Here is a 57267-nt window from a genome sequence, read left to right as displayed (position 1 = left end):
TGGCTCCCACGCTGTCCCAGAGCTCGTACGCCGCGATCCGGGAGCGGTAGCGCGTGGCGACCTTCTCGACGAAGTGCTCCCAGTCGGCGAGATCGTCGGGGGGCGCGGCGCGCGAGTCCTCCGGGTACGCCGACTTCGGCCCTTCGGGAGCCGCCCAGCCCGGAGTGCCGCCGAACACGAACAGGACGGGCAGGTGCTTGCGTTCGGCGCCCCGCACCGTGCGCTCCAGGATCTTCCAGTCGAACTTCCCGCGCTCCGGCTCGACCTGGGCCCAGCGGGTCTCGCTCTCCCACAACCGGACCCCGCTGACGGCGAAGTCCGGCATGAGGCCGGTGTCGGTGTTCATCGTGACGCCGAAGAACTCGGGGTCGATCGGCTTGGGCGCAAGGGCCCAGTAGGGGCCGTCGATCCGCTGGCCGGAGGAGCGGTCGACCGTGCCGCCGCTGTTCCCTGGGCCGCCGCTCGCCGTGGCGCCCCCGCCTTCGCCGCCCGGGTCCGGCCGTCCGTCGAAGGTCACGACGCTCACCACGGCGACGGCCACGACCATGGCGAGCAGGAGGGTGCGTAAGCGCCGCGGAGGGAGGGGGATCGGCCGCCGGGTGGCCCGTGCGGCGGGCTCCGCTGCGGCCGACGCGGCGGGCGGTTCGGCGGGCGAGCCGGCCTCCCCCGACGGGACCTCCCCCGACGCTGCCTCCGCCGACGCGGACGCCGACGCCGCCTCCGCCCGCGCCCACGCCCCGTACAGCCGGTCCAGCTCCTCCTGCCCCGCCCCGCACACCCGCGCGATCCGCTCGACCGTGCCGAAGCTCGCGGGCACCGTCAGGCCCTGGCAGTAGCGGTGCACCGAGGAGCGGCTCAGGCCCGTACGGCTCGCGAGAGCCGTGTAACTACGACCGCTGCGCTCCTTCAACCCCTGCAGAAGATCGGCCAGTTCGTGAGTCTCACTCATGGGCTTGCCCCTGTGTCCGTCCCACAGCGGCAGAACATAGCAGGCAGGGGGGTTTCGGGCGTCCCATCGTCCCAGCGGGACGCGTCCTGCTTGCCGACGGCGCGTCTCATCGAGATCGTCGTCCCTGTCGCCGTTCGGGGGAGCGGCGACCGCTCAACACCATCGGGGGAACCACCGTGCTGCGTGTCCACTTCACCGCGACCGATCTCGTCCGCACCCGGGTCTCCGACGGAGCCGATCCGCTCTGGGAGACCGTCCTCAGCCTCCACCGCCTCCAGGACCAGCGTCCCGATCCGGCCCTCGCCGTCTGTCGCCGTTCAGGGCACGGCGACAGACAGGGGCCGCTCGGGATGCTCCTGCCGCTCGTACCGCGACGCGGGTACTTCCCGGACTTCCTCACGCCACCCGCCGCGGCGGCCGGGATGGAGCCCGGCCTCGACGCGCTGATGTCCACACCGCGCACCCGGCTGCGCGCCGAGCTGACCGTCCTCGCCGACCGCAATCCGCTGCCGTCCTGGACCCGCTCCCTGGCCGACGGCGAACCCGCCGCCCTGCGCCGACTCGCCCGCGCCCTGCGCACGTACCACCAGGGGACGCTCGGCCCCCGCTGGCCCCGCATCACCCGGCGCGCGAACACCGACCGCGCCCTCAGGCTGCACGCGCTCTGGCACGGCGGCGCGGAGGCGATGCTCCGGACGTACGGCCCGTCGATGCGCTGGCGGTCACCGGTGCTCGAAGTCGCCTACCCGGTGGACCGCGACCTGCGGCTCGACGGACGCGGGCTGCTCCTGGTGCCGTCCTGCTTCGCCCGCAGCCCGGTCGCCCTCGCGGACACCGCGCTGCCGCCGACGCTCGTCTACCCGGCCCGGCCGCGCACGGCCGACGACGTCCGCCCCGCGTACGAGGGCCTGGCGCCCCTGCTCGGCCACACCCGGGCCGCCGTGCTCCAGGCACTCGGCGGCGATCCCACCACCACGGAACTCGCCCGCCGAGCCGGCGTCTCCCTCTCCTCGGCGAGCGAACACGCCGCCGTCCTGCGCGAGGCGGGCCTGGTCTCCAGCGTCCGCCAGAGCAACGCGGTACGCCACGCGCTGACGCCGTTGGGCTCGGCGCTGCTCAGGGGGGTCGCCTGACGTGCGGCGATGCGGCGGGAGACGCTGTGCCGGTGCGGCGATGATTTGAGCCTGTCCGGCGATTGAGGACGAGGCCGAAGGCCGATCGGCCCCGGCCTCGTCCAAGGGTCACGCAAAGGTCAGACCTTGACGGCGGCCGCCTCGTCCACAGGCTGCCCCGACGCAGCCTCATCGTCGGCCCCGGAGCCGGGCGCGGGCTTCTTCTCCAGGGAAGGCCCCACGTCCCCGTGGTCGTCGTCGAGAAGCGTCCGCTCGTCGAAGGGAATCTTGCCGTCCAGGACGGCAGCCACCCGCTCCCGGTCGACCTCCTTCGTCCACGTACCGATCAACAACGTGGCCACCGCGTTACCGGCGAAGTTCGTCAGCGCACGGGCCTCGCTCATGAAGCGGTCGACGCCGATGATGAGGCCGACGCCGTCGACGAGGGCGGGCTTGTGGGACTGGAGGCCGGAGGCCAGGACCGCGATGCCCGAGCCGGAGACGCCCGCCGCGCCCTTGGAGGCGATCATCATGAACAGCAGCAGCGAGATCTGCTCACCGATGCCCAGCGGCTGGTCCATCGCGTCGGCGATGAACAGCGAGGCCATCGTCAGATAGATCATCGTGCCGTCGAGGTTGAAGGAGTACCCGGTGGGGACGGTGATGCCGACGACCGGGCGGCTCACGCCCAGGTGCTCCATCTTCGCGATGAGCCGCGGCAGCGCGGACTCCGACGAGGACGTGGACAGGATGAGCAGGAACTCCCGGCCCAGGTAGCGGAGCAGCTTGAACAGGTTCACGCCGGTCGCCAGGCGCAGCAGCGTGCCGAGCACCACGAGGATGAACAGCGCACAGGTGATGTAGAAGCCGATCATGATGGTGGCGAGCGCCTTGAGGGCGTCCGTACCGGTCTCGCCGATCACGGCGGCCATCGCGCCGAACGCGCCGATCGGCGCCATCCACATGATCATGCCGAGGATGCGGAAGACCAGCTTCTGGATGTGCTGCACCCCGCGCAGGACCGGCTCGCCCGTCTTGCCCATGGCCTGCAGGGCGAATCCGACGAGGAGGGCGACGAGGAGGGTCTGGAGGACCTCGCCCTCGGTGAAGGCGGAGACCATCGTCTTGGGGATGATGCCGAGCGCGAAGTCGACCAGGCCCTTGTCCGCCTCGTCGGCGGCGGTGTGGCCCGCCTTCTTGTCCGACGAGGTCAGGTCCATGCCGTCGCCGGGGTGCAGGATGTTGCCGACGATCAGGCCGATGGCCAGCGCGACCACGGACATCGCGACGAAGTAGGCGAGCGCGAGCCCGCCGACCTTGCCGACCTTCGCCGCCTGCCGGACCGAGCCCACGCCGAGGACGATCGTGCAGAAGATGATCGGCGAGATCATCATCTTGATCAGGTTCACGAAGCCCGTGCCGATCGGCTTGAGCTCCTTGGCGAAGTCCGGCGCGATGAAGCCGACGGCGATACCGATCAGTACGGCGACGATGACGGCGATGTACAGATAGTGGGTCCGGTCCCGTTTCGCGGGCGGTGCGCCCGCGTCGGCGGTGTCGGCCGCCGTCTGTCCCTGTGCCACGGGGTGCCTCCTTGGGCTACGTACGACTGGCGTCTGCGTCCTCGCTAGTCGTGCGGCTCACGTCCTGGCGATTCCGGGTGACTATCTCCCGGCCTGTGACGGCGGTCACGGTTACGTTCATTTAGTTCGCACATACACGTCACGGCAGACTGGCAACATGCCCCAGGTCCCCCGACCACCCCGCTCGCCCCGCCGACCCCGCGGCCCCCGCAGCCTCGCCGGTCAGCTCTTCGCGATGCAGGTGGTCCTGGTGGCGGTCGTGGTCGCGGGCTGTGCCCTGTTCACGTACCTGAGCGACCGGCACCAGGCCGAGGAGGCCGCGCTCCGCCAGGCCACGGCCGCGGCGCGCGCGGTGGCGGACTCGCCGTCGGTGCGCGAGGCGATCCGCGGCGAGGACCCGTCCCGCAGGCTCCAGCCGTACGCCACCGACGTGCAGCTGCACACCGGCGTCGACTTCGTGACGATCATGGACCGGCGGGGCATCCGCTGGACCCACCCCGACCCCGACCGCATCGGCGAGCGCTTCCTCGGCCACACCGCGGAGGCCCTGCGCGGCCAGACCTTCACCGAGATCTACACCGGCACCCTCGGCGCGTCCGCGCGCGTCGTCACGCCCGTCTTCGACGGCGGTGACGACCGGCGCGGCGAGCACGGCCGCATCGTCGGCCTGGTCAGCGCGGGCATCACCATCGACGCGATCAGCGAGAAGGCCCGCGGCCAGCTCGTGGCGCTGCTCGGCGTCGCGGTGGCCGCGCTCGCCCTCGGCGCCGTCGGCACGTACGTGATCAACGCCCGGCTCCGCCGCAGCACCCACGGCATGAACGCCGCCGAGCTGAGCCGCATGCACGACTACCACGAGGCCGCGCTGCACGCCGTCCGCGAGGGACTGCTCATGCTCGACGGGCGGCGCCGCGTCGCCCTCATCAACGACGGCGCCCGCGAGCTGCTCGGCGCGCCCGAGGGCGTCGTCGGCCGGTACGTCACCGACCTCGGCCTGCCCGCGCCTCTCACCGGCGCGCTGCTCGACGCCCGGCCGCGGGTGGACGAGGTGCATCTGACGGCCGACCGGGTGCTGGTCGTCAACACCTCACCCGTCTCCGGCGGCGACCGCAAGGGCACCGTGGTGACGCTCCGCGACCACACCGAACTCCAGGCGCTCGCGGGCGAGTTGAGCTCCGAACGCGGCTTCACCCGGGCGCTGCGCTCACAGGCCCACGAGGCCGCGAACCGGCTGCACACCGTGGTGTCCCTGATCGAGCTCGGCCGCGCCGACGAGGCCGTGGAGTTCGCCACCGCCGAGCTGGAGCTGGCCCAGGCCCTCACCGACCAGGTCGTCGCCGCCGTCAACGAACCCGTCCTCGCCGCCCTCCTCCTCGGCAAGGCCGCGCAGGCCAACGAGCACGGCGTGGAGCTGGTCGTCTCCGCCGACACCAGCGTCGACGACGGCATGCTCCCCGCGAGCCTGCCGCCCCGCGACCTCGTCACCGTCCTCGGCAACCTCATCGACAACGCCGTCGACGCCGCCCAGGGCTCCCCCTCGGCCCGCGTCACCGTGACCGTCCGCGCCGAGTCCGGCGGCCTCATCCTCCGCGTCACGGACACCGGCCCGGGCGTCGACCCCGCCCAACGCGAGTCGGTCTTCCAGCACGGCTGGAGCACCAAGGCCCCCTCGGGCCGCGGCCTCGGCCTGTCCTTGGTGCACCAGACCGTGACGCGTCACGGGGGGACGCTGACCTTGACGGAACCGGAGGGGGGCGGTGCAGAGTTCACGGCGAACCTGCCCCTGACGGCGGCGTCCATCGGCGCCCGCCCCGGCCCACGTACAGACGGAAAGGCCGACAGATGACCGACCCCACCCCGATCCGGGTCCTGGTCGTCGAGGACGACCCCGTCGCGGCCGACGCCCACGTCCTCTACGTGAACCGAGTGCCAGGCTTCGAGGTCACCGCCACAGCCCACACGGCCGCCGAGGCCCGCCGCGCCCTCGACAAGACCCCCGTCGACCTGATCCTCCTCGACCTGAACCTCCCCGACGGCCACGGCCTGGCCCTCGCCCGCACCCTCCGCGCGGCGGGCCACCGCGCGGACGTCATCGCGGTGACGTCGGCCCGCGACCTCGCGGTGGTCCGCGAGGGCGTCTCCCTCGGCGTGGTCCAGTACGTACTGAAACCCTTCACCTTCGCGACGCTCCGCGACCGCCTCACCCGCTACGCGGAATTCCGCACCGCCGCGGGCGAGGCGACGGGCCAGGACGAGGTGGACCGCGCCCTCGCGACCCTCCGCGCCCCCGCCCCCGCGGCCCTGCCGAAGGGCCTCAGCGGCCCCACCCTGGAGAAGGTGACCCGCACGCTCCAGGACGCCGCCCCCGACGGCCTCACCGCCGCGGCCACCGCGGACACCACGGGCCTCTCCCGCATCACGGCCCGCCGCTACCTGGAGCACCTGGTGACGACGGGGCGGGCCGCCCGCAGCCCCCAGTACGGCCACGTGGGCCGCCCGGAACTGATCTACCGCTGGCTCCCGCCGTCCTGATCAACACCCGAGGGACCCCCAAACCCCCACCCCATAACAACGTTGTCACGTTAGCGACAAGCGTCAACGCACAGCCTCCGCAACCCCGTTGCAAGGGCATTGACCTTGCTCCGAGCCCGCGCTTACGTTCACCGGCAGCAGCCCCGCGCGGCAGCACCCCCGCGCCGCGGCGCGGCCGCGTCGGACCGTAGGAGGTCGTGCCCGTGCGCCCCACCGCCCCCGCCCCTCTGCTCCTGGCAGCCGTGCTCGCCGCCTCCACCCTGACCGCGTGCGGCGGCGGCTCCGGCGACGACCCGGACACCGTGAAGGTCTCGTACAAGCAGTCCATGGACAACAAGATCCGGGTGATGGACGACTACCTGGAGTCGATGAAGAAGCAGTTCGAGAACGCGAACCCCGGCAAGAAGGTGAAGCTGGTGCCGATCAAGGCGCCGGACGCCGAGTACTACACGAAGGTGCAGCAGATGCTGCGCTCGCCGAAGACCGCCCCCGACCTGGTCTACGAGGACACCTTCCTCATCAACTCCGACATCACCAGCGGGTACTTGAAGCCGCTCGACCCCTATCTGGAGAAGTGGAAGGAGTGGCCGAAGTTCATCCGCACGGCCAAGGCGGCGGCGAAGGCGGAGGACGGCAAGACGTACGGCGTGCCGGACGGCACGGACACGCGCGGCCTCTGGTTCGACAAGGACATCTTCGAGAAGGCGGGCCTGCCCGCGAACTGGCAGCCGAAGAACTGGGACGAGATCCTGGACGCGGCCCGCACCATCAAGGAGAAGGTCCCGGACGTCGTCCCGCTGAACGTCTACACCGGCAAACCCGGCGGTGAGACCTCGTCGATGCAGGGCATGGAGATGCTGCTCTACGGCACGGGCGAGAACCCGCTGTACGACCCGAAGGCGAAGAAGTGGGTGGTCGGCGGCCAGGGCTTCAAGGACTCCCTGAAGTTCGTGGAGACCGTCTACAAGGAGAAGCTCGGCCCGGACGTCGAGGACGCCCTCGACCCGAACATGGCGACGCGGGTGCGCGGCGAGTTCCTGCCCAAGGGCAAACTCGGCATCAACCTCGACGGCTCCTGGCTGCCGCAGGACTGGCTGCCGGGCTCCGGGCACGAATGGCCCGAGTGGTCCAAGGAGCTGGGGCTCGCGGCGATGCCCACGCAGCACGGCCAGGCCCCCGGCAAGGTGAGCATGTCCGGCGGCTGGACCTGGGCGATCCCGTCGAAGGCGGACAACGCCGACCTGGCGTTCAAGTTCATCGAGACGATGCAGACCAAGGAGAACGCGAAGAAGTGGTACATCGCGAACTCCGGCATCTCGGTGCGCGAGGACGTCGCGAGGGATCCCGCGTACATGAAGGCGCAGCCCGGCATCAAGTTCTTCACCGACCTGGTCGCCTCGACGCACTACCGGCCCGCCTTCCCCGCGTATCCGAAGGTGTCCACGGCGATGCAGGAGGCCATGGAGCAGGTCACGACGGGGGACGGCTCGGTGGACAAGGCGGCGAGCGGCTATGACGACGAGGTCAAGTCGGCGACCGACGGCAAGGTGATCGAGAAGTGACGGCTCCCCCGGGCCACCGGCGGCTCGCCCGCTCGCTGGCCCGGGCCCTGCCGGTGTCGCCCGCGGTCGTCCTGCTGCTGCTCTTCCTCGCGGGCCCGATCGGCTACTGCGCGTACATCGCCTTCACCGACCTCCAGCTCACCGGCCAGGCCCAGGAGTCCTTCGTCGGCTTCGAGAACTTCCGGACGGCGTTCGACGACGAGGACTTCGTCAACGCGGTCTGGCTGACGCTGGTCTTCACGTTCCTGTCGTCGATCGTCGGCCAGAACACCCTGGGCCTGGCCCTCGCCGCCCTGATGCAGCGGGCGTCCAAGCCGGTCCGCACCCTCACCGGGGCCGTGGTCGTCACGGCCTGGGTGCTCCCCGAGGTCGTGGCGGGCTTCCTGCTCTACGCCTTCTTCCGCCGCGACGGCACCCTCAACGCCGTCCTGGACTTCCTCCATCTGCCGTCCCAGAACTGGCTGTTCACGCTGCCTATCCTCGCGGTGTCGTTCGCCAACGTCTGGCGCGGCACGGCCTTCTCGATGCTCGTGTACTCCGCCGCCCTCAACGAGATCCCCAAGGAGATCACCGAGGCCGCGGAGGTCGACGGCGCGAGCGGCTGGCGCCGCATGTGGCACATCACGCTCCCCATGATCCGCCGCTCCATCGGCACCACCCTGATGCTCAACACCCTGCAGACCCTGTCGGTCTTCGGTCTGATCTGGGTGATGACGCGCGGCGGTCCGGGCAACCGCAGCCAGACCCTCCCGCTGTTCATGTACGAGCAGGCCTTCCAGAAGAGCATGATCGGCTACGGCACCGCGGTGGCCCTGCTCCTGCTCCTGGTCGGATCCCTGTTCTCGCTCCTCTACATGCGCCTGCTCCGCACGGAGGTCTGAGTGTCGCGACGCCGCACGAGAAGCCGCCGACTGGCAGCGGACATCGGCCTGTTGGCCGTCGCCGCGGCCTTCGCGGTCCCGCTCGCCTGGGTGATCCTCTCCGCCCTGGACCCCAAGGCCGACGTGGGTGTGAAGGCCCCCGACGGCATCACCTTCGACAACTTCGACGCGGTCCTCACCGACGAGATCACGTACACGCCGATGCTCAACAGCCTGCTGCTGTGCGGCGGCGGCACCCTGCTCACCGTGGTCTGCGCGGCCCTCGCGGCGTACCCGCTGTCCCGCTACACGTCCCGCCTGAACCGCCCGTTCATGCTCAGCATCCTGTTCGCGACGAGCCTCCCCATCACCGCGATCATGGTTCCGGTGTACGCGCTGTTCGTCCGCGTCGACCTCATCGACACCATGCAGGGCACGATCTTCTTCTTCGCCGCGTCCCAACTCCCTTTCGCCATCTGGCTGATGAAGAACTTCATGGACGGCGTCCCGAAGGAGCTGGAGGAGGCCGCCTGGACGGACGGCGCCTCGCCCTTCCAGTCCCTGCTGCGCATCGTCCTGCCCCTGATGGGCCCGGGCGTGGCCGTAGTGACGGTCTTCTCCTTCGTCATGATGTGGGGCAACTTCTTCGTCCCCTTCATGCTGCTCCTGTCCCCCGACCAGATGCCGGCGGCGGTCAGCATCAACGACTTCTTCGGCTCCAAGGGCGCCATCGTCTACGGCCAGCTGGCGGCGTTCTCCCTCATCTACTCCACGCCGGTGATCCTGCTGTACGTCCTGGTGGCGCGGCGGTTGGGCGGGGGGTTCGCCTTGGGAGGGGCGGTCAAGGGGTGATTTCCGGACAAAGAGGGGCGCGTGGAGCACGTGGAGGGCGCTCGCCCGCCGTACTTTCGTACGAGCCGCAGCCCTGTGTGAACAGACCGTAGTCGCCGCCCCCGTACGGCCATACCGTGTGCCCGTGCAACCGAGCCAGCCCACGCCGCCCTTCAACTTCCCCGCCGCGCGCCGCCTCCGGGAGGCGCTGGGCATGGCGCCTGGTCACGTCGCGTACGGCATGCGGGCGAGCTACGGCCTCGCTCATGTCACGCCGGACACTGTTATGTCCTGGGAGCGCGGCCTCTCCTCGCCGACGTCCGCCGAGCTGGCCGCGCTCGCCGCGACGCTGTGGTGCTCGCCGGGCGAGCTGATGGGCGCGGCCACGACGCTGCGGGAGCACCGCCTCGCCCGCGGCCTCGCCCCGGAGGACGTGGCGCGCGGGGCGGGCGTGGAGATCCAGGCGTATCTGCGCATGGAGGAGACCAACCAGTGGCGCGGCACGGACCGCCAGTCCGCGGCCCTGAGCCGCACGCTGCGCCTGCCGCTGCCCGACTTCGTCACGGTGACGGGCCGCGCCGACGATCTCGCGGAGCTGTTGCGCAGCGCGGTCACGACCCGCTGGCAGGGCTACGCACGCCCGGTCAGCAAGCTGCTCGCCCTGGAGAAGCGGGACCTGGAGGGCCCGCTGCGCCGACTCCACGAGGACTACCAGTCCCGGATGGTGCGCACGCTCAGCTGGGGCGGCGGGGCGGGCGCGGACGCGTCGGGGCACGCGGGCCGCGACTTCCTGGACCGGATCCTGGACCACTTCTGGCCGTTGATGCCGGAGAATTGAGCCCGTCCGGCGATTGAGGACGAGCCCGAAGGGCGACAACCACCCACGACCTGCACGGTCGCACGCACAGGCGCCCTAGAAAACCGACTCCGCCTCGTCCATGCGGTCCTTCGGGACCGTCTTCAGCTCGGTGACCGCCTCGGCGAGCGGCGCCATCACGATGTCCGTGCCGCGCAGCGCCGTCATGTGCCCGAAGTCCCCGCGGTGCACGGCCTCCACGGCATGCCAGCCGAACCGAGTGGCGAGCACCCGGTCATACGCCGTCGGCGTGCCCCCGCGCTGGACGTGGCCGAGGATGACCGGCTTGGCCTCCTTGCCGAGGCGGCTCTCCAGCTCGAAGGCGAGGGCGGTGCCGATGCCCTGGAAGCGCTCGTGGCCGAACTGGTCGATGGCGCCCTTGCCGTAGTTCATCGTGCCGTCGGCGGGGTGCGCGCCCTCGGCGACGCAGATCACGGCGAACTTCTTGCCGCGCGCGAACCGCTCCTCGACCATCTTGACCAGGTCGGCCGGGTCGAAGGGCCGCTCGGGCAGGCAGATGCCGTGGGCGCCGCCGGCCATGCCGGACTCCAGGGCGATCCATCCCGCGTGCCGGCCCATGACCTCGACGACCATGACGCGCTGGTGGGACTCGGCGGTGGTCTTCAGGCGGTCCATCGCCTCGGTGGCGACGCCGACGGCGGTGTCGAAGCCGAAGGTGCGGTCCGTGGAGGAGATGTCGTTGTCGATGGTCTTGGGCACGCCGACCACCGGCACTCCGGCGTCCGACAGCATCTTCGCGGCCGTCAGGGTGCCCTCGCCGCCGATCGGGATGAGCGCGTCGAAGCCGCTCTTCTCGATGAGTTCCTTGGCGTTGTCGCAGGCGGCGCGGAAGCGGGCGCGCTCCAGGCGGGAGGAGCCGAGGATGGTTCCGCCGCGGGAGAGGATGCCGCTGACCGCGTTCAGGTCGAGGGTGCGGTAGCGGCCGTCCAGCAGGCCCGCGTATCCGTCCTCGAAGCCGATGACCTCGTCGCCGTAGTTCGTGACCGCTCGGTGCACGACCGACCGGATCACTGCGTTGAGGCCCGGGCAGTCGCCGCCCGCGGTGAGAATTCCGATACGCATCGCGCTGTGTCTCCTGCTCGCTGTTGATACTTGTGAGCCGATCCGATTGTTCCACGGCCCCAGCGGGGCCGCCGCCCGTCGCCGCTCTGCGACTTAGCCAGCCGCAGAGGTATTGTCAAGAGGGCACAGCCAACAATATCGGGTGTATTTCGGCGCTGCCGGAGCTGCCCTTCCCCCGCCTCACCAGGCAAGACAGCCAAGCCGGCCGGCCGGCGACGACAGCGACGAAACGGAGAGCACGCGTGACGCGCAGCGTGTACGTGACCGGGATCGACCGGGGCGACGGCCGCCAGGTCGTCGAGCTGGGAGTCATGGAGCTCCTGACCCGTCAGGTCGACCGCGTGGGCGTCTTCCGCCCGCTCGTCCACGACGGACCCGACCGCCTCTTCGAGCTGCTCCGCGCCCGCTACCGGCTCGCGCAGGACCCCGCGTCCGTGTACGGCATGGACTACCACGAGGCGTCCGCGCTGCAGGCCGAGAAGGGCACCGACGAGCTGGTCTCCCAGCTCGTCGACCGCTTTCACGCCGTCGCCCGCGCGTACGACGTGGTCCTGGTCCTCGGCACCGACTTCGCCGCCACCCAGCTCCCCGACGAGCTGGCGCTGAACGCCCGGCTCGCGAACGAGTTCGGCGCCTCGGTCCTGCCCGTGGTCGGCGGCAAGGACCAGACCGCCGAGTCGGTGCGCGCCGAGACCCACAACGCCTACCGCGCCTACGACAGCCTCGGCTGCGACGTCCTCGCGATGGTCACCAACCGGGTCGCCCCGGCCGACCGCGCCGAGATACACGAGCGCCTGGCCGCCCGCCTCCCGGTGCCCTGCTACGTCCTGCCGGACGAGCCCGCGCTCGCCGCGCCGACCGTCGCGCAGATCACCCACGCCCTCGGCGGCAAGGTGCTCCTCGGCGACGACTCGGGCCTGGCCCGCGACGCCCTCGACTTCGTCTTCGGCGGCGCCATGCTGCCGAACTTCCTGAACGCCCTGACCCCGGGCTGTCTGGTCGTGACCCCCGGCGACCGCGCCGACCTGGTCGTCGGCGCCCTCGCCGCGCACAGCGCCGGGACGCCGCCCATCGCGGGCGTCCTGCTGACCCTGAACGAGCAGCCGGGCCCGGAGATCCTGCGCCTGGCCGACCGGCTCGCGCCGGGCACGCCCGTGGTCGCCGTGACCGGAGGGTCCTTCCCGACGGCGCAGGAGCTGTTCGCCCTGGAGGGCAAGCTCAACGCGGCGACGCCGCGCAAGGCGGAGACCGCGCTCGGCCTCTTCGAGCGGTACACCGACACCGCGGACCTCCTGAAGCGCCTGTCCGTGTTCGGCAGCGACCGGCTCACGCCGATGATGTTCGAGCACAAGCTCCTGGAGCGGGCCCGCGCCGACCGCCGCCGCGTCGTCCTCCCCGAGGGCACCGAGGAGCGCGTGCTGCGCGCCGCCGACGTGCTCCTTCGCCGCGGCGTCTGCGACCTGACCCTGCTCGGCCCGGTGGAGACGATCCGCAAGAAGGCCGCGGACCTCGGCGTCGACCTCGCCGACTCGCAGCTCATCGACCCCCAGGCCTCGGAGCTGCGGCAGGGCTTCGCCGAGGAGTACGCGCGCCTTCGCGCCCACAAGGGCGTGACGGTCGAGCTGGCGTACGACGTGGTGGCGGACGTGAACTACTTCGGCACGCTGATGGTGCAGGGCGGTCTGGCCGACGGCATGGTGTCGGGCTCCGTGCACTCGACGGCGGCGACGATCCGGCCTGCCTTCGAGATCATCAAGACGAAGCCGGACGCGTCCATCGTCTCGTCGGTCTTCTTCATGTGCCTGGCCGACAAGGTCCTCGTGTACGGCGACTGCGCGGTCAACCCGGACCCGAACGCCGTCCAGCTCGCGGACATCGCCGTGCAGTCGGCCGCGACCGCCGACCAGTTCGGCGTCGAGCCGCGCATCGCGATGCTGTCGTACTCCACCGGCACCTCCGGCTCTGGCGCCGACGTCGACAAGGTCCGCGAGGCCACCGAGCTGGTGCGCGAGCAGCGCCCGGACCTGAAGATCGAGGGCCCGATCCAGTACGACGCGGCCGTCGAGCCGTCGGTCGCGGCCACCAAGCTGCCGGGCTCCGACGTCGCGGGCCAGGCCAGCGTGCTGATCTTCCCCGACCTGAACACCGGCAACAACACCTACAAGGCCGTGCAGCGCTCGGCCGGCGCGATCGCCGTCGGCCCGGTCCTGCAGGGCCTGCGCAAGCCCGTGAACGACCTGTCCCGCGGCGCGCTCGTCCAGGACATCGTCAACACGGTCGCCATCACGGCCATCCAGTCCCAGTCCCCGGGTCAGGCCAAGCCCCAGTCCCCCACCGAGAAGGCAATCCCCCAGTGAGCTCGTCCCGTGTCCTCGTCCTCAACTCCGGCTCGTCGTCGGTGAAGTACCAGCTGCTCGACATGGCGGACAGCAGCCGTCTGGCCGTGGGCCTCGTCGAGCGCATCGGCGAGGAGACCTCCCGGCTGAAGCACACCCCGCTGACGGGTGACGGCGCCGAGCGCGAGCGCACCGGGCCGATCGCCGACCACGAGGCCGCCCTGAAAGCCGTCGCCGCGGAGCTGGCCGCGGACGGGCTCGGCCTGGACTCGCCGGAGCTGGCCGCGATCGGCCACCGCGTCGTGCACGGCGGCAAGCACTTCACCGAGCCGACGGTCGTGGACGACGCCGTGCTCGCCGAGATCGAGCGCCTGATCCCGGTGGCCCCGCTGCACAACCCGGCCAACCTCACCGGCATCCGCACGGCCCGGGCGCTGCGCCCCGACCTGCCCCAGGTCGCCGTCTTCGACACCGCCTTCCACACGACGATGCCGGAGGCCGCGGCCCGCTACGCCATCGACGTGGAGACCGCCGACCAGCACCGCGTGCGCCGGTACGGCTTCCACGGCACCTCGCACGCGTATGTGTCGCGGACGACCGCGGAGCTGCTCGGCAAGGCCCCCGAGGACGTGAACGTCATCGTGCTGCACCTCGGCAACGGCGCGTCCGCGTCCGCCGTGCGCGGCGGCCGGTGCGTGGACACCTCCATGGGCCTGACGCCTCTTGAGGGTCTGGTGATGGGCACCCGGTCGGGAGATCTGGACCCGGCCGTCATCTTCCATTTGGCGCGTGTCGGCGGACTGTCCATCGACGAGATCGACACTCTTCTCAACAAGAAGAGCGGCCTTATCGGACTGTGCGGCGACAACGACATGCGGGAGATCCGCCGCCGCATCGACGAGGGCGACGAACAGGCACGTCTCGCCTTCGACATCTACATTCACCGGCTGAAGAAGTACATCGGCGCCTATTACGCGGTTCTCGGCCGGGTGGACGCGATCGCGTTCACGGCGGGTGTCGGGGAGAACGCGGCGCCGGTGCGCGCGGCCGCCGTCGCGGGCCTGGAGGAGCTCGGCCTCGCGGTGGACGGCGAGCTGAACTCCGTACGGAGTGACGAGCCGCGGCTGATCTCGCCCGAGTACGCCCGGGGGAAGGTCGCCGTCGTACCGACCGACGAGGAACTGGAAATCGCCGCACAGACTTATGCACTGGTCGGGCGGCATTGACAGCGCTCCGCGGCGTGGGCAACTGAGCACCGACCCGCCCATTTGTATCTTCCGCCAGATGGAATATTCCGAAGCGAAACAAACCGATAGGATCGCCCCCATGCGCCGTTCCAAAATCGTTTGCACGCTGGGCCCCGCCGTCGACTCCGAAGATCAGCTCGTTTCGCTGATCGAAGCCGGAATGAACGTGGCCCGCTTCAACTTCAGCCACGGCACGCACGCCGAGCACCAGGGCCGGTACGACCGCGTCCGGGCCGCGGCGGAGCGCACGGGCCGCGCGATCGGCGTCCTCGCCGACCTGCAGGGCCCGAAGATCCGTCTGGAGACCTTCGCCGAGGGCCCCGTCGAGCTGGTGCGCGGTGACGAGTTCACCATCACCACCGAGGACGTGCCCGGCGACAAGTCGATCTGCGGCACGACCTACAAGGGCCTGCCCGGCGACGTCTCCAAGGGCGACCAGGTCCTCATCAACGACGGCAACGTCGAGCTGCGCGTCGTCGAGGTCGCCGGGCCGCAGGTGAAGACGATCGTGGTCGAGGGCGGCGTCATCTCCGACCACAAGGGCATCAACCTGCCCGGCGCGGCCGTGAACGTCCCCGCCCTGTCCGAGAAGGACATCGAGGACCTGCGGTTCGCGCTGAAGATGGGCTGCGACATGGTCGCGCTGTCCTTCGTCCGCGACGCCGACGACGTCAAGGACGTCCACAAGGTGATGGACGAGGAGGGCCGCCGGGTCCCCGTCATCGCCAAGGTGGAGAAGCCGCAGGCGGTGGCGAACATGGAGGGCGTCGTCGCGGCCTTCGATGCCGTCATGGTGGCGCGCGGCGACCTGGCCGTGGAGTATCCGCTGGAGAAGGTCCCGATGGTGCAGAAGCGCCTCGTGGAGATGTGCCGCCGCAACGCCAAGCCGGTGATCGTCGCGACCCAGATGATGGAGTCGATGATCACCAACTCCCGCCCCACGCGCGCCGAGGCGTCCGACGTCGCCAACGCGATCCTGGACGGCGCGGACGCGGTGATGCTGTCGGCCGAGTCCAGCGTGGGCGCGTACCCGATCGAGACCGTCAAGACGATGTCGAAGATCGTCAAGGCGGCCGAGGAGGAGCTGCTCGCCAAGGGCCTGCAGCCGCTGGTCCCGGGCAAGAAGCCGCGCACGCAGGGCGGTTCGGTGGCCCGCGCCGCCTGCGAGATCGCCGACTTCCTCGACGGCAAGGCCCTGGTCGCCTTCACCAAGTCCGGTGACACCGCCCGCCGTCTGTCCCGCTACCGCGCGGCCCAGCCGATCCTCGCCTTCACCACCGACACCAGCACCCGCAACCAGCTCGCCCTGAGCTGGGGCGTCGAGGCGCACGTCGTGCCGCACGTGGACAACACGGACGCGATGGTCGAGCTGGTCGACGCCGAGGTGCTCAAGCTCCAGCGCTACAACGACGGCGACACCATGGTCATCACGGCCGGTTCGCCCCCCGGCATCCCCGGCACCACCAACATGGTCCGCGTCCACCACCTGGGTGGCGGCGACCGCGACTGAGCCACGGGTCCGCGGTCCGGCTCCCCGACCAGATCCGGACCGGGACCCGTTTTCTTCCGTACGGCACCGAGGGCGCCCCCTGCGACAGGGGGCGCCCTCCGGTGTTCGACGTGCCGCGGCTCCCGGAACGGGTCCCGGGCTCAGTCGGTGATCGACTGGTGCAGGCCGGGGATGGTGAGTTCACCGCCGAACTGGCCCGCCTGCTGGACCTTCACGTTGGTGAAGTAGATCAGCGGCAGATTGAGCGGCGGCGGATGCTCCGGGTCGAACGTGATCGGGATCAGACCGAAGAGGTTGCCCGAGATCCGCTCCGTGTACATCGTCGTGTCGCCGTTGCGGATCGTGGACGTGGAGCCCTTGGCGGCCTGGACGTGGTACTTCTTGCCGTTCGGGCTCTCGACGATCTGGTGCAGGTCGCCGATGTCCGTGCCGCCGCTGATGATGTACTTCAGCGCCTGCTTGGTCCGGCCGTCGGGCATCTTCAGGTTCACGACGCCCTTGTAGTCCGCGCCCTTCAGGAGCAGCGAGCTGGCCTCAAGGTGCCACGGCTGGTTCGGGATCGGCGCGGGCGACTGCTCGTCGTCACCGTCGACCTTCTTCTCCACCACGCACGGGAACGGCTTCTTGCCGTCCTCGTCCGGCGCCATCGGGTCCTTGGACTCCTCCGGGTCGGCCTCGTCGTCCTTGCCCTCGGCCTTGTCCTTGGCCTTCTCCGCCGCCTTCTCGGCCTTCTCCGCGACCTCGTCGGCCTTCTCGGCGGCGTCCTTCAGCCGGTCCTCGGCCTTGTCCGCGGTGTCCTTGAGGCCGTCCTTCGCCTTGCCGAGGGTGTCGTCGACGGGCTTGGTGGCCCTGTCGCCGTCGTCGGAGTCCTTGGCGTCGTCGTCCGAGGAGCCCGAGGACTTCTCGTCGCCCGACTCCTCCTTCGCCGCCCTCTCCTCCTGGGCCTTCTCCTCCTGCGCCTTCTTCTCCTCCGGCGTCAGGATGTCCTTGATGGCGTCGCCGAGGCCCAGCGGGTCCAGCGGGTTCCTGGGCTTGTCGGGGGCGGGCTCGTCGGCCGCGTCCTCGTCGCCCTTGTCGCTGCCCCCGGAACCCTTGCCGGAGTCGGCGTCACCGGACGAGCCGGACCCGGAGGCGTCCTCGTCCGCGTCGCCGCCGCCCGAGGGCTTCGACGTACCGGACCCGTCCGAGGACTTGTCGCCGGACTTGTCGCCGTCCTCGCCGTCGGCCTTCTCCTTGGCCTCGTCGGCCTTCTTGCGCGCGGCCTCGGCCTTCGCCTCGGCCTCCTTCGCGGCCTTCTCCTTGGCGTCCTGCTCGTCCTTGGCGTCCTTCTCGGCGTCCTTGGACTGCTCGTCCGGCGCCGTGACGCAAGGGCCGTCCCGGAAGGGGTTCTTGGGCACGCCCGGCTTCGCCTGCGCGAGCTGCGGGGTCAGGCCCATGCCCATCAGTACGGCGGTGGGCATGGCCGCGAGGGCTATCGCCTTCCCCGCGGGGACGTGCAGCCGGGTCAGCAGTGGCTTCTTCGGGGCCGCGTGCCGCGGCCCCGTTCTCACCCGGGACGTGTCCGCATCAGTCCCGCGGCGCGCCTCGTCAGCCGGCACGGTTCCTCCCGTTCGTCCCGTTCATCGGGCTCGTTCCTGAGAAGTCGTCGGTCGCACCGCCCGCCTCCGGTACGGGTCCGTTCGCGGCCCCCGCGGCCGCGGGCTCCGGAGCCCCGTCGTCGGATCCCCCGGCGTCCGGCGTCCTCGCGCCTCGCCTGGAGCGCTTCTCGGGCTTGAACGGCATCCAGGAGACACCGAGCGCACCACCGATGAGGGCGAGCAGGAAGCCCATGACGAAGCCGCCGAAGTTGGACACCACCAGGGAGACCAGGGCGAGCAGAATCGCCGCGACGCCCGCGAACACGCGGGACATCGGCTGGAACCACATGGTCAGGCCGAGCACGACCAACAGCACGCCGATGATCAGCGATCCGGCACCGGCGGTGGTCGCCATCCGGATGGTCATCGTGCCCAGGGTGAGGTTCGCATAGGGGAAGTACATGATCGGGATGCCGCCGAGCAGTGTCAGCAGTCCACCCCAGAACGGGCGCTGACCGCGCCACCCTCGGAACGATTGGCGCATCCGGCCAAGCCTGTTGCCAAGGCCCACTTGCGCTTCGGCGCTCATGTCGTACAGCTCCTCGGGTATGGCGTTTTGTTCTGTGTGTGCGGATTCGGGCACGGGGACGGCTGGTTGAAGTGAGTCACGGCGCCCCCGCGCCCGGCCGTTTCAGCGCGACAAGTGCCTCAGTAGCACTCGTGCTTGCCCTTCTTGACCGACATGCCGAGGCCAGAGAGCTTGAAGGTGCCCGCCGTGGTCGCCCACGCGCGCTGCTTCACATCCGTGAAGCGGACCTTGTCGGCCTGCTGCGCGAACGAGTCCGGGACGTACTTGTCGCCCTTGGCCGGACCCGGTCCCTTCGTCGTGCGGTCGATCGAGACACCGATGTCGACGTTGGTGAAGGTCGCGTTGGCCCTCAGGTCGTCGGCGTCGATGTACAGCTTCTTCGCCTCGACCCTCGGGCTGCCCTTGCCACCGGCCTTGAGGACCATCGACACATCGCCGAAGACCGGAACCGGGACGACCACGGACTGGCAGAGGTTGGTGATCTTCGCCGATTCCATGCCGACGACGGCGACCGGGTGGTTACCCGACTTGCCGCTGTCCATCCCGCCGTACTGGACGAATCCCGTACCGTCGAGCTGATCCGCGGTCACCTTGAACTGCTGACCGGACACACTGAACGATGCCGCGAGCGCACCCTGCGAGAGGGCCACGCCTATCGCGGCCGTCGCCGCGACGCTCGGCACCATGACCACGGCGAACCGCTTCCATCTGGTTCCGCCACGAGCCACGGACTCCATGACTTTCCTCCTTCTCGGACGTACATCTCCGGCCCTGACTGCTCCCGTTCGGGCGGCTCAGCCGGGCAGGGATGGGAGAAGTGCTACGTCCTCGGTAGGGAGAGCGCCCGCGTAGAGGGGCGCGCAGCGCGCCTCGATCACCGGCGATCACCCCCGAGCGACAACCACTGGTCGCGCCTGACGCATCACGCACAACCTTGCCGGACAGGCCCTGCCGGAACCGGCAGAGACCCCCCTGTCCCAGACCGGCGACGGCGTCGCCGGCCTGCCCGGTGGGGACCCAGAATTCCCGTCTCCCGATTGGCTGTCGGGCTGCGGGCAATGGACCGAGCGTGGCCGATCGTGGTGCATTCTCGTCGTCCGCACAAGGGGGTTCGTTACTCGCTGGTAACGGCCGGATAACCGACCCGGCACCGCCCGGCATCGGTCAACGACAGACGGTGGCCCCAACAGGCCGCCAACATCGGGAGATTGACACGCATAGACGGACAGATCACCGCCGCGCTCTTACTCCAAGTAACAGTGGCCGCGTTTGCCAAGATTCGGCAAAACGCGGCCACTGTGACGCTGCCTCGACAGACTTTTCACTTGCGCACCACGGCCCGTTGCGCATTACCACTGGTCAGCGAACGGGGCGGGGCAAATCCGACAGATTGCCGGGGTGTTGCCAGGGGGTGGGACCCAAGGGCCCCCGCCCACCGGCCAGTCGGTCGATCAGCCGGTCGATCGGTCAGTCGGCGATCAGGGCGATCAGAAGAGCACCCGGGCGAGCGCCGTACGCGCCGCCGTCACGCGGGGGTCGTCGGCGCCGACGACCTCGAAGAGTTCGAGCAGCCGCAGCCGCGCGGCCTCCCGGTCCTCACCCGCGGTGCGCCGGACCGTTTCGACCAGGCGCCCGAAGGCATCCTCGACATGGCCGCCGACCAGGTCCAGGTCGGCCGCGGCGATCTGCGCCGCCGCGTCACCGGGCTTCTCCGCGGCGTCCTTGCGGACCACGGCGGGGTCCAAGTCCTGCACCCGGCGCAGCAGTTCCGCCTGGGCGAGGCCGAGCTTGGCCTCGGTGTTGCCGGGGTCGTCGCTGAGCACGTTCTTGTACGCCTGGACGGCGCCGCCGAGGTCGCCCGCGTCCAGGGCCTGGACGGCCGCTTCGAGCAGGGCGTCGTAGGGGCCCGCCGGGGCCTCGGGGGCGGCCTGCGGCTCGTCGCCGGAGGCGTTCGGGTCGACGACCAGGCCGGTCAGGCCGAAGCGCTCCTCGCCGACCTGGATCAGCTGGTCCAGGGTCTGGCGGATCTGCGCCTCGGGGGCCGCGCCCTGGAAGAGCGGCAGGGCCTGGCCCGCCACCACCGCGAAGACCGCCGGGATGCCCTGCACCCCGAACTGCTGCATCAGCATCTGGTTCGCGTCGACGTCGATCTTCGCGAGGACGAACCGGCCGTTGTACTCCTGCGTCAGGCGCTCGAGGAGCGGGCTGAGCTGCTTGCACGGCTCGCACCACTCGGCCCAGAAGTCGATGACGACCGGCACTTCGGTGGAGCGCTGCAGGACGTCCCGCTCGAAACCCGCCTCGTCGACGTCGATGACGAGACTCGCGGGAGAGACACCGGCGCCCGCGCCGGGGCCGCCCTGCCGGGCCGCTTCGGCGCGCGCCTGCTCCGCCTTCGCCTTGGCCTCCTGGGCCGCCTTCACCGCGGCGAGGTCGACGACTCCGCTCATGGACATGTTCCGTGGCTGCATGAGTACATCCTCCCCCAAGCCGCGCGGGAACCGTGCCGGTCCGCGGCTCCCCGCCGGATTGCGGTGCCTTGGGCCGAACCGATTCGCCTGTTCCTCCGGGTCCCGAGGAGGACCGTGGGTCTCGCGGGGTCCCCACCCCGCGCTGTGGTTGCCGCCCGATGGGCGGTGAGGCTCGCTCGCAGCGGTCTGCCGCCGTACGCGGCTTTCGCTACGGCTCGTAGCGTAACTGGAGGACCCGGGGCGCGGCAGCGGACGTAACGTGATCTGCCTCACTCGACGCTGGCCACACTGGTCATACTGGCCGGTATGGTCGCGGGCATGCAGAGCCGCAACACACCGCCGACGCGCGCCGGGGGCCGACCCCGCAGCACCGAGGCGGACACCGCCATCCTCGAGGCGACCCGGCAGGCCCTGGTCGACCTCGGCTGGACCAAGCTGACCCTGGGTGACGTGGCCACCCGGGCGGGGGTCGCCAAGACCACGCTCTACCGGCGCTGGGCCGGCAAGAGCGAGCTGGTCGTGGACGCGGTGGCCGAGCTCTTCGACGAGCTGGAGCTGCCCGACAGCGGCAGCCTGGCCACGGACATCGAGGGAGTGGTGCTGCAGTTCGCCGCGTTGCTCGGGCGCCCCGAGACGAAGACCGCGCTGATGGCCGTCGTCGCCGAGTCCACCACGGACGAGCCCCTGCGCGAACGCATCCGCGCGTCCATCGTCGACCGCCAGAAGCGCCTCGTCCTCGCGGGCCGCGCCCGCGCCCAGGACCGCGGCGAACTCCCCGTGGAACCGGACCCCACCACCGCGGCCCGCACCGCCGACCTCATCTTCGACGTGATCGCCGGCGCGGTCGTCCACCGGGCCCTGGTCAGCGCCGAACCGGTCGACGCGGAGTGGGCCCGCCGCTTCACGTGGCTGGTCCTGGGCGGCCTCTCGGCGGTTTCTGGCCGGGGGCCCGAACCGGGAACTCCGGTGCCCGCCCACGACGGGGCTCCGTAGGACGGGGGTTCTCTCCCACCCGCCGGCCCGGCACCCTCAGCCCCGCCGGGGGCACCCCCGATCGGCGCTCCGCGCCTCGTCCTCAAACGCCGGACGGGCTGAAATACAGCCGGGGCGGGCCGGAAAGGTGCCGAGGCGGTTCGGGGAGGCTCTGCGGCGTGAGCCGTTTCGGGGCTGAAGGTGCCGGGCTGTTGCTCAGCTGGTGCGAGTTCGGGCGGGTGGGTGGGAGAAAGCCTGTCCGGCGTTTGAGGACGAGGCGCGGAGCGCCGATTCGGCGGAGGACCGTCCCACCCGCACGGGACACCCACCCCCGGGCGGGGGCGGCTAGACCTGGTACGTGTGGGCCGCGAAGAGGGCGAGGTTGTCGGCGACCCAGGCCGAGGTGCGGGAAAGGCCCTCGCGGAGGGGGACCTGGGGCTGCCAGCCGGTGAGTTCGCGCGCGCGGGAGTTGTCGGAGACGAGGCGTTCCACCTCACTGCCCGCGGGGCGCATCCGGGAGGGGTCGGTGACGACGACGGCGTCGCGACCGCTCGCGGTGATGAGTTCCTGAGCAAGGTCCCCGATGGAGATCTCCCGGCCGACGCCGAGGTTGACCACCTGGCCGACGGCGGCGTCGTGCTCCGCCACGGCGAGGAACCCGCGCGCGGTGTCGGTGACGTAGGTGAAGTCCCGGGTGGGCGTGAGCGAACCCAGCTTGATCTCCCGGGCCCCGGCGTGGAGTTGGGCGAGGATCGTGGGGATGACCGCGCGGGCGGACTGCCGCGGGCCGTAGGTGTTGAAGGGCCGCACGACGGCGACGGGCAGTTCGAAGGCGTGCCAGTGGGACAGCACGGTCATGTCGGCGCCGATCTTCGACGCGGAGTACGGCGACTGCGGCTGGAGGGGGTGGCTCTCGCTGATGGGAACGGTCAGCGCGGTCCCGTACACCTCACTGGTGGACGTGTGGACGAGTCGGCGTACGGAGTGCCGACGGCAGGCCTCGGCGATGTTCTCCGTACCGACGACGTTGGTCTGCACGTACGCGCCCGGAGAGTCGTAGGAGTACGGGATCCCGATGAGCGCGGCGAGGTGGAAGACGGTGTCGCAGCCGTCGACGGCGTCCATGACGCGCCCGGCGTCGCGCACGTCACCGGCGACGAACTCGACGCGCGGGTCCCCGGCGAGATGCGCGAGGTGCCCCTTGTCGCCGTACGGCTTGTAGTGCACGAAGGCGCGGACCTTCGCGCCGCGTTCGAGGAGCAGGTCGACGAGCGTGGAGCCGATGAAGCCCTCGGCGCCGGTGACGAGGACGGTGCGGTCGTGCCAAGAGAAGTCCGCGAAGGGGGCGGTGGGGGTGGGGGTGTTCGAGGTAGGGGTGTTCATGCCGCGTACTCCAGGTGATCGGTGGGGTGGGTGAGGCGCAGGACCCGCTCGGCGAGCAGGTCGGCGGCGCGGGCGTGCGGCCCGGGATCCGCGGCTCCGCTCATCGCGGTGAGCCGCGCGGGCTCGGCGAGCAGCGGTTCGAGGAGCGCGGCGAGCCGGTCGGCGGTGGTCTCGGCGTCGGGCAGGAGCAGCCCGGCGCCCGCGTCGGAGAGGACCCGCGCGTTGTGGGTCTGGTGGTCGCCGGGGGCGTGCGGGTAGGGCACGAGGACGGCGGGCACACCGGTCGTGGCGAGTTCGGCGACGGTGGCGGAGCCCGCACGGCAGACGACGAGGTCGGCGGCGGCGTAGGCGAGGTCCATCCGGTCGAGGTAGGGCACGGCACGGCCGACTGAGTCCCCGCCCTCGTGCGCGAGCCGCCGCCGCGTCTCCTCCAGCGCGGCCGGACCGGTCTTGATCAGCAGCGACACGTCACCGCGCCACCGCCAGCGCGCGGCGAGCCCGAGCGCCGCCTCGGTGAGCCGGGCGGCGCCGAGGCTGCCGCCGTTGAAGAGCACGAGGCGCGCCCCTTCGGGCACTCCGAGGGTGCGCCGGGCCTCGGCGCGCAGCGCGTCCCGGTCGAGGGTGGCGAGCGCGGCGGCGATGGGCATGCCGGTGGTGGTGGCGCGGTCGCCGCCGGGCAGATGGGCGCGGCTGCGGTCGAAGGCGACGGCGATGTTCGGGGTGAGGCGGGCGGCGAAGCGGTTGGCGCGGCCGGGCACCGCGTTGGACTCGTGGATGAGGCTGGGAAGGCCTGCCATGCGGGCGCCGACGATGACGGGGGCGCTCGGGTAGCCGCCCATGCCGACGGCGACCTGCGCGCCCTGGTCGCGCAGGATGGCCCGGCACTGGGCGCCGGACTTCACCAGGGCGGCGGGCAGCAGATAGCGGCGGGCGCCGAGGGACGGGTCGAAGGGGATCATGTCGACGGTGTGCAGCCGGTACCCGGCGTCGGGGATGAGCCGGGTCTCCAGGCCGCGCTCGGTGCCCACGAAGGAGATCACCGCGTCCGGCACGGCCCGGCGCAGGGCGTCGGCGAGGGCGAGGCCCGGATAGATGTGGCCGCCGGTGCCGCCCGCGCCGATCACGACGGACAGCGGCCTGTACGTGTGGGTCGCCGCGGCGCGGGCCGCGGCGGGAGTGACGGGAGTTCTCATGACGCCGGAGCTTCGCGACCCGTCCTAAGAGGGTTTTAAGAGCCGCATTTGGCACCTTTGGACCATGAGCCGGTTCACGAACCCCGTCACTCCCGCCCCGGGAGGCCCCGCATGACCCCCTCGGCCTCCTTGCCCTCCGGAGCGCCCGCCAAGGTCCTCGTCGTCGACGACGACCCGGAGGTGCGCGCCGCCGTCGAGGACGCGCTGGCCGTCGAGGGCCACCACGTGCGCGGCGCCGCCGACGGCCACCGCGCCCTGACGGCGGTGGCCCGGTGGGAGCCGGACCTCCTCGTCCTCGACGTGCTGATGCCGGTGCTCGACGGCCTCGCCGTGTGCCGCAGGCTGCGCGCGGCGGGCGACCGCACCCCCGTGCTCGTCCTGACGGCCCTGGACTCGGTGAGCGACCGCGTCGACGGCCTCGACGCGGGGGCCGACGACTACCTGGTCAAGCCCTTCGCCCTGGACGAGCTGGTCGCCCGCGTCCGCGCGCTGCTTCGCCGCGCCGCCCCCGACCAGGCCGCGCCCGGCCATGACGCCGACGACCTGTCGTACGGCGATCTGACGCTGGACGCGGGCACCCGCACCGGCGTGCGCGCCGGGCGCCGCATCGAGTTCAGCCGCACCGAGGCCACGCTCCTCGAACTGCTCCTGCGCAACGCCGGGCAGGTCCTCCCACGCGAGCTGATCCAGGAGTCGGTGTGGGGCCGTGACTTCGGTCCGGACTCCAACTCCCTTGCCGTGTACGTCGGTTATCTGCGCCGCAAGCTGGAGTCCGGCGGCGAGGCGCGGCTCGTGCACACCGTGCACGGCGTGGGCTACCGGTTCGGCTCGCCGTGAGCACGCCACGCACCGCTCCCGGTACGCCCGGCGCCCACCGCTCCCGGCGCGGCCTCGGGGGACGCTGGCGGCGGCGCCGTCCGCTGCGCACGCGCCTCGCGGTGGCCGCGTCCGCCGCGGTGGCGGTGGTCGCGATCTGCGTCTGCACGGCGTCGTTCTTCGTCCTGCGCTACAAGCTGTACCAGCAGCTGGACCAGAACCTGGCCCAGTCCGCGACGCTGGCCGCGCAGGAGCACCGCTCCGAGGAGCGGGACTACGGCGTGCTCGCGGGCGAGTGCCGCTTCCTGGGTGCTCCGGCCTGCGCGCAGGTCGTGCCCGCCGCCGCGGCCGACGACCCGGGGAAGCCGTACCTGCTGCCCGTGAGCCGCTCCACGCGCCAGGTCGCCGCGGGCGAGCTGTCCCCCTACTACTCGAACTTCACCCTCCCCAACGGCAAGCCGGGCCGCATGTTCACCACCACCTACGGCAAGGGTGTGGCCGTGCAGGTGGCGCTGCGCGCCGACATCGCCGAGCGCGGGGTACGGCAGACGGCCGTGATCCTGTCGGTGGTGGGCGGCGCGGGCGTGCTCCTGTCCGCGCTCGGCGGCTACTGGGTGTCCCGCACCGGCCTCGCGCCCGTCGCGCGTCTGACCGCGACGGCGGAGCGCATCGCGTCGACCCGGGACGCCCGGCACCGCATCGAGCTGCCGCCCGGGCCGCCCGACGGACGCGGCGAGGACGAGGTGACGCGGCTCGCCACGGCCTTCAACACGATGCTCGGTGAGCTGGAGGACTCGGTCACGGCGCGCCGCCGGCTCGTCGCCGACGCCTCCCACGAACTCCGTACGCCGCTGACGTCGCTGCGTACGAACGCGGAACTCCTCGCCCGCGCCGACCGCCTGACGGCGGAACAGCGGGACCGCGCCTCGGCCGCGCTCGGCCGTCAGCTGCGTGAAGTCACCGGCATGGTCAACGACTTGATCGAGCTGGCCCGCGACGAGGAGCCGCAGCCGCTCTTGGAGGAGGTGCGGGTCGCCCCGCTGGTCGAGCACGTCGTGAACGCGGCGCGCGAGCACTGGCCCGCGATCGTCTTCACCTACGACACCGCGCCCGACGCGGCCGCCCGCATCCTGCCCGGGGTGCCGTCCCGCCTCTCCCGCCTCGCCACCAACCTCCTGGACAACGCGGCAAAGTTCAGCCCGCCAGGGGCAACCGTCGAAGTCTCCCTGACCACCACCGGCCTCGCCGTCCGCGACCACGGCCCCGGCATCGCCCCGGAGGACCTCCCCCACGTCTTCGACCGCTTCTACCGCGCCGAGAAGGCCCGCGCCCTGCCCGGCTCCGGCCTCGGCCTGGCCATGGCGCGCCAGATCGCCCGGGCCCACGGCGCGGAACTGACGGCGGAACACGCGCCCGGCGGGGGCGCGTTGTTCCGTGTTACGTGGCCTACCTAGAGCCCGGCCTTCACACCGTCGACGAAGTCGGCGAACGCGGAGGCGGGGACGGTGAGGACGGGGCCGTCGGGGTGCTTGGAGTCGCGGATGGGGACTATGCCGCGTGCGGCTACGAGGTTGACGGCGAGCTCTATGCAGGCGCCGCCGTTGTCACTGTAGGAGGACTTGAACCAGAGGGGCGATGCGGTCGTCACGAGATGCCCTTTCGTAACTGGTCGAGCATGGCCATGGATGCCGCCTGAGATGGGGCTTCGGCCTGTAGCAGATGGTAGGACCTCAACAGGGGTAGAACGAATGTGCTGTCCCGCTCCAGATGGCCTCGTTGGGCAGATTCGGCGTATGACACCAGCGAGCGGTCGGGCAGCGTCAGGAGGTACACCGGCAAGTTGAACGGGCGCCGAGCCCCCATGTCGAACGGCACCACCTGAAGCACCGTGTTCGGCATCTCGGCGAACTCAAGAAGCCGGGCGAACTGTGCCCGCATGACGGCGGGTTCGCCGATCGGGCGACGGATGCAACTCTCGTCCAGCATGGCGAAGATCAGCGGTGGCGGGGTCCGGACGAGCGCGGCCTGCCGCTCCGCCACGAGGTTGATCCGCTCCTCCGCCTGCTCGTCGGTGATGGCTCCCCGTTTGAGCGCACCCTGCGCCAGCACCGTCGCGTACTCCGGCGTCTGGAGCAGCCCAGGCATGACGCCCACCTCGTAGAGCCGGATCTCCGCAGCCTCCGCCTCATGGTCCACGAACTGCGGAAACCCCTCCAGCAGGCCCGCGTTCCGCACCACGCGCCAGGCGCGCTCGAACGTGTCCTCGGCGCCGAAAGCCACATCCGCCCTGCGGGCGAGACGCAAGGTTGGCATCTTTCGTCCAGTTTCGATGGACGAGAGGTGCGTACTCGAATACCCCATGCGTTCGGCAAGCTCGTCCTGGGTCCAGCCGCGCTCCTCGCGCCAACTGCGCAGACGCGCCCCGAAGGCGGCTTTCGGCGAACTGTCCGGGTCCAACTCCTTGCGGTTGACCAACTTTTCCTCCCCAGCGTCCACGTTGAATGGTCTACCCACGGTAGGCCACGCTGAAGACCCTTGGTAGTGGAACCGCTACGGAGAGGTACCACCATGCGCGACGCCCCGCCCACGGGCACCCTCGTACGAGACGTGTCCCGCGACCTGATCGGCGAGTTCCGGGGAGAGTGGTGCGGACTCTGGTCCCTGCGCCCGGCGACCGGCGGGCGGGAGTGGACCGTTGCGCCCGAGCACGTCGAACCGGCCACGCCCGCACAACAGTTGAGCGCCGGGACCGCGAGGGCGAACGCGCGCAGCCGGGGTGAGCTGCTGTGATCGCGTACCGGCCCGGGGCGGTGGCCTACGACCGGGCGTACGGGATGCCGGGCACCGTGCGGCAGACGGACGGCGCGTTCGTCGTCCTGGACCGGCCGACGGGCATGACGTGGCGGGTCCACTACCGCCACCTGCGCCCGGCCACGGCCTGGGAGCGGCGCCAACTCCTCGCGCTGGCACGGCTGCACGCGCAGCGCCTGCGGGGCATCGGCCGGGCGGGGCGGCGGCACGCGTAAGCGCGGCCGCCCCGCGGGGCGCGAGCGGGCTAGAAGCCCGGCGGCTCCACGTACACGCCCCACTCGTCCCGCAGCACCCCGCAGATCTCCCCGAGGGTGGCCTCCGCGCGGACCGCGTCCAGCATGGGGGCGATCATGTTGGAGCCGTCGCGGGCGGCGGCGAGCATCGCGTCGAGGGAGGACCGGACCTGGGCGTCGTCGCGCCGGCCCTTGCGGTCGGCGAGCACGCGCACCTGCTCGCGCTCCACCTCATGGCTGACGCGGAGAATCTCCAGGTCACCGGTCACGGAGCCGTGGTGGGCGTTGACGCCGACGACTCGCTTGTCGCCCTTCTCCAGGGACCGCTGGTACTGGAAGGCGGACTCGGCGATCTCGCCGGTGAACCAGCCGTCCTCGATGCCGCGCAGGATGCCGGAGGTGATGGGCCCGATGGGGTGCTGCCCGTCGGGGTGCGCCCGCCGCCCCCGCTCCTTGATCTGCTCGAAGATCTTCTCGGCGTCGGCCTCGATGCGGTCGGTGAGCTGCTCGACGTACCAGGAACCGCCGAGGGGGTCGGCCACATTGGCCACCCCGGTCTCCTCCATGAGGACCTGCTGGGTGCGCAGCGCGATCTCGGCGGCCTGCTCGCTGGGCAGGGCGAGGGTCTCGTCGAGGGCGTTGGTGTGCAGGGAGTTGGTGCCGCCGAGGACGGCGGCGAGGGCCTCCACGGCGGTGCGTACGACGTTGTTGTACGGCTGCTGCGCGGTGAGCGAGACCCCGGCCGTCTGGGTGTGGAAGCGGAGCCACTGGGCCTTGTCCGTCTTGGCGCCGTACACGTCCTTCATCCAGCGGGCCCAGATCCGGCGGGCGGCACGGAACTTGGCGATCTCCTCGAAGAAGTCGACGTGGGCGTCGAAGAAGAAGGAGAGGCCGGGGGCGAAGACGTCGACGTCGAGGCCACGGCTCAGGCCCAGCTCCACATAGCCGAAGCCGTCCGCGAGGGTGTACGCCAGCTCCTGCGCGGCCGTCGCCCCGGCCTCACGGATGTGGTACCCGGAGACGGAGAGCGGCTTGTACGCGGGGATGTCGCGTGCGCAGTGCTCCATCAGGTCGCCGATGAGGCGCAGGTGGGGCTCGGGCTCGAAGAGCCACTCCTTCTGCGCGATGTACTCCTTGAAGATGTCGGTCTGGAGCGTGCCGTTCAGGACGCCCGGGTCGACGCCCTGCCGCTCGGCGGCGACCAGGTACATGCAGAAGGCCGGGACGGCGGGGCCGCTGATCGTCATCGACGTCGTGACGTCGCCGAGCGGGATGTCCTTGAACAGGACCTCCATGTCGGCGGCGGAGTCGATGGCGACGCCGCAGTGGCCGACCTCGCCGAGGGCGCGCGGGTCGTCGGAGTCGCGGCCCATGAGCGTCGGCATGTCGAAGGCGACGCTCAGGCCGCCGCCGCCGGCGGCGAGGATCATCTTGTACCGCTCGTTCGTCTGCTCGGCGTTGCCGAAGCCCGCGAACTGGCGGATCGTCCACGTACGCCCGCGGTATCCCGTGGGGTACAGGCCGCGCGTGAACGGATACTCGCCGGGCCATCCGATGCGCTCGAAGCCCTCGTAGGTGTCCCCGGGCCGGGGCCCGTAGGCAGGCTCGACCGGGTCACCGGAGAGCGTCGTGAAATCGGCGTCGCGCTTCTTCGCGGCGTCGTACCGGGCCTGCCAGCGGCGGCGGCCCTCTTCGATGGCGTCAGCGTCCATGCCACCCAATTTACTTGGACGTCCTAGTAAATGTCGATGGCCAACCGCCACGGACACGCCGTGGCGGGGGTGCGGCGCGGGTTCCTCAGGCCTTGGCGAGGGGGGTCGCGGGGTCCGTGATCAGCGGCTCGACCTCGCGGACGACGTTGCGCTCGACGAAGAAGGCGGCCGTGGGAATGGTGCCGGACACCAGCACCCAGAGCAGCTTGCCGAACGGCCACTTCGCCTTGGAGCCGAGGTCGAAGGCGAAGACCAGGTAGATGATGAAGAGGACGCCGTGGATCTGGGAGACCGCGAGCGTCAGGCCCTCGCCCTTGTCGAAGCCGTACTTGACCACCATGCAGACGCACAGGATCAACAACATGACGGCGGTGACGTAGGCCATTACCCGATAGCGGGTCAGCACGCTGCGTTTCATGGCTACGAGCGTAGCCCGCTCCCCCACGCGATCTTCAGCTGCCCCTTTTCCCCGACGACGAGGGCCGAAATCCAGCCCGTCCGGCGTTTGAGGACGAAGCCCGAAGGGCTGACAAAGGGGGACAGGGGCGCAGCCCCATAGGGCTAACCGTCGAAGTCCTGCGCAGCAACCCGCAGGGGCCGCAACATCGCAAAAATGTCCCCGCACTCCTCCGCGTCGTAGACGCCGAGCCCGAAGTCCATCGCCATCAGCTCCCGCGTCGCCTCCTCGACGACCTCGCGCCCCTTGTCCGTGATGGACGCGAGCGTGCCGCGCCCGTCGTTGGGGTTCGGCCGCTTGTCGACGAGCCCGGACCGGACCAGCCGGTCCACCGTGTTCGTGACGGACGTCGGGTGCACCATCAGCCGCTCGCCGATCTTGGACATCGGCAGCTCGCCCTCCTTGGAGAAGGAGAGCAGCACCAGGGCCTCGTAGCGCGCGAAGGTCAGTCCGTACGGCTTGACGACCGCGTCGACCTCGGCGAGCAGGATCTGGTGCGCGCGCATGATCGAGGTGATGGCGCCCATCGCGGGCACGGAACCCCAGCGCTGCTTCCAGAGTTCGTCGGCACGGGCGATGGGATCGAAGGGGAGACTGAGCGGCTTCGGCACAGCGTCGACCTTAGCCGCCGGTCACATACCGGTCAGCCCCAGTCTCAGAATTCGGCAGCCCGTTCGCCCCTCGCCGTCCTGTCGACCGGACCTCGCGCACGAGGAGCAGACAGCACACGGTGCCGAGCGCACCGGCGCCCGCGACCACCGTGCTGACGGCGAAGAACTCGGCGGCGAGCCCGGCGAGCGCCATGCCGACGCCCTGGAGGGTCATCAGGCCCGCCGTGTGCACGGTCATGGCGCGGCCGCGCAGCTCCGGCGGCACGGCGTCCACGAACCAGCGGTCGAGCCCGAGGGTGTACGCCGATCCGGCTCCGGCGAGGACGAGGGCGGGCAGCGCCCAGGCCAGGCCGGGCACGAAGGCGTACGCGAGCAGCGGGAGCAGGGTCGTCGCGGCCAGCGGCAGGACGATGCGGGAGCGGGTGGCGGGGGTGAGCGCGGAGCCCGCGTACACCTCGCCCGCGATGGTGCCGACGGGCATCGCGCACATCAGCAGGCCGACCCCGGCGGTGCCGACGCCGATCTGCTCCGCGTACGGGGCGGCGAGGGCCTCCGGGGCGACGACGAACATCGGGGGCGCCCAGAGCAGGAGCAGCAGCGCGCGCGTCCGCCGGTGCCCGAGGACCTCACGGGCACCGGCGAGCGAGTACCGCAGGAGCGCGGCCTCCCCGCCCCCGCTCCCCCGGTCGCCGCCCCGCGCGGGCCGCCGCTTCGTACCGGTCCGAAGGAGCAGCGCCGACGCGAGGAACGTCACCAGCGTGATGACGAGAGCCCCGCGCGGGGAGACGACGGTGAGCAGCACGCCCCCGAGCCCGAAGCCGACGAGGACGGCGCTCTGCGACACCATCCGCAGCAGCGAACGCCCGAGCACGAACAGGTCGCCGTCGCCGAGGACGTCGGTGAGCGTCGCCATCCGGGTGCCGTTGAACACCGGCGAGACGGCGGCGATCAGACAGCGGAGCGCGAGCAGCCCGGCGACCGGCGTCGCGGGCAGCGCCATCAGCGCGGCGCACCCGGCGCACACGAGGTCGCAGCCGACGAGGACCCGTCGCGGCGGATACCGGTCGGCGACCCCGGCGAACAGCGTCCCGCCCACGAGGTACGGCAGCATCCCCAGCGCGAACGCCAGCGCACTGAGCAACGGCGACCCGGTGAGGTCGTACACGAGCACCGTCAGAGCGATCTCACTGACGACGACCCCGAGCAACGACAACGCGTGCGCGACGAACACGACCCGGAACTCGCGGACGGCGAAGACCCGTCCGTACCCGCCTGTCGCCCGCCCGTCGTCCGGCGCCTCACCCCCGGCCCCCGCCGCACCCCTCTCCCCCGTTTCCCCCGTGCCCGCGCCCGTCGCCTCAGCCCCGTGTCCGTCGCTCATGCGCTCACCCTGGCGGGGCCCGGCGCCGGTCCCTAAAGTTTCGGCTCCGGCCGAATCTTCGGCGCCGACGGCACACGGGGGATGACGTCGACGGCGCGAGCGGCATGAGGTGAGGAGGACGGCCGTGCCCTTTGAGCTGCGGTTCGGGGAGGACGATCTGCTGCGGTGCCGGTTCGCCGTGTCGCCCTTGTGGGAGACGCAGGAGGCGGTGCGGACGCTGAAGCGGCGCGAGCGGCACGCGTACCACCCGGGGTGGCTGCGGCGGATCAAGGAGGCGGGGGCGGGACTCGATCTGGAGGCCGTCTGGCTGTTGATGCCGTCGCGCGGGCACAGCCCGGACTTCCTCGGGCCGCCGCCGCTCGGCCCGGCGACGGGGTTCGACGAGGAGATCGCGGCGGTGCGGGCGGCCGACCCCGATGCGGCCAGGGACGACATGGCGCAGGCCCTCGCGGAGACCCCGGGGGCGGCGGCGAGCCCGCTCGGACGGCATCTGCTCGACGACCCGGCGCGGGCGGTGCGGGAGCTGGCGGACGCCATGGAGGGCGCCTGGCACGCGCTGGTCGAGCCGTACTGGCCCCGGCTTCGTGCCCTGCTCGAAGCCGACGTGGCTTACCACTCCCGGCGCCTCGCCGAGGTCGGCCTCGGCGCCCTGCTGCCCGAGCTGGACCGCCGCCTGGCCTGGGACTCCGGGACGCTGACGGCGCAGTGGCGCGGGCGGCACGTACGGGACCTGGACGGGCGCGGCCTGGTCCTGATGCCCAGCGTCTTCAGCTGGCCGGACGTGATCAGCGGCTACGACCCGCCCTGGCAGCCGACGCTGGTGTACCCGGCCCGGGGCCTGGCCGGGCTGTGGAGCGCCCCGGCCGACCACGCCCCGGACGCCCTCACCCGCCTCCTCGGCCGCAACCGCGCGGCCGTCCTCATCGCTCTGGCCGAGCCCGCGGGCACCTCGGCCCTCGCCCACCGCCTGGCCCTGGCCCCGTCGTCGGTCTCGGCGCATCTGGCGGCGCTGCGGGACGCGGGCCTGCTGACCTCGCGCCGGTACGGGCACCAGGTCCTGTACGAGCGGACCCCGCTCGGGATCGCGCTCGCGGCGGGCGGCTGACCGTCGGCGCGGCACGGCTGTCGGCGGAGCGCCTGGACGCGGGCGGCTGACGGCTGTCGGCGGAGCGGCGGACCGCGGGCGGCTGACTGTGGCGGCGCGCGCGGTGTCGTACACGGGGACGATTGGCCCCTTATGTCACGATTGCCGCACTACTCGCCTGCCCGTCACCGTCGACACCGTCGCCCAAGGGGTCTGGATGCACCGGCTGCTCCGTACGTTCACGGCACTCACGGCCGTCGCGGTCCTAGGGCTCGCGGCGGGGTGCTCGTCCGGGTCGGAACCGGGCGGGGGGAAGAAGGACGAGGGGGCGGCCGCCGTCCGGCCGGAGGCGGCGCGGTCGGCGCAGCACCGCTTCTGGGTCGACCCGCAGAGCGCGGCGGCGCGGCAGGTCGAGGAGTGGCGGCAGGAGGGCCGCACGCAGGACGCCGAGGCGCTGCGCCGGATCGCCGAGCAGCCGATGGCGGTGTGGCCGGCCGGGGACGACCCGGCGCCCGACATCGCGAAGGCCACCGCGGGCGCGGCGGACGAGGGCCGCACGGCGGTGCTCGTCGCGTACAACATCCCGCACCGCGACTGCGGCCAGCACTCGGCGGGCGGCGCCCACGACGCCGCGTACTACCGCCAGTGGCTCGGCGCGTTCGCCGACGCCATCGGGCGGAACAAGGCGCTCGTGATCCTGGAGCCGGACGCCATCGCGCACATCGTGGACGGCTGCACGCCCGCCGAGTACCACGAGGAGCGCTACCAGCTCCTGTCGGAGGCGATCCAGCGGCTCAAGCGGCAGCCGAACGTCAAGGTCTACCTGGACGCGGGCAACCCCGGCTGGATCAACGACGCCCGCAAGCTCACCCTGCCGCTGAAGCGGGCGGGCATCGACCAGGCAGACGGCTTCTCGCTGAACGTCTCCAACTTCCAGAGCGACCGGACGACCAGCGCCTACGGCCGCACCCTCGCCGCCACGGTCGGCGGCAAGCACTTCGTGATGGACACCAGCCGCAACGGCAGGGGCCCGCTCGCCGGGGACCGCCAGGACGCCTGGTGCAACCCGCCCGGACGCGGCCTCGGCACCCCGCCCACCGACCGCACCGGCGACCCGCTCCTCGACGCCTACCTGTGGATCAAGCGCCCCGGCGACTCCGACGGCCCCTGCCGCGGCGGCCCCGCCGCCGGACAGTGGTGGCCGGACTACGCGCTCGGGCTCGTGCGCAACGCGAAGGCGTAGCCCATCTGATGATCGAGTGGACGGTCTGTGGAGGTCAACTCACGGACAGGGAAAGGCCCTTGGTCACGCTGGCCAAGGGCCGGGGCCACCTGGCAGCCTGAGGGCGCATGGGGCGTGAAGACTTCTCGCAGGCGGGCTACGGCGTACGGTTCGAGTGGGGCGCGTCCGGAGCGAAACGCCTCGCGCCCGCCGTCTCCTGTCTGGTGATCGTCGACGTCCTCTCGTTCACCACGTCGGTGTCGGTCGCCGTCGAGTCCGGCTCCCGGGTCTTCCCGTATCCGTGGCGCGACGAGAGCGCGACGGCCTTCGCCCGCCAGATGGACGCCCGGCTCGCGGTGGGCCGCCGCGCCGTCACGGAGGCCAGCCCCTGGTCGCTGTCCCCGGCCGCCCTGCGGCGCGCCCCGCTCGCCCCGCGCCTGGTCCTTCCCTCCCCCAACGGCTCGGCCATCGCCGCGTCGGCGGGCGCCGTGGACATCGCCGCCGGGTCGCTGCGCAACGCGACCGCCGTGGGCCGGTGGCTCGCGGACCGGGGCCACGGCACCCCCGAGCACCCCGTCGGCGTGATCGCCTCGGGCGAGCGCTGGCCCGACGGCACGCTGCGGCCCGCCCTGGAGGACCTGCTCGGCGCGGGGGCCGTGATCACCGCGCTGCGGGACCGCGGCGGCACGGCGCTCTCCCCGGAGGCCGCGTCGGCCGCGTCGGCCTTCGTCGCGGCGGTGGACGTGGAGGACGCGGTCGCGTCCTGCTCGTCGGGCCGGGAGCTGGCCGACGGCGGCTACGCGGAGGACGTGGCCATCGCGACGGAGCTGGACGCGTGCGCGGTGGTGCCGGTGCTCACGCACGGGGCGTTCGTCGCGGCCAAGTGAGGGCCGGGTTCCCTGGTTCCGGGTGCGGGCCGGGCGCCGTACCGCGGCAGGCACCCGGCTCCGGCCTCACTTCACGTGCACCCACTTCGCCTCCGAGGACGCCCCGGCCGCGTCCGTCACGAACAGCATGTACCAGCCGGGCGGCACCAGGGCCGCGTCCTCGCGGGGCACGTCCACCGTCACCGAGCCCGGCCCCTTGGTGAGCCCGAGCGCGATCGAGCGCTGCTCCACGTCGGTGGTGTGCGTGACGGCGCTCGGCCGCATGAGCCGGGCCGAGACCAGCTTCTCCGGATGCGCGGTGCGGAAGGTCGCGCGGCCGTCGGCGGGCAGCACGCCGGGGCCCTCGCCGAGCACGGGCCGGTTCTTGCCGGTCTTGTGCAGGGACGGCGGCGTGAAGATCTCCATGCGCTGCTCGAAGTGGCCGAGCTTGGTGTTCTGCTCGTTGTCGAAGAGCGGGTCGGAGCCGAAGGTGGCGACGCGCCCGTCGGGCAGGAGCAGCGCCTCGGAGTGGTAGTTGCGGCCGACCTTGGGGTCGGCGGCGGCGCGGAAGGCGCCCCGGCCCGCGTCGGCCCTCGGGTCGTAGAACTGGGCCTTGAGGATGTTGCTCGCGCTGCGGCCCCGGTAGTCGGACGAGCCGTTGGTGGTGAACACCGAGTCGTCCGGCATCAGGACGCTGTTCAAGTAGCGCGTGCCCTGGGGGAGTTCAGGGCCGGTCCGGAAGGCGGGCCTTTCCTCCTTCAGGTCGATGACGGCGGTGCGCTTGGTGGCCTTCTCGGACTCGCCCACCCCGCCGCCGCCGAGGATCATCACTTTCTGGTCCTGGGCGGGCGGGAGCAGGACGGACCCGGACGTCTCGGTCTGGTCGAGGTCGGTGAGGCCGGGCACCTTCTCGAACTTGTTGGTCTTCAGGTCCCACAGGCCGGGCGCGCGGCCCTTCTTGGCGGGCCCGTAACCGGCGTTGGAGGCGGGGTAGAAGAGCTTGCCGCCCTTGGTGAGGAACAGCGCCGGATAGGTGGGGAAGTACCGCTTGGGGCCGTCGGTCCACTTCTTCGTCTTCGGGTCGTAGATCTCGTTGTCGCCGGGGTCGATGACGCCGACGTCGTCGAGCCCGGACACGGCGAGCACCCGGCCGTCCTCCAGGCCGACCAGGGTGGGGTACCAGCGGGCCTTGTCCATCGGCTCCACGGCGATGTACTTCTCCGCCACCGGGTCGAACTCGTAGGCGGCCCTGATGCCCTGGAAGTCCTGCTTGTCCATGGTGAGCTTCTCGGCGATGCCGTACGTGTTGTCGGCCTCCTTGCCGGTCAGGCCCTCGATCTCGTACTGCGCGGACTTCTCCGTGACCGCCGGGGCGCCCTCGCGGACCGCCTCCACGAAGACCCGGGCCTCGCTCGCGACGACCTTCGTCTTCCAGGGCTGCATCGCGCCGGACTTGGAGTACGTGATCTCGAAGTCCCGCTTCGCCTTGGGGACGGTCACGTCGAACCGGCTGACGTACTCGACGCCGGACGGCGAGCGGAACTTGGTGCCCTTCTTGAGGGCGACGGGCTTGTCCGGGTTCTCGTTCTTGACCCGCATGCCGCCGCCGGCGCGCTCCACCTCGCCGTCGAGGAGTTCGTAGCGCGCGGTGCCGCCCGCGACCAGGAGGCGGCCGTCGGGGAGCTGGGCGTGGCCCGAGCAGAAGAAGTCCTCGGGGGTCTCGATCTTCTTGAAGGTGTTCTTCTCCGGGTCCCACAGCACGGTGTCGAAGGACCCGGCGTCGAACTTCTCCTGCTCGTTCCCGGACCCGGCGACGATCAGGACCTTCCCGGTGTGCAGGAGGGCCGCGTGGATCGCGTTGGTGCGGAACTCCTCGGGAATGCCGACCTGCTGCCACGACCCGTACTTCTTCATGTAGCCGGGTCGGGAGATCTTGTACGCGTGGTACTTCTCCTCGGCGAAGGAGACGGCGGCGGGGGCGTTGAGGCCGATGAGCACAGCGCCCGCGCCCACGCCGAGGACGATCTTCTTGGTGCGCTTGGAGAAATCGGGGGGCCGAAAGGGCATAGCGTCAGTTACCTCCAGTCGTCGTGCCGGTCGCGAAGGCGGGCTCCGGCTCGCCGTCGGCGTCCGCGGCGCTGCCCTGCCGCCGCCGGGCCTCGGCGGCCTTGCGGGCCCGCTGGTCCCGTACGGCGGTGAAGGACCACACCGCGACCGGCGCCAGCGAGATGGCCATGGCGAGCACCGCCCAGGTCCGCATCGCGACGTGGGTGTGGTCGAGCACGAACGACGCGACGAGCGAACTGGCGAGCACCGCGGCCCAGAACAGATGGATGCGGAAGGTGAGGAGCCGGTCGGGGGTGGCCCCGCCGCCCTTGGGGGTGACGACGAAGCGGCACGGGCGGCGCAGCGTGGCGGCGCCGAGCGACTTGGCGTAGATCGGCGCGGACAGCGCGGACATCGCCATCCCGGCGAGCCCGCCGGAGCCCTCGGGTTCGTGCGGCGAGACGTTGTGGCGCCGGTTCCACAGGTAGAGCCCGATCTGCAGGGCGGCGGCGTCGCTGTAGAGCATCAGCCACACCGACGCGGCGACTTGTGTGCCCGACGCCCCGAACCACAGGAACAGCACGCAGCTGAGGATGCCGAGCAGCCAGTTGACGGCCGTCATCGGGTAGTAGACGAGCATCAGCGTGTACGAGAAGAGGCGCCCGGGCGGCATCGTGAACGGCGCCTTCCAGTACTGCTTGATCAGCGTCTCGTAGGTCCCGCGCGACCAGCGCATCTGCTGGGTGAAGAAGTCCGTCCAGGAGGCCGGGCCCTCCCCCACGGCAAGGACGTCCGGGGTGTACACCGAGCGCCAGTGCCGTCCGGTGACCGGGTTCTTGTGCCGGTGCAGCTCGAAGCCGGTGGCCATGTCCTCGGTGATCGAGTCGTAGAGGCCGCCGACCTGGCGCAGGGCGGCGATCCGCACGACGTTGTTGGTGCCGACGAACATGGGCGCCCGGTAGCGGTTGCCGGCCCGCTGGATCAGGGCGTGGAAGAGGAACTGCTGGGACTCGGCGGCCTTGGTGACGGGCGAGACGTAGTTCCCGTACACCTGCGGGCCCACGACGAACGCCACGTCCGGGTCGCGGAAGAACCCCATCATCCGCTCCAGGAAGTTCGGCAGCGGTACGTGGTCGGTGTCCACGGAGGCGAAGAAGTCGTATTCGCCGCCGTGCATGGCGAGCCAGGCGTTGTAGTTGCCGTGCTTGGTGCGGGTCTTGTGGGGGCCCTTCTTGCGGTTCCACTCCACGACGCCGAGGCGGGTGAAGTGGCGTACGCCCAGCTCCTCGCAGAGCGCCTTCGCCTGGTCGTCGTCGCCCTCGTCGAGCAGCCAGACGTCGAGAGGTCCGGAGTGGTGTATCCGGACGGCGCCCTCCAGCGTGGCGCGCACCATCGCGATCGGTTCCTTGCCCGGTACGTACGTGGTGAGGAAGGCGACGCGGGTGCCCTCCTCGGGCACGACCGGGACGGGGTCGCGGGCGACCATCGTGGCGTGCGCGATCGACACCACGTTGACCAGCATGAACAGCTCGATCAGGCCGATCGAGACGAGCATCGTCACATCCAGGCCGACCAGCCAGCGGTCGCCGCCCTCACGTTCCGTCCAGTGGGTGGGCCAGACGAGGTACACGAGCAGGGCGCCGGTCAGGAGGGGGGCCAGCGTCATCAGCAGGAGGGCGCGTATTCGGTGGGGCTCGCGGGCGAGGAGCGGCCGGTACTGCACCCGGTATCCGGCGTGGACGCCGGTGCCGGTGCCGCTCTCAGGCTCGGTGAGCGGTCCGGCGAGCCGGCTGTGGGTGTCGTAGTCGTAGCCCTCCGGCCGCACAGCGCCCTCCAGGTGATCGAACAAGCCGATACCCACACAAAAGTGGAGATTTGTCGGCGTGTCGAACCGGACGCGTCCGTGCGAGCGGTTTTACCCTGCGGATCGCTCGAGGACGGGGCTCACCCCGGGGCCCCCTTCCCGCTCCCCGGCGGCCCGCCTGTGCCCCTTGCGGTCGTCCGGCGTCCGTCCGTCGGCTGTGGCCCGCAGCCCGCCCGCTCCGCGGCGGCCATCTCCCACCCGCCCACCCGTTTCCAGTGGCCCGCAGGCCTCGGGTCGCCTGTGCCCCTTGCGGTCGTCCGGCGTCCGCCCGTCGTCTGCGGCCAGCAGCCCGCCCGCTCCGCGGCGGATCCTTCCCACCCGCCCACCCGTTTCCACTCGGCCGTCACCTTCAGGCCGCCCGTGCCACCTAGGGCTGTTCGGCGTCAGCAGCCCGTCTGGGGCCAGTGCCCCTACCTGCACCCACCCCGTGCTACGCGCGGCGGCCACCGTCCGCCCCACCGCTGTGGGCAGCTGGGCCGCCAGGGGCGGCACGGGTGGGCACAGCCCCGTCCCGCGGCGCCGTGACGGCCGGGGAAGGGCACGGGCCCCAGGCCGACGGGGCCGTCGCGGCAGCGTCAGGGGCGTGTCGCGCGGCGCAGGCGGTGGCGGAGTGCGCGTTGGGCGACGGGGCCCAGGTCGTCCAGGGCGGCGGCCAGTGCGCCCAGCTGCTCCAGGGCGTCCAGCGCCCGCAGGGCCCCGTCCCGGTCGACGCCTTCGTACAGTTCGATGCCGACGAACGACGCCGCGACGGCGCGCGCGAGCCCGACGGGGTCGGCGAACTCGCCGAGCGGGGTCGAGCCGAGGACCCGGACGAGGACCTTCTCGACCTCGGTGACCCACAGGGAAAGCCCCGCGGCCGTCGCGGCGGCGAGCGTCGGCTGGGTCTGCGCCCCGGCGAGCAGCTGGGCGAGCACCGCCACGTGCCCCGCGTCCCGCTCCTCCTCGTGCATCTCCCGTCCGAAGGCGAGGAGTTCGGTGAGGGAGGAGACCGCGGCGAGCCGCTCCCGATAGCGGCCGACCCGCTGCTCCGTCGCGTACCGGCACGCCTCGGAGAGCAGCTCGTCGACCGACCCGAAGTGGTAGAAGACGAGCGCCTGGTTCACCCCGGCGGCCGCCGCCACGCTCCGGGCCGACGTCTTGGCGATCCCCTGCTCGGTGAGCGTCCGCACGGCCCCTTCGAGGAGCTTCTCCCGCGTCCCGGGCCCCGCCTGCGGGCTCACGCGCGCACCTCCTCGCGCACGGGCCGCAGCCCGGCCCGCACCCCGCACTCCCGCACGTCGCGGTAGGTCGCCGCGAACGACCCCTCGTACCCGAAGAGCGGCCCGAAGTACCGGTTCACCACCCGCACGCGGACGCGGAAGCGCCCGGACCGGTCGTCGAACGATTCGCGCACCTCCGCGTCCGCCCCGATCACGCCCGGAACCCGCACGTCCACGGGGCCCTCCCGGAACCGGTGCGTCCCGGAGCGGATGACGAGCGACCCGTCGGCCGCGGCCGCGAAGTGCAGGTCGCTGGCGAGGTGCTGATGGGTGCCCAGGTAGTCGAGCACGCGGTCGCCCCGGGGACCGAGGACCATCTGGGCGTCGAAGCGCCGGGCCCGTCCGGGCAGTTGGAAGGTACGCACGAAGGTCACCGTCTCACGGCCGAACGAGTCGGCGTACGGCACGTTCTCGATGGTGAAGGGGACGTGGCGGCCGGCGCGCGGGACGAGGATGTTGCGCGTCCCGCCGACCGCGAGGAACGGCTTCACGAAGCTGCGCCCGTGCCAGATCCGGTCCATCACGCCGCGCCCGAAGCACGCCTCGCCGCTGTCGAGTCCGACGGAGAAGCGCCGCTGGAGGGCGGGGTGCAGGCGCTCGAAGTCGGCGCCCATCGCGGTGCGGAAGATCGACGTCATGCGTGCGGCTCCTCGGAGTCGGCCGGGTGACCGGCGGGTGCGGTGAGGCGGTCGAGCAGGCGTGGGGCGCGCACGGACGCCGGGGGCGTGCGCAGGCAGCGCCGCGCCGCCGGGGTCGTCGGCAACGGCGGCAGGACGCACACGAGGACGGCGGCGCCGAGCGCGGCCATCAGCGCGAGCCCCACCCCGAGGGCCGGTCCGGCGAGGAGCCCGGCCGCCACGACCACCAGGGCGCGGACGACGACTTCACAGAGCCCGTGCGCGAGCCCCCGCCCGGGGCTGATCCCGCGCTCCAGCCACAGCCGCAGCCGGTCGAAGGACCAGGCCGTCGCCCAGCCCATCAGCGGCCGCAGCGCGAACCGGTCGGCGAGCGCCCCTGCCCGTCCCCAGCGCGGCCGGTAGTCGTAGCCGGTGAGGAAGCGGACGCCGTCGTCGGTCGGTACGTAACGCCAGTAGCCGCTGCCCTCGGCGAGGAGGGAGAGCGGGTGCGGCGAGGCGAACCGGAGCGCGGAGGTCCGGGTCCCGTCGGGCCTGCGCTTCTCCCCCGCGCTGACCCCGGTCCCGGCGATCGTGAGGAACGGCAGGACGCGTGTCGCGTACCGGAAGCGCTGCGGGGCCCCCGGCTCGGCGGGCAGGTAGTCGATCTCCGTGAAGCGCAGATCCCAGCGCTGGTGGGACGCGGGCTCCTGCGTGCGCTCCCACAGCGCGTCGAGGTCGGCGCGGATCAGCGCCTCGACGTACAGACTCGGCGGACTTCCGCTCCCCACGGCAAACCCCCAGGCAGACTCGCATTTGAGCGACTGCTCAAATCCTTCGGGCCGCAATCTACAGCGGGTTTGAGCAGTCGCTCAAGTGCCGGTTGCGCCTCTCCCTCACGAAGCGCCGCTCCGCTCCCTCACAGAGCGCCGCTCCACGCGGGCATGCGAAAGCCCCCGCCGGGTCTCCCTGGCGGGGGCTGGTGCGCGGTCGGCGTCCGGTCAGACGGACAGGTGGCGCTCCACCGTTTCGACCTTGGAGGTCATGCCGTCCGTCACGCCCGGGCGGATGTCGGCCTTGAGGACGACGGAGACGCGGGGCGCCCGCGCCTCGACGGCGGCGACGGCGCGCTTGACGACGTCCATCACCTCGTCCCACTCGCCCTCGATCGAGGTGAACATCGCGTCGGTGCGGTTGGGCAGCCCGGACTCGCGGACGACGCGGACGGCGTCGGCGACGTACTCGCCCACGTCCTCACCGACGCCGAGCGGCGTCACGGAGAAGGCGACGATCATGCGTTCACGACCCCTTCGCGGCGGGCGCGCGAGGCCATGACCGCGGCCTCGGCCTCGCGCTTCAGCTTGCGGTCGGCGAAGAAGCCGCCGGCGGGCAGCACGGAGAGGACGAAGTAGAGGATGCCCGTCTTGGCGTCCCACTTGGTGCGGTTCCAGGCGTCGAGCCAGAACAGGACGTACAGCACGAACAGCAGGCCGTGGATCATGCCCATCGCCGGGACGGCGTTGAAGTCCGTGGTCCGCTTCAGCACCGAGCAGACGATGAGCAGCAGGAAGGACACGGCCTCGGGAATGGAGACCAGGCGGAGGCGGCGGAGTGCGGAGGCGGTCTTGATGTCCACGGGTCACCTTCGGGGCGGGGGCGGCGTCGATCTTGTGAACGGATGCACAAGCGCCCCCATTGTGGCATCAGGGACTCCTCGGGGAGTTTCCGGGGTCCGGTCAGGGTCGGTGACCCTGTCGCCGGGCACCGCGCTGCGGATACCTTCGCCTTCGTGGCTACGTTCCGATTGCAGGGCAGCAGAATGCTCGCCGTCGACATGACAGGCGACGCCGTCAAGGCAAAGAACGGCTCGATGGTCGCCTACGACGGCACGATGATCTTCAAGAAGCTGACGGGGGGTGGTGAGGGCATCCGCGGCATGGTCACGCGGCGCCTCACCAATGAGCAGATGACGGTCATGGAGGTGAAGGGACACGGCACGTGCTGGTTCGCCGACCACGCGACGGAGATCAGCCTGGTCGGGCTCCAGGGCGACAAGCTCTACGTGGAGTCGAGCAATCTCCTGTGCGCCGAGGGGAGCCTGCGCACGGGCACGACGTTCACGGGCCTGCGCGGCGCGACGCAGGGCAACGGCATCTTCACCACCACGGTCGAGGGCACGGGCCAGGCGGCCCTGATCTCGGACGGCCCGGCGGTGATCCTGCGCGTCACGAAGCAGTACCCCCTCCATGTGGACCCGGGGGCGTATGTCGCGCACCAGGGCAACCTCAAGCAGAGCTTCCAGTCGGGCGTCAACTTCCGCACGCTCATGGGAGAGGGCGGCGGCGAGGCCTTCCAGATCCGCTTCGAGGGCGAGGGCCTCGTCTACGTCCAGGCCAGTGAGCGCAACACGATCGCGGGAGACGTGTGACATGCCGTTCCGTGAGGTCAACGCGAAGATGGTCGAGGCGACCGTCCAGCCGGGCACCAAGATGTTCAGCCAGCGCGGCGCCATGCTCGCCTACAAGGGCGACGTCTCCTTCACACCCAACGTGGCCGGCGGGCAGGGCGGTCTGATGTCCATGATCGGCCGCAGGCTCGCCAACGAGTCGGTCCCGCTGATGACGGTGGAGGGCAACGGCACGGTCATGTTCGGGCACGGCGGCCACCATGTGCACGTGATCAGCCTGACCGGCGACACGATGTACGTGGAGGCGGACCGCCTGCTCGCCTTCGACGGCACCCTCCAGCAGGGCACGATGTTCCTCGGCTCGCAGGGCGGCGTCCTCGGCATGGTGCGCGGCCAGGTCTCGGGCCAGGGCCTTTTCACGACGACCCTGAAGGGTCACGGCGCGGTGGCCGTGATGGCGCACGGCGGCGTGGTGGAGCTGCCGATCACCCCCCAGCGCCCGGTGCACGTCGACCCCCAGTCGTACGTGGCGCACCACGGCGACGTGCGCAACAAGCTGTCCACGGCGCTCAGTTGGCGCGACATGGTGGGCCGCGGCTCGGGCGAGGGCTTCCAGCTGGAGCTCAGCGGCAACGGCGTGGTGTACGTCCAGGCATCGGAGGAGAAGCTGTGAGCACGCCCGTGATCTTCGACCCGATGACGCTGCCGAGCGACGACAACGTCAACGCGTACACCTTCTGCGTGGAGCTGACGGGCGGCCAGTGGTTCCTGCAGAAGGGCAAGATGATCGCCTACTACGGGCGCATCGACTTCAACGGCATCGGGCACGGCCGCCTCGACCGCCTCGTGCGGACGTCCTTCCACTCGCCGCTGCACGCGAGCGACTGGGTGGTGGCCGAGGGCGAGGGCAAGATGCTGCTCGCCGACCGCGCCTTCGACGTGAACTCCTACGACCTGGAGGACGGGAACCTCACCATCCGCGCGGGCAACCTCCTCGCTTTTCAGCCAACTCTCGCGCTGAAGCAGTCCATTGTCCCCGGTTTTCTGACCCTGATCGGGACCGGCAAGTTCGTCGCGGTGTCGAGCGGTCCCGTGGTGTTCATGGAGCCCCCGATCCGGGTGGACCCGCAGGCGCTCGTCGGCTGGGCGGACTGCCCCTCGCCCTGCCATCACTACGACCACCAGTACATGACCGGCGTGATCGGCGGCCTGCGGGCCCTCACCGGGATCGGCGGCACCTCCGGGGAGGAGCACCAGTTCGAGTTCGTGGGCGCGGGCACGGTGCTGCTGCAGTCCTCCGAGGCGCTGATGGCGGAGACGGCGACGGGCGCGGTGCCGCACCAGGACGGGGTGCCGGGCGGCGGGGGCGGTCAGGGCGCCCCGGGCTCATCGGGGCAGCGGGGGCAACATGGCCAACGTGGACAGCAGCCGCAGGGACCGCGCCTTCCCGGACAACTAGGAGACCTCCAGCGTCGCTTCGGCCTGTGAGCGGTAGTCTGCGGAGTGTGACGGCGAACGCCTGTACCCCTCGAAATCCGAGGGGTGCGAGGCGTGTCACACCCCGACACTCGTTCACCATTCAACTTCTTAGGTAGAATCGATTCCATGGAGACCGAGACGGCCCCGCAGTGGCTGACCGACGAGGAACAGTGCGCCTGGCGCACCCACGTGGAGGTCAACAGGATGCTGACGTACCAGCTGGAGAAGGATCTCCAGCCGTTCAACCTCACCATGAACGACTACGACATCCTCGTACATCTCTCCGAGTCCGAAGACCACAGGATGCGTATGAGCGACCTCGCGGCCGCCACCCTGCAGTCCAAGAGCCGGCTCTCCCACCAGATCACCCGCATGGAGAACGCGGGCCTGGTCCGCCGGGAGAACTGCGAGTCCGACCGACGCGGCCTGTTCACCGTGCTCACCGACGAGGGCATGGACACCATGAAGCGCGTCGCACCGCACCATGTCGCCTCCGTGCGGCAGCACTTCGTCGACCTGATCTCACCCGAGGCGCTCGGCGACCTCCACAAGGCGCTCACGCCGATCGCGGAACACCTGCGCGGACTGCGCGGCAAGCCATAACGCTGTCGCTGTGCCGTAGCGGGGCAGGGCGGGCGAACCCCGCCGCTTCAGCGCTCCCCTGGAGGCGCACTGTCACACTGCGGGCCGCCAGTGGCTGGTCGCGCAGTTCCCCGCGCCCCTTCGGGGCGCTCACGTACCGCGAGGCTCAGCGACAGGCAGACGCAGCACGAAGACCGCTCCCCCACCCGGGGCGCCGTCGACCGTGAGCGTTCCGCCATGGCGCGCGGCCACATCGCGGGCGATGGCGAGACCGAGACCCGCGCCTCCCTCATCACGGCTGCGCGCGTCGTCGAGCCGTACGAACCGCTCAAAGATCCGTTCCCGCTCCTGCGGCGGCACTCCGTCGCCGTCGTCCGCCACCTCAAGCACGGCCCAGGCCCCGTCGGCCCGGGTGGTGACCGTGACCCGGGACCCGGTGTGGCGCTGCGCATTGGTCACGAGGTTGCCGAGCACCCGCGCCAACTGACCGCGGGAACCGGCCACTTCGACACTCTTGAGTTCCGTCGTCACGGCCACCCGGTCCCCCGTGCGCTGCGACAGCTCCTCACGGGTCAGGGCCGCCAGATCCACCCGGCCCTGACCCGGCTTCTCACCGGCGTCGAGGCGGGCGAGCAGCAGCAGGTCGGCGGCCAGCTCCTGGAGGCGCACGGTGTCCTCGACGGCACCGGGCACGTCCAGGAGGTCCGGGTGGGCGGCGCCCACCTCCAGTTGGGTGCGCAGGGAGGCGATGGGGCTGCGCAGCTCGTGGGAGGCGTCGGCGACGAAGCGGCGCTGGCGCTCCACCGAGGTCTGGAGGGCCGCCAGGGTCTCGTTCGTGGTCCGGGCCAGACGCGCGATCTCGTCGTGCGTGTCCGGCTCGGGCACCCGGCGCGCCAGGTCCTCGGACGCGGTGATCGCTGCCATCTCGGCGCGGATCGCGTCCACGGGCCTGAGCGCGCGGCGCGTGACCAGCCAGGTCACGCCCGCGATCACGGCGAGCAGCACCGGGAAGCCGATCAGCATCGCGGTCAAGGCGGTGTTCACGGCGTTCTGTTCGGCGGTCAGGGGGGCGCCGGCGTGGACGGTGAGCTCACCTCTCGTGTCGGTGTTCACGCGCACGGTGGCGAAGCGGTAGTCCTGGGTCTCGCCGTCGACGGTGGCCGAGCCCTCGCTGACGCGGGTCTTGCCGGAGATGTCACCGGGCTTGAGCGGGTCGCCGTCGTCGTCGCCGGAGTCCTCGGCGGCGTCTTCGGCGGCGTCCTCAGCAGCCTCCCGGCGGTCCTCGGCGGCTTCGCTCTCGCTGTCGGAGTCGTCCGCGTCATCCCCGTCGTCGTCGGAGTCGGTCTCCGTCGGCGTGGGCTTCGGCGTCTGCGACTTGGACGGCTGCGGGGACTTCGAGGCACCGGGCTTCGGGGTCCGGGCGGCGGGATCGGGTCGTACGGCACTGACTCCCGTACCCGTGATCCGCTCCAGCTCGTCGTCGGCCGCGACCAGCCTGCCCTTCTCGTCGACGACCTGGACGGGGTTGTCCTCGCCGTCGGGCAGGTCCAGCTTCTCGTCGGCGGTGCCCACCGCGAGCTGCACCGCCACCTTGCGGGCCGCCGACTCGGCCTGCGCGTCGGCCTGGTCGATCAGGCTCGCGCGCAGCGACAGGATCACGGCGGCGCCCGCGGCGACCAGGGCGAGCGCCACGACGAGGGTCGCGCCCACGGTCGCGCGGGCGCGTACGGAGCCGAACAGCCTCCTCATCGGGGGGCCTCCAGTCGGTACCCGGCGCCGCGGACGGTCTTGATCAGCGGGGCGCCGAGCTTGCGACGCAACGCGCTCACGTACACCTCGACGATGTTGGGGTCGCCCTCGTACGCGAAGTCCCAGACGTGATCGAGGATGTCGGCCTTGGACACCACCTGGCCTGCCTTGACCAGGAGCTGCTCCAGGACGGCGAACTCCTTCGCGGTGAGGGTGATCTCCGTGCCGGGTTCGCCCTCGCCCGCGCCGCGCACCACGCGCCGCGCGGCGGTGTCGATCCGCAGGTCGCCCAGGACATGTACGGGCGAGGGGGACGCGGCGCGGCGGCGCAGCAGGGCCTTCACGCGGGCGACGAGGACGACGTACGAGAACGGCTTGGTCAGGTAGTCGTCGGCGCCGGTGTCCAGGCCCTCGGCCTCGTCGTACTCGCCGTCCTTCGCGGTGAGCATCAGGATCGGTACGTCGTGGCCCGCGGCGCGCAGGGTCGAGCAGACGCGGTAGCCGTTCATGCCCGGGAGCATGATGTCCAGGATCAGCAGGTCGTACGAGCCCTCCGTGGCGCGGTGCAGGCCGTCCACGCCGTCGTGGACGACGTCCACGGCGTAGCCCTCGGCCGTCAGGCCCTTGGCCAGGGAGAGGGCCAGTCGCTTCTCGTCTTCCACGATCAACAGGCGCATGCGTTCAGGATGCCTGAGCCAACCTGAAGAGTTCTTCAGGCTCCTTCAGGAGGGCTTCAGGAACGTTCGGGCAACTTGGTTCTCGTCGGAACGGACGGCCCCGCAGCGGGGCCAACCACTCGGGAGGAACCCTCATGAAGCGCAACATCGTCATCGCCACCGTCGTCGCCGCCACGCTCGTCGGGGGCGGCACCGCGACGGCCTTCGCGCTGGGCGGCGACGACGAGTCGTCGGCCGCGGGCAAGTCCAGCGTGCAGCTGAAGCACGACGACAGCCGGGTGAACGACGACCGGGACGACGCCGACGACAGCGCGGACGACGCCCGGGACCGCCGGGACGACCTGGACGACGACCGCGACGACGCTCGTGACGACGCCAGGGACGACCGGGACGACGCCCTGGAGGACGCCCGCGAGGCCCAGGGCGACAAGGCCGAGAACGCCGCCGAGGCGAAGGGCGCGAAGGTCGACGCCGCCGAGGCCGTCGCCGCCGCGCTGAAGGCGAAGCCCGGCACCGCGGTCTCCGTCGACCTCGACGACGAGAACGGCGGCCTGATCTGGGACGTCGACGTCCTCGGCAAGGACGGCCGGACCTGGCACAGCGTCCAGGTCGACCCGGGTACGGGCAAGGTCCTCGGCTCGCACGTCGAGCGGGACGACGACGGGGACGACGCCGCGGAGGACGCGCGGATCGCGGCCGCCGTCAAGGGCGCCTCGGTCACCGCGGGCGAGGCCGCGAAGGCCGCCGCCGACAAGGGCAAGGTGACCTCCGTGGACGTCGACGACGACGGTGCCCGTGTGAACGTCTGGGACGTCGAGACCACGTCGGCCAACGGCACCGAGTCCCACTGGAACGTGGACCTCAAGACCGGCAAGGTCACCGCCGACCGCTACGACGACTGACCGCTCCCCGTCCGAGCCGCACCCCCACCCATGAGCCAGCCCCCGCCACTGCCCCCCGGTGGCGGGGGCTTCCCCTGTCCATGATCGGGGGCCGTCGCGCACGATCGGGGGCCGTCACGGAAGTGCGCGGCGAGCCCTCCGGCGGAAGCAGGCCCCGGCAGAAGCGAGCCGGACCCCGCCCCGCGGTCCGCCTAAGCCGACGTCAACCCCTCCACCAGGGAATCCGCCGCCGCATAAGGGTCCAGCTCCCCCGCCACGATCCGCTCGGCCAGCGCCCCGAGGCGTACATCGCCGTGGAGGTCGGCGATCCGCTCCCGCAGGGCGGTGACGGCGATGGCCTCGACCTCGCCCGCCGCGCGGGTGGCCCGGCGCGAGGCGAGGACGCCCCGCTCCTCCATCCACGCCCGGTGCTTCTCCAGGGCCTCGACCAGCTCGTCGGTGCCCTCGCCCCGGGCGGCGACCGTCTTGACGATGGGGGGCCGCCAGTCCCCGGGGGAGCGGGACTCCCCGAGGCCGAGCATGTGGTTCAGCTCGCGCGCGGTCGCGTCCGCGCCGTCGCGGTCGGCCTTGTTGACGACGTACACATCGCCGATCTCCAGGATCCCGGCCTTCGCCGCCTGGATCCCGTCGCCCATGCCGGGCGCGAGAAGGACCACCGACGTGTCGGCCTGCGCGGCGATCTCCACCTCGGACTGGCCGACGCCGACCGTCTCCACCAGGATCACGTCGCAGCCGGCCGCGTCGAGCACGCGGATGGCCTGGGGGGCGGCCCAGGCCAGCCCGCCGAGGTGGCCGCGGGTGGCCATGGAGCGGATGTAGACGCCGGGGTCGGACGCGTGCTCCGACATCCGGACGCGGTCGCCGAGCAGCGCGCCGCCGGAGAACGGCGAGGACGGGTCGACGGCGAGCACCCCGACCCGCTTCCCGGCCCGCCGATACGCGCTGACCAGCGCCGACGTGGACGTCGACTTGCCGACGCCGGGCGATCCGGTGAGCCCGACCACGTACGCGTGCCCGGCCAGCGGAGCCAGCGCCGCCATCACCTCGCGCAACTGCGGCGACGCCCCCTCGACCAGCGAGATGAGCCGGGCCACGGCCCGCGGCCGGCCCTCGCGGGCCTGCGCGACGAGGGAGGGGACGTCCTGCATTGCGGCTCCGTTCCGTACGTACGTGGACGAGTCGAGCGTCCGTGACGGGTCAAGCGTCCGTGGACGAGTCAAGCGTCAGCGGCGGGAGAGGGCGAGGCGGGGACGGCCCGGCCCGCCCGGCGGCCTCAGCCCTTCGCCACCTTCAGGATGAGCGCGTCACCCTGGCCACCGCCGCCGCACAGCGCCGCCGCGCCGACACCGCCGCCGCGCCGCTTCAGTTCCAGGGCCAGGTGCAGCACGAGGCGGGCGCCGGACATCCCGATCGGGTGACCGAGGGCAATGGCCCCGCCGTTGACGTTCACCTTTTCCGTGGACACCCCGAGGTCCTTCATTGACTGCACCGCGACGGCGGCGAAGGCCTCGTTGATCTCGATGAGGTCGAGGTCGCCGACGGTCAGGCCTTCCTTCTTCAGGGCGTGCTGGATGGCGTTGGACGGCTGCGACTGGAGGGAGTTGTCGGGGCCCGCGACATTGCCGTGCGCGCCGATCTCCGCGATCCAGGCGAGGCCGAGCTCCTGGGCCTTGGCCTTGCTCATCACGACGACGGCGGCGGCCCCGTCGGAGATCTGCGAGGCGGTGCCCGCGGTGATGGTGCCGTCCTTGGCGAAGGCGGGGCGCAGCTTGCCGAGCGACTCGGCGGTGGTCTCGGCACGGATGCCCTCGTCGCGGGAGAAGAGGACCGGGTCGCCCTTGCGCTGCGGGACCTCGACGGGGGTGATCTCGGCGTCGAAGAGGCCGTTCTTCTGGGCGGCGGCGGCGCGCTGGTGGGAGAGGGCGCCGATCTCGTCCTGCTCGGGGCGGGCGATGCCGAGGCGGGTGTTGTGCTTCTCCGTGGACTCGCCCATGGCGATGTTCTCGAAGGGGTCGGTGAGGCCGTCGTGGGCCATCGCGTCGAGCATCTCGATCGCGCCGTACTTGTAGCCCTCGCGGGACCCCGGCAGCAGGTGCGGGGCGTTGGTCATCGACTCCTGGCCGCCCGCGACCACGATGTCGAACTCACCGGCGCGGATCAGCTGGTCGGCGAGGGCGATGGCGTCGAGGCCGGAGAGGCACACCTTGTTGACCGTGAGCGCGGGGACGTTCATGGGGATGCCCGCCTTGACGGCGGCCTGGCGCGCCGGGATCTGCCCCGCCCCGGCCTGCAGCACCTGCCCCATGATCACGTACTGCACCTGGTCGCCGCCGATGCCCGCCCGGTCGAGCGCCGCCTTGATCGCGAAGCCGCCGAGGTCCGCACCGGAGAAGGACTTGAGCGAGCCGAGCAGACGCCCCATGGGCGTGCGCGCGCCCGCGACGATCACTGAGGTGGTTCCGGTCGTTCCAGACATGTGGCACGGCCCCTTCCAGCTGGGGAGCTGAGGAGAGTGAACGAGGGTTTACTCGAATGTACTGAGCGGTACGGCGCACGTCACCGGGCAGCCGGTGTGATCGCGCGCACGTTGCGTAATCACGGTCGGGGGCGCTGCACTTGAGGCATGCTGACGCGAATCGACCACATCGGGATCGCCTGCCGGAACCTCGACGAGACCGTCGAGTTCTATCGTGCTACGTACGGTTTCGAGGTGTTCCACACCGAGGTCAACGAAGAGCAGGGCGTGCGTGAGGCCATGCTGAAGATCAACGAGACCTCGGACGGTGGCGCCTCCTACCTCCAGCTCCTCGAACCCACGCGCGAGGACTCCGCCGTCGGCAAGTGGCTGGCCAAGAACGGCGAGGGTGTGCACCACATCGCCTTCGGCACGGCCGACGTCGACGGCGACGCCGCCGCCATCAGGGACAAGGGCGTTCGGGTGCTCTACGACCAGCCGCGGATCGGCTCCATGGGGTCCCGGATCACCTTCCTGCACCCCAAGGACTGCCACGGAGTGCTCACCGAACTCGTGACTTCCGCACCCGCTGAACAGCCGGAGCACTGACCCCCACATATCCGGGCCGGTAGGGTTGGGGGCGGCCGTCCGAAACCTAGGGCGGTCGCTTGCCGGGGTCCGGGTTTCGGGGGACGAGCATCAGGGCAGCAGCCCGAGCTCCACTGTTGATCTGACACCATTCTCCGGGGGCCCCGTTCTGCGGACGGACGGGGCTCGTGCGTCAGGGACATGAGACCAGGATCGGGGTCTCCCCTGCTCGAGCGAAGCCGAGAGCTTGGGGAAGGATGGGACCGCGCAGTGCGGGGCTACGAGAGCCAGGACAGCCGACGACCGGCTGAGGCCGACCATCTCTCACGGTTCGAAGCCGAGATGGAGCGGCTGAAGACCGAGCGGGAGAAGGCCGTCCAGCACGCCGAGGACCTCGGCTACCAGGTCGAGGTGTTGCGCGCCAAGCTGCACGAGGCGCGCCGCAACCTCGCGTCCCGGCCTGCCTACGACAGCGCCGACATCGGCTATCAGGCCGAGCAGTTGCTGCGGAACGCGCAGGTCCAGGCCGAGCAGCTGCGCGCCGACGCCGAGCGCGAGCTGCGCGACGCCCGTGCCCAGACGCAGCGCATCCTCCAGGAGCACGCCGAGCAGCAGGCCCGGCTGCAGTCGGAGCTGCACTCGGAGGCCGTGTCCCGGCGCCAGCAGCTCGACCAGGAGCTGAACGAGCGCCGCCAGACCGTCGAGTCGCACGTCAACGAGAACGTGGCGTGGGCGGAGCAACTGCGCGCCCGCACGGAACAGCAGGCCCGCCGCCTCCTCGACGAGTCCCGCGCCGAGGCCGACCAGGCCCTCGCCGCCGCCCGCGCCGAGGCCGAGCGCGTCGCCGAACAGGCCCGCCAGCGGCTCACCTCCGACGCCGAGAGCGCCCGCGCGGAGGCCGAGGCGATCCTGCGCCGGGCCCGCACCGACGCCGAGCGCCTCCTGAACGCCGCCTCCACCCAGGCCCAGGAGGCCACCGAGCACGCCGAGGCGCTGCGCTCGTCCACCGCCACCGAGTCCGACCAGGCCCGCCGCCAGTCCGCCGAGCTGAGCCGGAACGCCGAGCAGCGCATGGCGGAGGCCGAGACGGCGCTGCGCGAGGCGCGCACGGAGGCCGACAAGGTCGTCGCCGAGGCCAAGGAGGCGGCGGCCAAGCAGCTGGCGACCGCCGAGGCCGCGGGCGAGCAGCGCACGCGTACGGCCAAGGAGCAGGTGGCCCGGCTCGTCGGCGAGGCCACCAAGGAGGCCGAGGCCGCCAAGGAGGCCGCCGAGCAGAAGGTCCAGGACGCCCGCGCCGAGGCCGAGAAGCTGATCGCGGACGCCGCCGAGAAGGCCCGTTCGATCACCGCCGAGGAGACGGCGTCGGAGATCGCGAAGGCCGCGCGGACCGCCGAGGAGGTCCTGGACAAGGCGTCCGAGGAGGCGAAGGCGACCACGCGCGCCGCCGCCGAGGAGGCCGAGCGGGTCCGCGCCGAGGCGGAGGCCGAGGCCGACCGGCTGCGCGGCGAGGCGCACGACATCGCCGAGCAGCTCAAGGGCGCGGCGAAGGACGACACCAAGGAGTACCGCGCCAAGACCGTCGAGCTCCAGGAGGAGGCGCGGCGGCTGCGCGGCGAGGCCGAACAGCTGCGGGCGGACGCGGTCGCCGAGGGCGAGAAGATCCGCGGCGAGGCCCGGCGCGAGGCCGTCCAGCAGATCGAGGAGGCGGCGCGCTCCGCCGAGGAGCTGCTCGGCAAGGCCAAGGCCGACGCCGAGGAGGCCCGGCAGGCCGCGACCACCGAGGCCGAGCGCGTCCGCACGGAGGCCATCGAGCGGGCCACGTCCCTGCGCAAGCAGGCCGAGGAGACCCTGGAGCGCACCCGCGCGGAGGCCGAGCGGCACCGCACGGAGGCCGCCGAGCAGGCCGAGACGGTCAAGTCGGAGGCGCAGACCGCGGCCGAGACGCTGCGCGCGGACACCGAGCGCGCGGTCGCGGCCCGCAAGACCGAGGCCGAGGCCGAGCTGGCCCGGCTGCACACGGAGGCCGAGGAGCGCCTGGCCGCGGCCGAGCAGTCGCTGAGCGACGCCCGCGCCGAGTCGGAGCGGATCCGCCGCGAGGCCGCCGAGGAGACGGAGCGGCTGCGCACGGAGGCCGCCGAGCGGATCCGGGCGCTGCAGTCGCAGGCGGAGACGGAGGCCGAGCGGCTGCGCACGGAGGCCGCGGCGGACGCCTCGCAGGCGCGCGCCGAGGGCGAGTCGGTCGCGGTGCGGCTGCGCTCGGACGCGGCCGCCGAGGCGGAGCGGCTGAAGACCGAGGCGCAGGAGTCCGCGGACCGGGTGCGCGCGGAGGCCGCCGCGGCCGCCGAGCGGGTCGCCGCCGAGGCGGCCGAGGCCCTCTCGGCCGCGCAGGACGAGGCGGTCCGGCGCCGCCGCGAGGCCGAGGAGACCCTGGGCGCGGCGCGCACGGAGGCCGACCAGGAGCGGGAGCGGGCGCGCGAGCGGAGCGAGGAGCTCCTCGCGTCGGCGCGCAACCGCGTGGAGGAGGCCCAGGCCGAGGCGGTCCGCCTGGTCGAGGAGGCCGAGGCGCGGGCCACGGAGCTGGTGTCGGCGGCCGAGCAGAAGGCCCAGTCGGTCCGGGACTCGGTGTCGGGGCTGCAGGAGCAGGCCCAGGAGGAGATCGCGGGGCTGCGCTCCGCGGCCGAGCACGCCGCGGAGCGCACCCGCAGCGAGGCGCAGGAGGAGGCGGACCGCGTCCGCGCCGACGCGTACGCCGAACGGGAGCGGGCCGGCGAGGACGCCAGTCGTACGCGTACGGAGGCGACGCGGGAGGCGGAGGCCGCCAAGGCGCTCGCCGAGCGCACGGTCGCGGACGCGATCGCGGAGTCCGAGCAGTTGCGCGCGGACGCGTCCGAGCACGCCCAGCGGGTGCGCACGGAGGCCTCGGACACGATCGCGACGGCCGAGCAGGACGCCGCGCGTACGCGTGCCGACGCCCGCGACGACGCCAACCGCATCCGCAACGACGCGGCGGGCCAGGCCGACACCCTGATCGGTGAGGCCCGCAGCGAGGCCGAGCGCCTCACCGCGGAGACGATCGCCGAGACCGACCGTCTGAAGGCCGACACAGCCACCGAGGCCGAGCGGGTGCGGGCCGAGTCCGTGGCGAAGGCGGAGCAGCTGATCTCGGACGCCTCGGGCGACGCCGAGCGGCTGCGCGCGGAGGCCGCGGAGAACGTGGGCTCGGCACAGCAGCAGGCCGAGCGGATCCGCAGTGACTCCGCGCGCGTCAAGGAGGAGGCCGACGCCGAGGCCGAGCGGGTCACGGCGCAGGCGCGCGAGGAGGCCGAGCGCACCCTCGACGAGGCGCGCAAGGAGGCCAACAAGCGGCGTACGGAGGCCGCGGAGCAGGTCGACAAGCTCATCACGGAGGCCGCGGCCGAGGCGGAGAAGCTGACGACGGACGCCCAGGAGAAGGCGCTCAAGTCGGCGACGGAAGCGGAGGCGCAGGCCGACACGATGGTCGGTGCGGCCCGCAAGGAGGCCGAGCGTCTGGTCGGTGAGGCCACCGTCGAGGGCAACTCGCTGGTGGAGAAGGCGCGTACGGACGCCGACGAGCTGCTCGTGGGGGCCCGCCGGGACGCGACCGCGATAAGGGAGCGCTCCGAGGAGCACCGCGACCGCATCACGACGGAGATCGAGGAGCTGCACGAGCGCGCCCGGCGCGAGTCGGCGGAGGCGATGAAGACCGCGGGCGAGCGCTGCGACGCGCTGGTCAAGGCCGCCGAGGAGCAGCTGGCGGAGGCCGAGGCGAAGGCCAAGGAGCTGGTCGCGGACGCCAATTCGGAGGCCAGCTCGGTGCGCATCGCCGCCGTGAAGAAGGCCGAGGGCCTGCTCAAGGAGGCCGGGACGAAGAAGGCCGAGCTGGTGCGCGAGGCCGAGCGGATCCGCGACGAGGCGCGGACCGAGGCGGAGCGGATGGTCGACGAGGGCAAGCGGGAGCTCGAGGTCCTCGTGCGGCGCCGTGCGGACATCAATGCGGAGATTTCCCGTGTCCAGGACGTGCTCGAGGCGTTGGAATCCTTTGAGGCCCCGCAGACCGGGGGCAAGGACGGTGGCGTCAAGGCGGGGGCCGCGGCGGGTGGGACTCGTTCGGGTGGCAAGCAGTCAGAAGGCTAGCCACGGAGCCTGTTCCGTGCTCGGCAAGGACCTTCGGCACTGTCGCTGGCAAGCAGTCTGCCGGTTAGCCACTCAAAAGGGGTGTCATTCTCCAGATCAAACGGGCATACGCTCGATGACACGCCGCAACGCCCCCTAGGATTCCCTCTATCACCTCACCCGGTCTCATTCGACAGGAACCCCATGAGCGACACTTCCCCCTACGGCTTCGAGCTTGTGCGGCGTGGGTACGACCGCGCTCAGGTGGACGAACGTATCTCCAAGCTCGTCTCCGACCGAGACTCCGCTCTCACCCGTATCACTGCTCTGGAAAAGCGCATCGAGGAACTCCACCTCGAGACGCAGAACGCCCAGGCTCAGGTGGCCGACGCCGAGCCGTCGTACGCCGGTCTCGGTGCCCGCGTCGAGAAGATCCTCCGCCTCGCCGAGGAGGAGGCGAAGGACCTGCGCGAGGAGGCGCGGCGCGCCGCCGAGCAGCACCGTGAGCTCGCCGAGTCCGCGGCCCAGCAGGTGCGCAACGACGCCGAGTCGTTCGCCGCCGAGCGCAAGTCCAAGGCCGAGGACGAGGGCGTCCGCATCGTCGAGAAGGCCAAGGGCGAGGCGAGCGCGCTGCGCGCCGAGGCGCAGAAGGACGCGCAGTCCAAGCGCGAG

52 protein-coding genes (2 of these 52 cut by a window edge) are annotated in these 57267 nt (G+C 71.6%); 26 read left to right on the top strand and 26 right to left on the bottom strand.

Annotation, left to right across the window (positions count from 1 at the left end; all coding sequences use genetic code 11):
* Positions 1 to 949, bottom strand: the 5' portion of a protein-coding gene (locus ACFVHO_RS11020) for a helix-turn-helix domain-containing protein (RefSeq protein WP_385712326.1). The gene continues 800 nt to the left of window position 1, outside the view; the window shows 949 of its 1749 coding nt (coding positions 1-949); it begins with the start codon at positions 947 to 949; its stop codon lies off the left edge, out of view.
* A 176-nt stretch (positions 950 to 1125) separates the two neighbouring features.
* Between ACFVHO_RS11020 and ACFVHO_RS11015 the strand changes: the two genes are divergently transcribed.
* Positions 1126 to 2082: an ArsR/SmtB family transcription factor gene (locus ACFVHO_RS11015; protein ID WP_385712324.1), complete on the top strand. Its 957-nt coding sequence runs from the start codon at positions 1126 to 1128 to the stop codon at positions 2080 to 2082.
* A 119-nt stretch (positions 2083 to 2201) separates the two neighbouring features.
* Here ACFVHO_RS11015 and ACFVHO_RS11010 read toward each other — a convergent pair whose 3' ends face one another.
* Entirely contained in the window at positions 2202 to 3644 is a 1443-nt protein-coding gene (locus ACFVHO_RS11010) for a cation:dicarboxylate symporter family transporter (RefSeq protein WP_385712322.1), read from the bottom strand.
* A gap of 157 nt (positions 3645 to 3801) precedes the next feature.
* Between ACFVHO_RS11010 and ACFVHO_RS11005 the strand changes: the two genes are divergently transcribed.
* From ACFVHO_RS11005 to ACFVHO_RS10980, 6 genes are all read left to right on the top strand, one after another.
* Positions 3802 to 5490, top strand: a complete 1689-nt coding sequence (locus ACFVHO_RS11005; protein ID WP_385712320.1) for an ATP-binding protein — start codon at positions 3802 to 3804, stop codon at positions 5488 to 5490.
* A complete protein-coding gene (locus ACFVHO_RS11000; protein ID WP_385712318.1) occupies positions 5487 to 6176 on the top strand; it encodes a response regulator in 690 nt (229 codons plus the stop codon). Before ACFVHO_RS11005 ends, ACFVHO_RS11000 begins: the two co-directional genes overlap by 4 nt.
* 197 nt (positions 6177 to 6373) lie before the next feature.
* A complete protein-coding gene (locus ACFVHO_RS10995; protein ID WP_385712316.1) occupies positions 6374 to 7738 on the top strand; it encodes an extracellular solute-binding protein in 1365 nt (454 codons plus the stop codon).
* Complete coding sequence (locus ACFVHO_RS10990; RefSeq protein ID WP_385712314.1) at positions 7735 to 8619, top strand: carbohydrate ABC transporter permease; 885 nt, start codon at positions 7735 to 7737, stop codon at positions 8617 to 8619. The genes ACFVHO_RS10995 and ACFVHO_RS10990 overlap by 4 nt, the downstream gene beginning before the upstream one ends.
* Complete coding sequence (locus tag ACFVHO_RS10985) at positions 8620 to 9450, top strand: carbohydrate ABC transporter permease (RefSeq protein ID WP_385712312.1); 831 nt, start codon at positions 8620 to 8622, stop codon at positions 9448 to 9450. It begins immediately after the preceding gene.
* A 124-nt stretch (positions 9451 to 9574) separates the two neighbouring features.
* The gene (locus tag ACFVHO_RS10980; RefSeq protein ID WP_385712310.1) at positions 9575 to 10267 is read left to right on the top strand and encodes a helix-turn-helix domain-containing protein; all 693 of its coding nucleotides are present in this window, start codon (positions 9575 to 9577) and stop codon (positions 10265 to 10267) included.
* Positions 10268 to 10342: 75 nt separating this feature from the next.
* Here the strand turns inward: ACFVHO_RS10980 and ACFVHO_RS10975 are convergent, their stop codons facing one another.
* Complete coding sequence (locus ACFVHO_RS10975) at positions 10343 to 11368, bottom strand: ATP-dependent 6-phosphofructokinase (RefSeq protein ID WP_190114274.1); 1026 nt, start codon at positions 11366 to 11368, stop codon at positions 10343 to 10345.
* Between the two features lie 242 nt (positions 11369 to 11610).
* Between ACFVHO_RS10975 and pta the strand changes: the two genes are divergently transcribed.
* The 3 genes from pta to pyk all read left to right on the top strand — a co-directional run bounded on the left by pta (position 11611) and on the right by pyk (position 16461).
* On the top strand, positions 11611 to 13725 hold the full coding sequence (gene pta, locus ACFVHO_RS10970) for a phosphate acetyltransferase (protein WP_385712308.1): 2115 nt from the start codon (positions 11611 to 11613) through the stop codon (positions 13723 to 13725).
* Positions 13722 to 14930, top strand: a complete 1209-nt coding sequence (locus ACFVHO_RS10965; RefSeq protein ID WP_385712306.1) for an acetate kinase — start codon at positions 13722 to 13724, stop codon at positions 14928 to 14930. The genes pta and ACFVHO_RS10965 overlap by 4 nt, the downstream gene beginning before the upstream one ends.
* 100 nt (positions 14931 to 15030) lie before the next feature.
* Positions 15031 to 16461 (top strand): pyruvate kinase, encoded by a 1431-nt coding sequence (gene pyk, locus ACFVHO_RS10960; RefSeq protein WP_385712304.1) that lies wholly within the window; start codon positions 15031 to 15033, stop codon positions 16459 to 16461.
* A gap of 140 nt (positions 16462 to 16601) precedes the next feature.
* On the opposite strand, the gene ACFVHO_RS10955 is transcribed toward pyk, so the two are convergent.
* From ACFVHO_RS10955 to ACFVHO_RS10940, 4 genes are all read right to left on the bottom strand, one after another.
* Positions 16602 to 18011: a hypothetical protein gene (locus ACFVHO_RS10955; RefSeq protein WP_385712302.1), complete on the bottom strand. Its 1410-nt coding sequence runs from the start codon at positions 18009 to 18011 to the stop codon at positions 16602 to 16604.
* A gap of 37 nt (positions 18012 to 18048) precedes the next feature.
* On the bottom strand, positions 18049 to 18627 hold the full coding sequence (locus ACFVHO_RS10950; protein ID WP_385712300.1) for a DUF6114 domain-containing protein: 579 nt from the start codon (positions 18625 to 18627) through the stop codon (positions 18049 to 18051).
* Positions 18628 to 18746: 119 nt separating this feature from the next.
* Positions 18747 to 19364, bottom strand: coding sequence for a DUF6230 family protein (locus ACFVHO_RS10945; protein ID WP_385712298.1), 618 nt, complete (start codon positions 19362 to 19364; stop codon positions 18747 to 18749).
* Between the two features lie 750 nt (positions 19365 to 20114).
* Positions 20115 to 21098, bottom strand: a complete 984-nt coding sequence (locus ACFVHO_RS10940; protein ID WP_385712296.1) for a tetratricopeptide repeat protein — start codon at positions 21096 to 21098, stop codon at positions 20115 to 20117.
* 318 nt (positions 21099 to 21416) lie between these two features.
* Between ACFVHO_RS10940 and ACFVHO_RS10935 the strand changes: the two genes are divergently transcribed.
* Positions 21417 to 22091 (top strand): TetR/AcrR family transcriptional regulator, encoded by a 675-nt coding sequence (locus tag ACFVHO_RS10935; RefSeq protein ID WP_385712294.1) that lies wholly within the window; start codon positions 21417 to 21419, stop codon positions 22089 to 22091.
* A 324-nt stretch (positions 22092 to 22415) separates the two neighbouring features.
* Here the strand turns inward: ACFVHO_RS10935 and ACFVHO_RS10930 are convergent, their stop codons facing one another.
* Positions 22416 to 23453, bottom strand: a complete 1038-nt coding sequence (locus ACFVHO_RS10930) for a GDP-mannose 4,6-dehydratase (RefSeq protein ID WP_385712293.1) — start codon at positions 23451 to 23453, stop codon at positions 22416 to 22418.
* Positions 23450 to 24646, bottom strand: a complete 1197-nt coding sequence (locus tag ACFVHO_RS10925; protein WP_385712291.1) for a glycosyltransferase — start codon at positions 24644 to 24646, stop codon at positions 23450 to 23452. Before ACFVHO_RS10925 ends, ACFVHO_RS10930 begins: the two co-directional genes overlap by 4 nt.
* Before the next feature lie 111 nt (positions 24647 to 24757).
* On the opposite strand from ACFVHO_RS10925, the gene ACFVHO_RS10920 reads away from it, so the two are divergent.
* Together ACFVHO_RS10920 and ACFVHO_RS10915 are read left to right on the top strand one after the other, a co-directional pair.
* On the top strand, positions 24758 to 25483 hold the full coding sequence (locus ACFVHO_RS10920) for a response regulator transcription factor (protein WP_385712290.1): 726 nt from the start codon (positions 24758 to 24760) through the stop codon (positions 25481 to 25483).
* Positions 25480 to 26916 carry a sensor histidine kinase gene (locus ACFVHO_RS10915; RefSeq protein ID WP_385712288.1) on the top strand — a complete coding sequence of 479 codons (1437 nt, stop codon included), beginning with the start codon at positions 25480 to 25482 and terminating at the stop codon, positions 26914 to 26916. Before ACFVHO_RS10920 ends, ACFVHO_RS10915 begins: the two co-directional genes overlap by 4 nt.
* On the opposite strand, the gene ACFVHO_RS10910 is transcribed toward ACFVHO_RS10915, so the two are convergent.
* Positions 26913 to 27110 carry a DUF397 domain-containing protein gene (locus ACFVHO_RS10910; protein WP_380847711.1) on the bottom strand — a complete coding sequence of 66 codons (198 nt, stop codon included), beginning with the start codon at positions 27108 to 27110 and terminating at the stop codon, positions 26913 to 26915. The two genes, ACFVHO_RS10915 and ACFVHO_RS10910, sit on opposite strands and share 4 nt — an antisense overlap.
* Complete coding sequence (locus tag ACFVHO_RS10905; RefSeq protein ID WP_385712286.1) at positions 27107 to 27937, bottom strand: helix-turn-helix domain-containing protein; 831 nt, start codon at positions 27935 to 27937, stop codon at positions 27107 to 27109. Before ACFVHO_RS10905 ends, ACFVHO_RS10910 begins: the two co-directional genes overlap by 4 nt.
* Before the next feature lie 93 nt (positions 27938 to 28030).
* Here ACFVHO_RS10905 and ACFVHO_RS10900 point away from each other — a divergent pair, with 93 nt between their 5' ends.
* Both ACFVHO_RS10900 and ACFVHO_RS10895 read left to right on the top strand, forming a co-directional pair.
* Positions 28031 to 28252, top strand: a complete 222-nt coding sequence (locus tag ACFVHO_RS10900) for a hypothetical protein (RefSeq protein ID WP_385712284.1) — start codon at positions 28031 to 28033, stop codon at positions 28250 to 28252.
* Complete coding sequence (locus tag ACFVHO_RS10895; RefSeq protein WP_380832042.1) at positions 28249 to 28488, top strand: hypothetical protein; 240 nt, start codon at positions 28249 to 28251, stop codon at positions 28486 to 28488. Before ACFVHO_RS10900 ends, ACFVHO_RS10895 begins: the two co-directional genes overlap by 4 nt.
* Positions 28489 to 28517: 29 nt before the next feature.
* Here the strand turns inward: ACFVHO_RS10895 and ACFVHO_RS10890 are convergent, their stop codons facing one another.
* From ACFVHO_RS10890 to ACFVHO_RS10875, 4 genes are all read right to left on the bottom strand, one after another.
* Positions 28518 to 30218 (bottom strand): methylmalonyl-CoA mutase, encoded by a 1701-nt coding sequence (locus ACFVHO_RS10890; protein ID WP_385712282.1) that lies wholly within the window; start codon positions 30216 to 30218, stop codon positions 28518 to 28520.
* A gap of 85 nt (positions 30219 to 30303) precedes the next feature.
* Positions 30304 to 30636 carry a DUF3817 domain-containing protein gene (locus ACFVHO_RS10885; protein WP_385712280.1) on the bottom strand — a complete coding sequence of 111 codons (333 nt, stop codon included), beginning with the start codon at positions 30634 to 30636 and terminating at the stop codon, positions 30304 to 30306.
* 143 nt (positions 30637 to 30779) lie between these two features.
* Positions 30780 to 31286: a MarR family winged helix-turn-helix transcriptional regulator gene (locus tag ACFVHO_RS10880; RefSeq protein ID WP_385712278.1), complete on the bottom strand. Its 507-nt coding sequence runs from the start codon at positions 31284 to 31286 to the stop codon at positions 30780 to 30782.
* A gap of 10 nt (positions 31287 to 31296) precedes the next feature.
* Positions 31297 to 32667 (bottom strand): MFS transporter, encoded by a 1371-nt coding sequence (locus ACFVHO_RS10875; RefSeq protein WP_385712276.1) that lies wholly within the window; start codon positions 32665 to 32667, stop codon positions 31297 to 31299.
* 124 nt (positions 32668 to 32791) lie between these two features.
* On the opposite strand from ACFVHO_RS10875, the gene ACFVHO_RS10870 reads away from it, so the two are divergent.
* The 3 genes from ACFVHO_RS10870 (at position 32792) to ACFVHO_RS10860 (ending at position 35860) form a co-directional block, all read left to right on the top strand.
* A complete protein-coding gene (locus ACFVHO_RS10870; RefSeq protein ID WP_385712274.1) occupies positions 32792 to 33772 on the top strand; it encodes a DUF5937 family protein in 981 nt (326 codons plus the stop codon).
* Between the two features lie 196 nt (positions 33773 to 33968).
* Positions 33969 to 34994 (top strand): glycoside hydrolase family 6 protein, encoded by a 1026-nt coding sequence (locus ACFVHO_RS10865; protein ID WP_385712272.1) that lies wholly within the window; start codon positions 33969 to 33971, stop codon positions 34992 to 34994.
* A 107-nt stretch (positions 34995 to 35101) separates the two neighbouring features.
* A complete protein-coding gene (locus tag ACFVHO_RS10860; RefSeq protein WP_385712270.1) occupies positions 35102 to 35860 on the top strand; it encodes a 2-phosphosulfolactate phosphatase in 759 nt (252 codons plus the stop codon).
* A 66-nt stretch (positions 35861 to 35926) separates the two neighbouring features.
* On the opposite strand, the gene ACFVHO_RS10855 is transcribed toward ACFVHO_RS10860, so the two are convergent.
* From ACFVHO_RS10855 to ACFVHO_RS10825, 7 genes are all read right to left on the bottom strand, one after another.
* Positions 35927 to 37906 (bottom strand): galactose oxidase-like domain-containing protein, encoded by a 1980-nt coding sequence (locus ACFVHO_RS10855; protein WP_385712268.1) that lies wholly within the window; start codon positions 37904 to 37906, stop codon positions 35927 to 35929.
* Positions 37907 to 37910: 4 nt separating this feature from the next.
* Positions 37911 to 39710, bottom strand: coding sequence for a glycosyltransferase family 2 protein (locus ACFVHO_RS10850; protein WP_385712428.1), 1800 nt, complete (start codon positions 39708 to 39710; stop codon positions 37911 to 37913).
* A gap of 614 nt (positions 39711 to 40324) precedes the next feature.
* The gene (locus tag ACFVHO_RS10845; protein WP_385712266.1) at positions 40325 to 40969 is read right to left on the bottom strand and encodes a TetR/AcrR family transcriptional regulator; all 645 of its coding nucleotides are present in this window, start codon (positions 40967 to 40969) and stop codon (positions 40325 to 40327) included.
* Positions 40966 to 41646, bottom strand: a complete 681-nt coding sequence (locus tag ACFVHO_RS10840) for a DUF4166 domain-containing protein (protein WP_385712264.1) — start codon at positions 41644 to 41646, stop codon at positions 40966 to 40968. The genes ACFVHO_RS10845 and ACFVHO_RS10840 overlap by 4 nt, the downstream gene beginning before the upstream one ends.
* Complete coding sequence (locus tag ACFVHO_RS10835) at positions 41643 to 42413, bottom strand: hypothetical protein (protein WP_385712262.1); 771 nt, start codon at positions 42411 to 42413, stop codon at positions 41643 to 41645. The genes ACFVHO_RS10840 and ACFVHO_RS10835 overlap by 4 nt, the downstream gene beginning before the upstream one ends.
* Positions 42414 to 42623: 210 nt before the next feature.
* On the bottom strand, positions 42624 to 42917 hold the full coding sequence (locus ACFVHO_RS10830; RefSeq protein WP_385712260.1) for an MTH1187 family thiamine-binding protein: 294 nt from the start codon (positions 42915 to 42917) through the stop codon (positions 42624 to 42626).
* On the bottom strand, positions 42914 to 43258 hold the full coding sequence (locus tag ACFVHO_RS10825) for a DUF3817 domain-containing protein (protein ID WP_380832057.1): 345 nt from the start codon (positions 43256 to 43258) through the stop codon (positions 42914 to 42916). The genes ACFVHO_RS10830 and ACFVHO_RS10825 overlap by 4 nt, the downstream gene beginning before the upstream one ends.
* Positions 43259 to 43411: 153 nt before the next feature.
* On the opposite strand from ACFVHO_RS10825, the gene ACFVHO_RS10820 reads away from it, so the two are divergent.
* The 4 genes from ACFVHO_RS10820 (at position 43412) to ACFVHO_RS10805 (ending at position 46111) form a co-directional block, all read left to right on the top strand.
* Entirely contained in the window at positions 43412 to 44050 is a 639-nt protein-coding gene (locus ACFVHO_RS10820; RefSeq protein WP_385712258.1) for an AIM24 family protein, read from the top strand.
* Position 44051: 1 nt separating this feature from the next.
* Positions 44052 to 44702, top strand: a complete 651-nt coding sequence (locus tag ACFVHO_RS10815) for an AIM24 family protein (protein ID WP_385712256.1) — start codon at positions 44052 to 44054, stop codon at positions 44700 to 44702.
* Positions 44699 to 45517 (top strand): AIM24 family protein, encoded by an 819-nt coding sequence (locus ACFVHO_RS10810; RefSeq protein WP_385712254.1) that lies wholly within the window; start codon positions 44699 to 44701, stop codon positions 45515 to 45517. Before ACFVHO_RS10815 ends, ACFVHO_RS10810 begins: the two co-directional genes overlap by 4 nt.
* Before the next feature lie 117 nt (positions 45518 to 45634).
* Complete coding sequence (locus tag ACFVHO_RS10805; protein WP_030361243.1) at positions 45635 to 46111, top strand: MarR family winged helix-turn-helix transcriptional regulator; 477 nt, start codon at positions 45635 to 45637, stop codon at positions 46109 to 46111.
* A gap of 129 nt (positions 46112 to 46240) precedes the next feature.
* Here ACFVHO_RS10805 and ACFVHO_RS10800 read toward each other — a convergent pair whose 3' ends face one another.
* A complete protein-coding gene (locus ACFVHO_RS10800; RefSeq protein WP_385712252.1) occupies positions 46241 to 47839 on the bottom strand; it encodes a sensor histidine kinase in 1599 nt (532 codons plus the stop codon).
* Positions 47836 to 48516 carry a response regulator transcription factor gene (locus ACFVHO_RS10795; RefSeq protein ID WP_385712250.1) on the bottom strand — a complete coding sequence of 227 codons (681 nt, stop codon included), beginning with the start codon at positions 48514 to 48516 and terminating at the stop codon, positions 47836 to 47838. The genes ACFVHO_RS10800 and ACFVHO_RS10795 overlap by 4 nt, the downstream gene beginning before the upstream one ends.
* Before the next feature lie 134 nt (positions 48517 to 48650).
* Here ACFVHO_RS10795 and ACFVHO_RS10790 point away from each other — a divergent pair, with 134 nt between their 5' ends.
* Positions 48651 to 49418, top strand: coding sequence for a PepSY domain-containing protein (locus tag ACFVHO_RS10790; protein WP_385712248.1), 768 nt, complete (start codon positions 48651 to 48653; stop codon positions 49416 to 49418).
* Positions 49419 to 49609: 191 nt separating this feature from the next.
* Here ACFVHO_RS10790 and meaB read toward each other — a convergent pair whose 3' ends face one another.
* Both meaB and ACFVHO_RS10780 read right to left on the bottom strand, forming a co-directional pair.
* On the bottom strand, positions 49610 to 50566 hold the full coding sequence (gene meaB / locus ACFVHO_RS10785; protein ID WP_385712246.1) for a methylmalonyl Co-A mutase-associated GTPase MeaB: 957 nt from the start codon (positions 50564 to 50566) through the stop codon (positions 49610 to 49612).
* Positions 50567 to 50691: 125 nt separating this feature from the next.
* The gene (locus ACFVHO_RS10780) at positions 50692 to 51894 is read right to left on the bottom strand and encodes an acetyl-CoA C-acetyltransferase (protein ID WP_385712244.1); all 1203 of its coding nucleotides are present in this window, start codon (positions 51892 to 51894) and stop codon (positions 50692 to 50694) included.
* Positions 51895 to 52041: 147 nt separating this feature from the next.
* On the opposite strand from ACFVHO_RS10780, the gene mce reads away from it, so the two are divergent.
* From mce to ACFVHO_RS10765, 3 genes are all read left to right on the top strand, one after another.
* Positions 52042 to 52482, top strand: coding sequence for a methylmalonyl-CoA epimerase (mce, locus tag ACFVHO_RS10775; protein ID WP_385712242.1), 441 nt, complete (start codon positions 52042 to 52044; stop codon positions 52480 to 52482).
* A 249-nt stretch (positions 52483 to 52731) separates the two neighbouring features.
* Positions 52732 to 56616 (top strand): polarized growth protein Scy, encoded by a 3885-nt coding sequence (scy, locus tag ACFVHO_RS10770; protein ID WP_385712240.1) that lies wholly within the window; start codon positions 52732 to 52734, stop codon positions 56614 to 56616.
* 183 nt (positions 56617 to 56799) lie between these two features.
* Positions 56800 to 57267 carry the 5' end (the start) of a cellulose-binding protein gene (locus tag ACFVHO_RS10765; RefSeq protein ID WP_030361235.1) on the top strand. It continues 468 nt past the right edge of the window, so only the first 468 of its 936 coding nucleotides appear in the window; the start codon lies at positions 56800 to 56802; its stop codon lies off the right edge, out of view.

This window comes from Streptomyces sp. NPDC127108, assembly GCF_042677545.1.
In the GTDB taxonomy this organism is placed as follows: Bacteria; Actinomycetota; Actinomycetes; order Streptomycetales; family Streptomycetaceae; genus Streptomyces.
Note: the sequence above shows the minus strand (reverse complement) of the source record. Positions and strands in the feature narration are given on the sequence as shown.

Coding starts and splice junctions, on each gene's coding strand:
- ACFVHO_RS10935 (WP_385712294.1), top strand. CDS start 21,417: ATGCAGAGCCGCAACACACCGCCGACGCGCGCCGGGGGCCGACCCCGC.
- ACFVHO_RS10930 (WP_385712293.1), bottom strand. CDS start 23,453: ATGAACACCCCTACCTCGAACACCCCCACCCCCACCGCCCCCTTCGCG.
- ACFVHO_RS10860 (WP_385712270.1), top strand. CDS start 35,102: ATGGGGCGTGAAGACTTCTCGCAGGCGGGCTACGGCGTACGGTTCGAG.
- ACFVHO_RS10855 (WP_385712268.1), bottom strand. CDS start 37,906: ATGCCCTTTCGGCCCCCCGATTTCTCCAAGCGCACCAAGAAGATCGTC.
- ACFVHO_RS11000 (WP_385712318.1), top strand. CDS start 5,487: ATGACCGACCCCACCCCGATCCGGGTCCTGGTCGTCGAGGACGACCCC.
- ACFVHO_RS10815 (WP_385712256.1), top strand. CDS start 44,052: ATGCCGTTCCGTGAGGTCAACGCGAAGATGGTCGAGGCGACCGTCCAG.
- mce (WP_385712242.1), top strand. CDS start 52,042: ATGCTGACGCGAATCGACCACATCGGGATCGCCTGCCGGAACCTCGAC.
- ACFVHO_RS11005 (WP_385712320.1), top strand. CDS start 3,802: ATGCCCCAGGTCCCCCGACCACCCCGCTCGCCCCGCCGACCCCGCGGC.
- ACFVHO_RS10925 (WP_385712291.1), bottom strand. CDS start 24,646: ATGAGAACTCCCGTCACTCCCGCCGCGGCCCGCGCCGCGGCGACCCAC.
- ACFVHO_RS10885 (WP_385712280.1), bottom strand. CDS start 30,636: ATGAAACGCAGCGTGCTGACCCGCTATCGGGTAATGGCCTACGTCACC.
- ACFVHO_RS10945 (WP_385712298.1), bottom strand. CDS start 19,364: ATGGAGTCCGTGGCTCGTGGCGGAACCAGATGGAAGCGGTTCGCCGTG.
- ACFVHO_RS10900 (WP_385712284.1), top strand. CDS start 28,031: ATGCGCGACGCCCCGCCCACGGGCACCCTCGTACGAGACGTGTCCCGC.
- ACFVHO_RS10940 (WP_385712296.1), bottom strand. CDS start 21,098: ATGCAGCCACGGAACATGTCCATGAGCGGAGTCGTCGACCTCGCCGCG.
- pyk (WP_385712304.1), top strand. CDS start 15,031: ATGCGCCGTTCCAAAATCGTTTGCACGCTGGGCCCCGCCGTCGACTCC.
- ACFVHO_RS10975 (WP_190114274.1), bottom strand. CDS start 11,368: ATGCGTATCGGAATTCTCACCGCGGGCGGCGACTGCCCGGGCCTCAAC.
- ACFVHO_RS10875 (WP_385712276.1), bottom strand. CDS start 32,667: ATGAGCGACGGACACGGGGCTGAGGCGACGGGCGCGGGCACGGGGGAA.
- ACFVHO_RS10805 (WP_030361243.1), top strand. CDS start 45,635: ATGGAGACCGAGACGGCCCCGCAGTGGCTGACCGACGAGGAACAGTGC.
- ACFVHO_RS10780 (WP_385712244.1), bottom strand. CDS start 51,894: ATGTCTGGAACGACCGGAACCACCTCAGTGATCGTCGCGGGCGCGCGC.
- ACFVHO_RS10800 (WP_385712252.1), bottom strand. CDS start 47,839: ATGAGGAGGCTGTTCGGCTCCGTACGCGCCCGCGCGACCGTGGGCGCG.
- ACFVHO_RS10865 (WP_385712272.1), top strand. CDS start 33,969: ATGCACCGGCTGCTCCGTACGTTCACGGCACTCACGGCCGTCGCGGTC.
- ACFVHO_RS10890 (WP_385712282.1), bottom strand. CDS start 30,218: ATGGACGCTGACGCCATCGAAGAGGGCCGCCGCCGCTGGCAGGCCCGG.
- ACFVHO_RS10830 (WP_385712260.1), bottom strand. CDS start 42,917: ATGATCGTCGCCTTCTCCGTGACGCCGCTCGGCGTCGGTGAGGACGTG.
- ACFVHO_RS10795 (WP_385712250.1), bottom strand. CDS start 48,516: ATGCGCCTGTTGATCGTGGAAGACGAGAAGCGACTGGCCCTCTCCCTG.
- ACFVHO_RS10920 (WP_385712290.1), top strand. CDS start 24,758: ATGACCCCCTCGGCCTCCTTGCCCTCCGGAGCGCCCGCCAAGGTCCTC.
- ACFVHO_RS10790 (WP_385712248.1), top strand. CDS start 48,651: ATGAAGCGCAACATCGTCATCGCCACCGTCGTCGCCGCCACGCTCGTC.
- ACFVHO_RS10950 (WP_385712300.1), bottom strand. CDS start 18,627: ATGAGCGCCGAAGCGCAAGTGGGCCTTGGCAACAGGCTTGGCCGGATG.
- meaB (WP_385712246.1), bottom strand. CDS start 50,566: ATGCAGGACGTCCCCTCCCTCGTCGCGCAGGCCCGCGAGGGCCGGCCG.
- ACFVHO_RS10840 (WP_385712264.1), bottom strand. CDS start 41,646: ATGACGTCGATCTTCCGCACCGCGATGGGCGCCGACTTCGAGCGCCTG.